Genomic DNA, 57296 nt, shown 5'->3' on the forward strand with positions numbered 1-57296 from the left:
GCAGCTCCTCCAGCACCCGGTAGCCCTGCAGACCCGGCAGCATGATGTCCAGCACCACGACGTCGTACCCCCCGCGCAGCGCGGCGTCGCGGCCGCTGATGCCGTCGTGGGCGAGGTCCACCGCGTGCCCTTCGGCGCGCAGGCCCCGCGCGATGGCGTGGGTCAGCCCCACCTCGTCGTCGACGAGCAGCACCTTCACGACGCCGCCTTACGACGGGCGACGGGGGAAGGACGGTGCACCGCTGGTCGCCCGCTCAGCGGACCGAGGAACCGGACGCGGCCTCGACCTCGACCGGGGGCAGCTGGTCCCGCTTGCTGACGGCCAGGTAGGACACGACCGCCAGGATGGTGACCAGGAACAGGATGCTGGTCACCGTCGTCCCCAGTCCGAGGCCGCCGTCGGCCTTGGCCTGCGAGAGACCGTCGCCCAACGAGGCGCCCAGCGGTCGGGTCAGGACGTAGGCGATCCAGAAGGTCAGCACGGCGTTGGCCTTGAACACCAGGTGGCTGGCCGCGACGGCCCCGATGAGGGCGGCGAACAGCAGCGCGGAGAGCCAGTACCCGGCGCCCAGCTTCTCGGCGATGAGGTCACCGGCAGCCGTGCCCAGCGCGAAGGTGAACAGGATGGCCAGCCAGTAGAAGGCCTCCCGGCGGCGGGTGACGATGGAGTGGATCGACAGCGTCTTCTCCGAGGCGTACCAGGCACCGAACGTGATCGCCAGGGCCACGCTGAACAGGGCCGTGGTGACCGGCAGGGGGACGCCGGCGTTGTCGGTGAGGTTGTCGGTGACCAGCGTGCCCACCACGCTGATCAGCACGACGGTGGCCCAGTACAGCGGGGGGACGTACCGGCGGGCCTTGAACTGGAAACCGAGCACGACGAGGAACAGGGCCCCGACGACGACGGTCGTCCCGGTCAGGCCGAACCCCAGCGTGCCGTTGAGGTAGTCCGCGGCCGTCTCCCCGACCGTCGTGGCCAGGATCTTGATGACCCAGAACCAGATCGTGACCTCGGGGACCTTGTTGAGCAGTGCGCGCCCCGTCGAGGAGGCAGGAGAGTTGGTCATGGACGGCAGCGTCGGGCACCTGTTCTGCACACGACCTGAACACCTCGCCCCGGCGCCGTCCGGCCTGCGCGGGTGTCACCCATGATGGCGACATGAGCGCGCAGGAGCCTCGGGTGCTGGTGGTGGAGGACGACCACGGACTGCGGGACGTGCTGGCCCGGGGTCTGCGCGAGCACGGCATGGTCGTCGTGACCGCGCGGGACGGCACCGGCGCCCTGGGGGCGTTCCGATCCGGTGCCGCGGGCGCCTTCGACGCCGTCGTCCTCGACATCGGTCTGCCCGACTCCGACGGCCGCGACGTGTGCCAGGCCCTGCGGGCGCAGGGCCTCACCGCACCCGTGCTCTTCCTCACCGCCCGTGACCAGCTGCACGACGTGCTGTCCGGGTTCGCCGCCGGCGCCGACGACTACCTGGCCAAGCCCTTCCACCTCAGCGAGCTGGTTGCTCGGCTGCGGGTGGCGCTGCGTCGCGCGGTGACCGCGCGCCCGGCCGCGACGGGCATGGCGCTGGACCCCACCACGCACGCGCTGGTCGGCCCGGCCGGTGCCCAACGGCTGACGCCGACGGAGTTCCGGGTGCTGGCCGCCCTGATGGCCCGGCCGGGTGAGGTCGTCCGTCGCCGGGACCTGCTGGCCGCCGGCTGGCCGGACGGCGCGCAGGTCGCGGACAACACGCTGGACCAGTACGTGGCACGGCTCCGCCGCAAGGTCGACGCCGCCGGCGAGGCGGGCCGGTCGATCTCGACGGCCCACGGCGTGGGCTACACCTTCCGGTGAGCAGTCGAGGTGCCCGCGCCAGCTTGCGGACCCGGCTGTCCTGGTCGGCCACCTTGGTGGTGGCGCTGTGGGTGTTCCTGCTCGCGGTCGGTGCGAACGAGCTGCTGGCCCGGGTGCTGGCCGACCAGGCCGACAACGTCCTGCAGGCGCGTGCCGAGGCAGTGGCGCAGACCGTGGACGTCGCCGGCGACGGGTCGGTGTCGGTGCTGGACGCCCGCGACGACCAGGCACTCGACGTCGGCACCTGGATCATCGACGGCACCGGCGGGGTGGTCGAGAGCCCCCCGGGCAGCTCGGCCCGCCTGGATGCCGAGGCCGTAGCCCTCGCCGCAGGGGGCGCCGGGACGGTCGACGTGACGGCTGGGGAGACGCTCCGGCTGCGATCGTTGCCCCTCGTGGACGACAGCCGTCAGGTGGCGGCGGTGGTGACCAGCACTTCCCTGTCTCCCTACCAGCAGGTGGAGCGCGCTGCGCTGCTGGGCAGCATCGGGGTGGCCTTCCTGCTGGTGGTCGTCGTCCACCTCGTGCTGCGGGCCAACGTCAGCCGCGCACTGCGACCGGTGCAGCAGATGAGCGCTCAGGCCGAGCGCTGGAGCGCCGACGACGGCGACCAACGCTTCGGCGACGCCCCCCGACCCGCCGAGCTCGCCGAGCTCGCCGAGACCCTGGACCAGTTGCTCGACCGCCAGGCAGCCGTGCTGCGGCACGAACAACGGTTCTCCGAGGAGCTCTCGCACGAGCTGCGCACCCCGCTGGCGCGCGTCCAGGCCGAGGTGGACCTGCTCAACGCGCACCCCCGCGACGCCCGACAGCTCGCCGACGCCCACGCCGCCATCGACCGCTCCACCCGAGCCATGGCGGCCATCCTGGACACCATGCTCTCCGCTGCCCGCACCGGGGACGCCGTCACGCCGGGCCGCACCCGCCTCGCCGACGCCCTGGAGCACCTGGCCGACCTGGACGGTCGCGACGCGGGCGTCCCGGTCACCGTGCGGTGCGACCGGTCCGTGGTGGTGGGCGTCGACAAGGACGTCGTCATCCGTGCTCTGTCCCCGATCGTCGGGAACGCTGCCCGCTTCGCGCGCACCGGCGTCGCCGTCCGGGCCACCCGCGAGGGCGGCGTCGTCCGGATCGCGGTGTCCGACGACGGGCCGGGCATGTCCGAACCGGTGGCCGCACGCGCCTTCGACCCGGGCTTCCGGGGCGATCCCGCCGACGGGCATCCCGGTGCCGGCCTCGGCCTGTCCCTGACCCGGCGGTTGGTGGTCGCCGCCGGGGGAACGGTGCACGCAGTGGCCTCCCCCGACGGTGGTCTGGTCGTGGTCGACCTCCCGCCCGGCTGAGCACCCGTTCAGGCGATCGTCAGGTCCGGCGTCGCAGGGTCGAGGCCATGACCGGCTTCCTGGACCCGACCCACCTGATCAACACCTTCGGCCTGATCGGCATCATGGCAATCCTATTCGCCGAGACCGGGCTCCTGGTGGGGTTCTTCCTCCCCGGCGACTCACTGCTGTTCACCGCCGGCCTGCTGGTCGCCGGCGGGCTCGTCGCACCGCTGTGGGTGCTGCTGCTCCTGCTGCCGGTGGCGGCGGTCGCGGGCAACCTCGTCGGGTACTGGATCGGCCGCAAGGCCGGGCCGGCGGTGTTCGACCGGCCCGATTCCCGGCTGTTCAAGGCCGAGTACGTCACCCGGTCCCGGGACTTCTTCGACCGCAACGGTGCCCGCACGATCGTGCTGGCGCGGTTCGTGCCCGTGGTGCGCACCTTCGCCACGGTCATGGCCGGGGCCTCGCGCATGGACTTCCGGCGCTACTTGCTGTTCTCGGTCATCGGTGGCGTGGCCTGGACCGCGGGGGTGACGCTGATGGGGTTCTGGCTGGGCCAGATCGCCTTCGTCCGCGACCACGTCGAGCTGTTCGTCCTCGGCGTCGTGGCGCTGTCGCTGGTGCCCGTGGCGCTCGAGGCTGTCCGCGGCCGTCGGCGCAGCTCCCGGGCCTGAGCACACCAGTCGCCATCGAGCAGGCGACCGGCCCGGAGGACCGCGAGGCACGCCAGCACCAGGCACACCACGGCGAGCAGCAGCTGGTGCACGATCGCCTCCCCGGCAGCAGAACCGCGGATCCTGTGCCGCAGCTGTTCGTGCACCACCTTCCTGGTGCTGGCCTGCAGATGCCCTGTACGGCACAGGCCACCTGTGGAGCCGCTCAGGAGCGGTCCGGCGTTCAGATCATCTGCAGGTCGGCGTTCCTAGCGTCGACCCGTGATCGGCAACCAGGTCCCATCGGCCCCCCGGCTGGGTGCACGACAGGCGGGGGTGGTCCTCGCCGGCGAGCTCGTGCTCGCCGCGCTGCTGTACACCGTCGGAGCCGGCCGCTCCGGTTGGGGCACCGCCTACTACGCGGCCGCGACGCAAGCCGGCTCGCTGTCCTGGAAGGCGTTCCTGTTCGGCTCCCTGGACCCGGCCGGCGGCATCACCATCGACAAGCCCCCCGCATCGATCTGGCTCAGCGCCCTGTCGGTCCGTCTCCTCGGGCTCAGCCCGGAGGCCGTGCTGTGGCCCCAGGCCGCCTGCGGGGTGGCCACGGTGGCGCTGCTGTACGCGGTCGTCGCACGGCAGGCCGGCCGGCCCGCCGGGCTGCTGGCCGCCGGTCTGCTGGCCGTCACACCGGTCTTCACGCTCATGGCGCGGTACAACAACCCCGACGAACTGATGGTCCTGCTGCTGGTGGCCGCCGCCTGGGCCACCGTCCGGTCGCTGGACGGCGGTCGGGCCGCCCTGCTGTGGACGGCCCTGGCCGGTGCGTTCATCGGTGCGGCGTTCCTCACCAAGCTGGGTCAGGCCCTCCTGGTCCTGCCCTGCCTCGCTCTCGTGGTCGTGGTCTTCGGGCCCGGCTCCTGGTGGCGGCGGGCAGGCCACCTCGTGGTCGGCGGTGCCGCCGCCGTCGCCGCGGCGGGCTGGTGGGTCCTGCTCGTACAGCTCACACCCCCGGCCGACCGCCCCTACGTCGGCGGGTCGACCGACAACAGCGTGCTGGGACTGGCCCTCGGTTACGACGGGTTCGACCGGCTCACCGGGTCCAGCCCCACCGGCCACTCCCCCGACTGGACCCGCCTGCTGGTCAGCGGGGGCCAGCAGGCGGGTTGGCTGCTCCCCGCAGCAGCCTTCCTCGCGGTGCTCGGGTTCCTGTGCGTCCGCCGCCGGCCACGGACCGACCCCCAGCTCGCATTCATCCTGCTGTGGGGCGGCTGGCTGGTCGGGGTCGGCGTCGTGCTGTCGTCGCTCAAGGGCACCTTGCACAGCTACTACAGCGTCCAGCTGACCCCCGCGGCCGCCGCGCTGGTGGCCATCGGGGTGACGCTGCTCTGGGACCGGTCCCGCTCACCTGCACGGCAGGTCGCCGTACCGGCCCGGTGGGCACTCGCCGGCACGGTGGTGGGGTCGGCGATGTGGATGGCCGGGTTGGTCTCCTCCGCCACCCCGTGGGGCCTGGCGGTGGCCGGCGCCGTCGTCCTCACCGGCCTCGCGGCAGCGGGGGTGCTCCTGGTCGGACCTGGCGCCAGTCGCTCCCTCCGCGGTCTGGCCGCCTCGCTCGCGGTGCTCAGCGCCTGGCAGCTCCAGCCGCCCTGTCGGTGGCGACCGCGCAGGCCGTGCACCACGGCTCCGGGCCGCGCGCCGGGGTGGGGAACTCGGCGATCGCCGCGACCGAGATCCCGGCCGAGGTCGTCGCCGTGGTCAGGGAGGGCGCCGCGGGCCACCGCTGGGCCGCCGGTGTGCCCGGCCGGGTCGCCGCCGACGTCCAACTGGCCACGGGCGTCCCGGTTCTCGAACTCGGGGGCTACAAGACCGCCGATCCCTTCCCCACCCTGCCGCAGTTGCAGCAGTGGGTGCGCGACGGGGCGATGCACTACCTGCTCCTGCGCGACGGGTCCGCCGGCGGGGCGGTGTCGTCGGTGACCCGCTGGGCGACATCGACCTTCCCGGCCGTCGACGTGGCGGGGTGGACGGTCGTCGACCTGACCGCTCCACCGGCCGACGGCGGAACCCCGTCGTGAAGGCGGGTACCCGCTGGGTGGCGACGCGGCCGGGGGCGCGCGGTGTGCTCCGGCGTCTGGCATCCGTGTGGTCGGTGCGCCCGGCTCCGTTGCGGCGGACCGTCGACCGCGTCGAGGCCGCGGTGCGGTGGGTTGGCCTGCTGGCGGTGTCGGCGTCGATCGCGCTCGCCGTCGTCCTCGGGGTGCACGTCGACCGGCAGGCAGCGGCCCGTGCCGACAGGCTGGCCGCCACCGAGGTGCAGGTCGACGCCGTGGTCACCGCGCCCAGCCAGGACCTCCTCACCGGCCCGGGTTCCCGCGCCGGCCGTGCACCCGTGAGGTGGACGGCTCCCGACGGCTCGACGCACCGGGACGACGTCACGACCCAGGTCTCGGCCCGTCCCGGCGACGTGGTCACCGTGTGGGTGTTGCGGGACACCGGCGTACTCGCCCCTGCCCCGCCCGCAACCCCACCGATGGCCCTGGGCGTCATCGCGGCAGGCACCGCCGCCGTCGCGGCCGCCGGGGTGGTGGGCTTGGCGTGGTCCTGCTCGAGCGCCCACCTGAGCAGGCGACGCGACCACGACTGGCAGCAGGGATGGGCCACCGTCGAACCGCTGTGGCGAGCCCGCGGCGACTGAGCGGTTGATCGGCTTCCGCACGACGGAGGAGTTGGCCGTCCGCTCACCCCGGGTTGACCCTCCGCTGACGCCACCGACCGCAGCCTGGACACCAGCGAGCAGGCGAGGTGGCCGCGAACACGGGAAGGTCCGGGATCGGGATGCAGGGGCACTGGGTGGTCACCGGAGGCGCCGGGTACGTCGGCGGACACGTCGTGCGCGCCCTGCACCGGGCCGGCGTCGACGTGGTGGTCGTGGACGACCTGTCCACCGGGTTGGCCGGCCGGCTGCCCGCCGGCGTACCCCTGCTGCTCGGACAGGTCGGCGACCGGCGGGTCCTGGACGCATGCCTGCCCGGGGCCGGTGGAGTCGTGCACCTGGCCGCGCAGACCTCCGCGCCCGGTTCGGTGCGGGATCCGTTGGCGCACTACCGGGCCAACGTCGGCGACGTCGTCACGATGACCTCGGCCATGGCGGAGCACGGCATCGGCAGGCTGGTGACGAGCTCCTCGGCCGCGGTCTACGGCGACGTGCCGGGGTCGGACCGTCGGGCCGAGACCGACCCGCTGCATCCGCAGAGCCCCTACGGGACGACGAAGATGGTGGGCGAGCGCATCCTGGCCGACCTCGTCGTCTGCGGTCTGTCCTCGGTCGCGCTCCGGTACTTCAACGTGGCCGGCGCCGGAACCCAGGTGCTGGCCGACAACAAGGTCGGCGGGCTGCCCCTGGCCGTCCTGCAGGCCCGTCGCACCGGGGAACCGGTGCCGGTCCACGGCCTGGACCACCCGACCCCCGACGGGTCGGCGGTCCGGGACTACGTGCACGCCGTCGATGTCGCCTCGGCCCACGTCGCCGCGGTCGAGCTGCTGCTCGCCGGGTCGCAGGGGGCGGCGGTGTACAACGTGGGCACCGGGATCGGCTCGTCGGTGCTGGACGTGCTGCGGGTGGCCGCCGAGGTCACCGGCGGTCCGGTGCCGCACCGGGTGCACGGACGCCGCCCGGGCGATCCGTCGCACGCCGTCGCCGATGTCTCGGCCATCGCCCGGGACCTGGGGTGGCGCGCCCGCCACGACCTCCGGGACTGCCAGCACTCGGCGTGGGAGGCCTCGGGCGGGCCCCTCCCCAGCCACGCCGGTGGGCGCCTCGTCGCCACCGGCTGAACCGGCGAGAGGGCCCGATCGCCGGACCGGGCCGGCCGCACCCGTGAGCCGGGCAGCGCGACGGCCGGCTACCGGAGCGGGGTGGCGGGGAGCAGCAGACTGAACACCGGAGGGCAGGGACTGGACACCCGCAGTCGGCCGCCCTCGGCCTCGGCCAGGGTGCGGGCCAGCGCGAGGCCGATGCCGTGGCCGTCGTCGCGGTGGGTGCCGCGGATAAACATCCGGTCCGGTTCCACCGGGTTGCTGCCCTCGTCGGCGACGTCGATGGCCAGCGCACCGCCGGCGTCGCGGACGGTCACCGTCACGGTGCCGGCGCCGTGCACGGTGGCGTTGTCCACGAGCACCCCGACGACCTGCCGAGCGGCCGCGGCCGACACCGTGGTCTGCGGCAGGTCCCCCTCCAGGTGCAGCTGCAGGCCCCGCTGCTGGCGGGCCAGCAGCGGGCCCCAGGTGTCCTCGACGTCGGCGACGAGCCGAGCCGGGTCCACCGGCGCGCCGTGGGCGCCGGTGTCCCGGGCCAGCGCGAGCAGGTCGGTGATGGTCGCCTCCAACCGGTCGGCCGAGGTCAACGCGTTCTCGATGGCCGACCGGTGCGCCGCGGCGGGCAGCTCCAGCGCGGTCTCCAGCGACAGCCGCAGGCCGGTCAGCGGGGTGCGCAGTTGGTGCGAGGCATCGGCGGAGAACGCCCGCTCCCGGTCCAGCAGGGCACCCAGGCGACCGGCGGTGGTGTCCAGCGCCGAACCGGCGGCGTCGATCTCGGCGATGCCGCTGCGCGCGGTCCGGGTGCCGAAGTCGCCCTCGCCCAGGTGCTGCGCCGCGACCGCCAGGGACTCCATCGGCTGGGCCAGGCGAGCGGCCTGCCGTCGGGCGAGCAGCCAGGTGATCCCGATCGCCGCCGCAGCGAGGGCCAGCATGCCCGCCCACGTGGCCACGATGCGCCACCGCACAGCGCTGTAGTCGGTGGCCGCGCGCACGACACCTCGGGTGGTGTCTCCGTCGACCACCGGGACGGCGACGACGAGCTGGCCGTCGACGTCGTTGGCCGTGGACACCCGCCCGTCGCCGAGCGCGTCGGCCGATGCGGGGTCCAGTTCCTGCGGCCCGTCGCCGGCGACCAGGCCCGCGTCGGTGCCGTAGAACGCCACGGCGACGTCGGCGTCACGGCCCTGTCCGGCGCCCAGGCCGGTGGGGGTGCGGCCGGCGGCGACGTCGAAGGCGACCGACACGGCGTCGACGTCGGCGATCCGCTCGAGCTCGCTCTGCTCGTCGCCGAGGTAGGACTGCGCGACCCCGTAGCCCAACGGGATGCCGAACAGGGTGGTCGCCACGACGGCGGCCAGCACCGCCTGGGCGACGATGCGACCACGCATGCTCGCCCAGCGCCGCCGGCGCACCGGCTGCGGGTCGCTCACGGCTGGTCCAGCCGGTACCCGTGCCCGCGCAGCGTGCTGATCTGGGGCTGGGGCACCCCCCGATCGTCGGCCACGACGGCGAGCTTGCGGCGGAGCGCGGCCACGTGGACGTCGAGGGTCTTGGTGGAGCCGAACCAGTGGGCGTCCCAGACGTCCTCCATCAGGGTCTCGCGGCTGACGGCGGCACCCGGCTGGGCGACGAGCCGGGCGAGGAGGTCGAACTCCTTGGTCCGCAGCGCCACCTCTGCGCCGCCGACGGTGACCCTGCGTGCGGCGAGGTCGACGACCAGGTCACCGACCTCGACCGAGGCCGCAGCAGCCGGGATCGCCGAGCTGCGCCTCAGGTGCGCCCGCACCCGGGCCAGCAGTTCACCGAACCGGAAGGGCTTGGTCAGGTAGTCATCGGCGCCGGCCTCCAGACCCACCACGATGTCCATCTCCTCCGCACGAGCGGTCAGCACCACGATCACGCAGCTCGGTTGCACAGCGCGGATGCGGCGGCACACCTCGATGCCGTCCAGGTCGGGCAGGCCCAGGTCCAGCAGCACGAGGTCGAAGGACCGGCCGGCGACGGCGTCCAGGGCGCTGCGGGCGGTGCGCTGCCAGGACACCGAGTGCCCGTGGGCCCGCAGCCCGGAGCCGAGGGCGCCCCCGATCGTCTCGTCGTCCTCCACCACCAGCAGATCCGCCATGACGGTGACGGTAGGGCCCGTCCGCGGGTCGGACGTGGCCTCCGGTGGTGCCGGGACAGGGATTTGCCTGGCGCTCACCCTGTGCCGACTGACCGCTGGCCGAGCCCTCAGCAGCATCGGCGGTGTTCCCGACCGATGGAGGAGAGCCTCGTGGCCACCGCAGCATCCCGCACCGTCCTGGACCGTCCCGCGACCCCGACCGACGGTGTCCTGCCCGGCTCGGGTACCCGGGTGCTGGTGGTGACCGGCAGCGTGGGCGCCGGTCACGACGGCGCCGCCCACGAATTGGCCGCCCGGCTGACCGCGGCCGGCGCCCAGGTCGAGGTCCGTGACTTCCTGGACGCACTGCGGCCGCGGCTGGCCCGCGCGTTGCGCAACGGGTACACCGGCGGGGTCGGGCGGACGCCGGTACTGGTGGAGCTGCTCTACCGGCGCCTCGAGCACCGCGGTCTGCTGTGGGCCATCGAGCGCCGCGTCTGCCGCGCAGCCGAGGCCGCCGTGCTGGACTGGGTGAGCGCGATCGACCCCGACGTCGTGGTCACCACCTACCCGCTGGCCGCCCAGACCCTGGGTGACCTGCGCGCCAGCGGCGGCATCACCGTCCCGGTGCTGACCTACCTGACCGACCCGGCCGTGCACGTCAGCTGGCTGCACGCGGCCGTCGACGCCCACCTCACCGTCACCGCGGCCACCGCCGTGCAGGGACGTCGCGACTACGCCTGCGACTTCACCGTCGCCGGGCCGCTGGTGCCCGCCCGGTTCGGTCAGCCGATGCAGCTGCCCGAGTTGGTGGCGCTGCGCGCCGAGGTGGGCGTCCGCACCGACCGACCGGTCGCGCTGCTGGTGGCCGGGTCCCTCGGCCTCGGCGACGTCGCCGGCGCCGCGGTCGACGTGACCGCAGCCGGGTTCACCCCGGTCGTGCTGTGCGGCCGCAACGCGGCGCTGCGGGACCGACTGGACCGGCTGCCCGGCGTCGTCGCCCTGGGCTGGCGCAGCGACATGCACCGGCTCATGCAGGTCGCCGACGTCCTGGTGCACAACGCCGGTGGCCTGACCTGCACCGAGGCCCTGGTCGCCGGGCTGCCCACCGTGACCTACAAGCCCATCCCCGGGCACGGTCGGGCCAACGCCACCGTGCTGCACGAGTCCGGGCTGGGGCCGTGGGCCACCGACCCGGTCGACCTGCGCGCCGCCATGCTCGCGCAGCTGGGCCGGGACCGGACCCCGCCGGCCGTGCCGGACCCCACCGACATCGTGCTCTCCTGGCTGCCCGCCGCCCGCCGGACTGTCCGGACCACCGGGCGGGCGGTGGCGGCGTGAGCGCCCCGACCGTGACCACCGCGGTGGCCGGTGCCGCAGCCGGCTTGTGGCACGCCGCCCCGGCGCTGACCTCGATCGGCCCGCTGCGCCGTCCGCTGGCCCGGTTGTCCGGTCAGGGACGGCCCGGCGGCATCGGTCTGACCTTCGACGACGGTCCCGACCCGCTGGGCACCCCGGCCGTGCTCGCCGAGCTGGACCGGCTCGGGTGGACGGCGACGTTCTTCATGCTGGGCAGCCAGGTCCGCGCCCACCCCGACGTGGCCCGCACGGTCGTCGCCGCCGGCCACGAGGTCGCCGTGCACGGAGACCTGCACCGGATCCACTTGGTCCGCACCCCAGCGCAGGTCCGCGCCGACCTCGCCCGCGTCCTGGGCGACGTCCGCGCGGTCACCGGCACCGATCCGCGCTGGTTCCGCCCGCCCTACGGCGTGCTCACCAGTGGCTCGCTCACCGCGGCCCGCAGCCTCGGGCTGACCCCGGTGCTGTGGACCGCGTGGGGCCGGGACTGGCAGAAGGCCAACCCGGGCTGGGTGCTCGACCAGGTCATGGGCGGCCTGGCCGACGGCGGCACCCTGCTGCTGCACGACTCCGACTGCACCAGCGCACCGCGCTCGTGGCGGACGACCGCTCGGACCCTGCCGCTGCTGGCCGAGCGCCTCGACGAGCTGGGGCTGCAGGTCCGGCCGCTGCGCGTCCACCTGACCGCGGCATGACCGCGGCCCTGCTGGCGCTCGGGTCGGCGATGGCGTACGCGGTGTCCACGGTCATCGGCCACCGGGCCGCCACGTCCGCGCTTACCGGCGACGGTCCGGGATGGGCCCGGGCCGGCCGGCTGCTGCGCCGTCCCGGATTCGTGCTGGGCCAGACCCTGGGTGCCCTCGGACTCGTCCTCCACGCCGCCGCGTTGGCAGCGGGCCTGGTCGTGGTGGTGCAGCCAATCCTCTGTGTCGGGCTCGTGCTCGCCCTGGCACTCGGCGCGCTCGCCGACCGACGCCACCGTGACCGCCCGCTGCCAGGGCGCGGCCAATGGTGGGCAGCGGGGATGGTGGTCGCCGGACTGGTGGTCTTCCTGACCAGCGCCGCACCGACCGCCGGAACCGGGTCCGCCGTCGGCTGGGCACTGCCCGTGACCGTCGGGGCCTTCGCTGCCGGGTCGGCCGCCGTCGGCTCCGCGGTGCACCGCGGCCGCCTGCGCCGCCCCGCGGCAGCGCTGGCGGCGTGCTCGGGACTGGCATTCGGGTTGACCGGGGTGCTGCTCAAAGCCGTGCTGTCGCTGCCGGTGACCGCGTGGCCGCTCGCGTGGCCGGTCTACGCCCTGGCCGGGGTCGGGCTGGCGGGCACGGCCCTCGCGCAGTGGTCCTACGCCGCCGGTCCACTGGTGCAGTCGCAGCCGATGGCCTCGGCGCTGGAGCCGGTGGTCGCGGTCGCCCTCGCCGGACCGGTGTTCGCCGAAGGCGTGGCCGGTGGGCCGGTCGCCCACCTGGCTCAGCTGACCGGGCTGGTCCTGCTCGTCGTCGGGGTCATCGGGGTAGGTCGGTTCGCGGGTGACCGCGACGTCCCCGCGGGGGGCGGGGACCCGCCCGAGGACGACGACCCGGCCGACGGCGACCCGGTCCTCCCCGTCCGCGCACCTCTTCTCGCCGCGCACGGATGAGGCGTTCAGGTCCTCGTCAGGATTCCCCGTCCACCATGACCGCGGCCGCTACGGCTTACGCACCACCCACCGGGCTCGACGCCGAGCTCCCACCTCGTCGACGTCGCCCCCTGGAGCAGCCCGTGCCGCAGCACGCCCCGTCCACCCGCCACCGCGCCCCGGCCGTCAAGGTCCCCGCCGTCACCGCGGTGTTCTGGCTGATCAAGGTCCTGACCACCGGGACCGGTGAGGCCGCCGCCGACGGGTTCGCCGCGACGAACCTGCCCCTCGCGGTGGCGGTGTCCGGCCTCGGCCTGGTCGCCGCCCTCTGGTGGCAGCTGCGCGCCGACCGGTTCCACCCGGGCCGCTACTGGACGGCGGTCACGATGGTCGCGGTGTTCGGCACGATGGTGGCCGACGGCCCGCACGTCGTGCTCGGCCTGCCCTACCCGGTCACCGCGGGGCTGGCCGCCCTGGGCCTGGCGGTCGTGTTCGCGGTGTGGCACCGGCTCGAGGGCACCCTCGACGTGCACAGCATCACCACCCGCCGGCGCGAGCTCCTGTACTGGGCGGCGGTGCTGACCACCTTCGCCCTGGGCACCGCGCTCGGTGACCTGGCCGCCGTCGTCTGGCACCTGGGCTTCGCCGGGTCGATCGTGCTGTTCGCCGCGGCGATCGTGGTCCCGTGGGTCGGCTGGGCCCGGTTCGGGCTCTCGCCGGTGGTCGCCTTCTGGGCCGCCTACGTGCTGACCCGCCCGCTGGGGGCCTCGGTCGCCGACTGGCTCGGCAAGCCCGCGCACCTGGCCGGCGGCCTCGGCCTGGGTGACGTCCCCGTCGCGGTGACCGGGCTGGTGCTCATCGCGGTCCTCGTGTCCGGCACGGCCCGGCGGGCGACCCGGTGAGCTGGTTCGAGGCCCTGGTCCTGGGGGTCGTGCAGGGGCTGACCGAGTTCCTACCGGTCTCCTCCAGCGCGCACCTGCGCATCGTCGGCGCCCTCGCCGGCTGGCCCGACCCGGGTGCGGCGTTCACCGCCATCATCCAGATCGGCACCGAGCTCGCCGTGCTCGTCTACTTCGCCCGCGACATCGCCCGGATCGTCACCGCGTGGGTGGCCTCCCTCGTGCACCGGGACCGCCGCGGCGACCCCGACGCCCGGATGGGCTGGCTGATCATCGTCGGCAGCGTCCCGATCGTGGTGCTGGGCCTGCTGCTGCAGAGCACGATCGAGACCACCTTCCGCGACCTGCGCATCGTCGCCAGCGCGCTGATCGTGTTCTCCGTGGTCCTGCTGGTGGCCGACCGGGTCGGCCGCAAGCAGCGCACGCTGGAGGAGCTCACCGTCGGGCACGGCGTCGCCTTCGGCCTGGCCCAGGCCCTCGCGCTGGTCCCCGGCGTCTCGCGGTCCGGCGGCACCATCACCGCCGGCCTCCTGCTGGGCTACACGCGGGAGGCGGCGGCGCGCTACTCCTTCCTGCTCGCCGTCCCGGCGGTGCTCGGGTCGGGCGCCTACCAGGCCTACGACGCGCTGCACGGCGACACCGCGGGCGCCCCGGTGGCCTGGGGCCCGACCGCGCTGGCCACCGTGGTGTCCTTCGGCGTCGGGCTGGCCGTCATCGCCTGGCTGCTGCGCTACCTGCAGCGGGGGAGCTTCGTGCCCTTCGTCGTCTACCGCGTCGTCCTGGGGGCTGTGGTGCTCGGGCTGGTAAGCGGCGGCGTGCTCGCCGCCCGCTGACGGCCGCCGACCAGGATGAGCGGCATGGGGTCCTCCGTCGTCGCGCTGGGCCCCGGCCTGGGCATCGCCCTCGCCGCGCTGCTGGCGCTCGGCGTGCTGGTGGGCCGGGTGTCCGGGCTGGGGCAGCAGCGGCCGGTGCTCTGGGCCTGCCTGCGGGCCGCCGTCCAGCTGGCCGCGGTCTCGTCGGTGATCGTGGCCGTCGTCGGGTCGCTGTGGGCATCGGCGGCCTTCGCGGTGCTGATGCTGGTGGTGGCCGCGGCCACCTCGGCCGGCCGGGTCACCGGCGGCGCGACCTGGGGACGGGGGGCGCCCCGCCGGGCCCTGCTGATGGCTGCGCCCATCGCCGCCGGCGTGCTCCCCGTGCTCGGCCTCGTGCTGGCCAGCGGCTCGGTCCCCCTGCGCGGGGAGGCCGTCGTCCCGATCGCCGGCATCGTCATCGGCGGCGCGATGTCGGCCACCTCGCTGGCCGGCCGCCGCGTGCTCGACGAACTCGAGCAGCGGCACGGCGAGGTGGAGGCGGCCCTGGCCCTCGGGTTCCTGCCGCGGGACGCCGCGGTGCTCGTCGCCCAGCCCGTCGCCGCCACCGCGCTGGTCCCGGCCCTGGACCAGACCCGGACCGTCGGGCTGGTCACCCTGCCCGGTGCCTACGTCGGCGTCCTGCTCGGGGGCGGTAGCGCCCTGCAGGCCGGCGCCGCACAACTGCTGGTGCTGGTAGGTCTGCTGGCCGCCGAGGTGATCGCCGTGTGGGTCACCACCGAACTGATCACGAGAGGCACCGTCGTCCGCGCAGAACCGACGACGGCGAGGCGAGCGCGGTCGAGCAGCACCACCTGAGGTGCACCGACCAGAATCACGGTGCCCCATGTCTTGGCGGGTCGGGCTGACCCCAGGACGGGGTGGGCGAATGGTGGCGGCGGCAAACGCTGAGAACGCGCACAGCGGTTGTCAGGCGGTGTTCAGTCCTGATGACGAAGGTCGACCCCATGAGCCGCCCGGTCATCGCCTCCGCCCCAGCCCCTGTAGACCGGGCTGATCACCGCACCGCCCCGGTGCTGGACGTCGTCGTCCCCGTGCACGGCGAGAAGGCCGACCTCGAGCAGTGCGTGCGCCGCCTGGACGCCCACCTGGCCACGCTGCCCTTCAGCTACCGGATCACCATCGCGGAGAACGCCAGCACCGACGGCACCCTGGCCCTCGCCCAGCGACTGGCCGCCCAGCTGCCCGGCGTCGTGGTGCGGGTGGAGACCGAACCCGGCCGCGGGCGGGCGCTGAACCGGGCCTGGCAGGCCAGCGACGCCGCCGTGCTGGTCTACATGGACGTCGACCTGTCCACCGACCTCAACGCCCTGCTGCCACTGGTCGCCCCGCTGATCAGCGGGCACTCCGACCTGGCCATCGGCACCCGGCTGGCCGGCTCCTCGCGCGTCGTGCGCGGGGCCAAGCGGGAGTTCATCTCCCGCAGCTACAACCTGCTGCTGCGCGGCACCCTGGCCACCCACGTCTCCGACGCCCAGTGCGGCTTCAAGGCCATCAGCGCCGACGTCGCCGCCCGCCTGCTGCCGCTGGTCGAGGACACCGGCTGGTTCTTCGACACCGAGCTGCTCGTCCTCGCCGAACGCGCCGGCCTGCGCATCGCCGAGGTGCCCGTGGACTGGGTCGACGACCCCGACAGCCGCGTGCACATCGTCTCCACGGCCAAGGCAGACCTCGCCGGCATCGTGCGCATGTGGCGCGCCTTCACCACCGGCCGCCTCCCCCTGGCCGACCTGCGCGCCCAGATCGGCCGCGGCCCCCTCGTCGAACCCACGCTGGACGGCGTCCCCAGCGGCCTGGTCGGCCAGCTGGTCCGCTTCGCCGCCATCGGCGCGGTCTCCACGCTGGCCTACCTCGCGATCTTCCTCGGCCTGCGGCACACGATGGACCCGCAGCCGGCCAACCTCATCGCCCTCGCCGTCACGGCGGTGGCCAACACGACGGCCAACCGGCGGCTGACCTTCGGCATCCGCGGCCGCGGCGGGCGGCGACCGCCCAGTTCCAGGGCCTGCTGGTCTTCGCCCTCGGCCTGGCGCTGACCAGCGGCACGCTGGCGGCGCTGAACGTGTGGGACCCGCACGCCCACCGCCTCGTGGAGCTGACGTTCCTGGTCGCGGCGAACCTCGCCGCCACCCTGCTGCGGCTAGTGCTGTTCCGCGCCTGGGTCTTCCGCAGCCGGGTTGCCGAACGGAGCGCTCCTGCATCGCACCTGTGAACCGCACGCCGAGATCGTCTCGCCCCTCACCTCGATCGTTCGCTCAAAGACTGCAGCGACACACCTCTTGCTCTCCGGGTGACAGCGCGTTGCGCCCGAAGTTGCCTGCCCCCGTGTGATGACGGTGCACAAGTTGACCGCAGGGGACGGCTACACCTACCTAAGCCGTCAGGTGGCCGCGCAGGACACCACCGCGCCCACGCCCGGTGGGCTGTCGGCCTACTACACGGCGCGCGGCGAGTCGCCTGGCCGGTGGATGGGTCGCGGTCTAGACGGATTGACCGGGGATGCTGTGGGGCCCGAGGTCGCCGAGGCTCAGATGCTGGCGTTGTTCGGGCAGGGACGTCACCCCAACCGCGCCCAGGTCGAGCAGGTTGCCATCGCCGCCGGCGCCACCCCGACGGCGGCGGAGCGGGCCTCTCGGCTGGGCGCGCCGTACCCGGTGTTCGCTGCGGCCGGTGAGTTCCGCCGCCGCTGTGCGGTCGCCTACCGGGAGTTCAACGCCGCCCGAGGCGAGGCCGGAACGCCCGCGGTGCCGGCTGAGGACCGCGCTCGCATCCGGACAGAGATCGCGGTGGCCATGTTCCGCGACCAGTTCGGCCGCGACCCACTCGACCCCCGCGAGTTGTCCGGGCACCTCGCGCGAATCTCCCGGCAGCAGACCACCGCCGTCGCCGGCTACGACCTCACCTTCAGCCCCGTCAAGAGCGTGTCGACGCTGTGGGCCATCGCGCCTCACGAGGTCGCGGAGGTGATCGAGCAGGCCCACGCCGACGCCGTTACCGACGTCCTGGCCTGGATCGAGGACCACGCCACCTACAGCCGCACCGGCCGCCATGGCGTCGCCCAGACCGACACCCGCGGCCTGCTTGCCGCGTCGTTCACCCACCGTGACTCCCGGGCAGGCGACCCCGACCTGCACACCCACGTCGCAATCAGCAACAAGGTCCAGACCACCGACGGCAGGTGGTTGGCCCTCGACGGCCACCCGCTGTACGCCAACGCAGTCGCCGCCTCCGAGCGGTACAACACCCGCATCGAGGCCTTCCTCATCGAACGCCTCGGCGTCCGGTTCGCCGAACGACCCAGCACAGAGCCTGGGAAGCGGTCCGTGCGGGAGATCGTCGGCATCGACGGGCCGCTCCCTCGGTTGTGGTCCTCCCGCCGCGCTGCCATCGACACCCGACGCGCCGCCCTGGCCGCCACCTTCCAGACCGACCACGGACGCCCCCCCACCACACGGGAGGCGATCCAGCTGGCGCAGCAGGCCAACCTGGAGACCCGCCCGGCCAAGCACGAACCCCGCACACACGCCGAACAACGCGAATCCTGGCGCGCCGAAGCCCTGACCGTCCTCGGCGACGAACAGCAACTCGACCGCTACGTCGCCCGCGCCCTGCTCCCAACCGGCCGACCTGCCGGCCCCGACGTCACCCCCGCCTGGACCAACACCATGGTGGCCGCGACGGTCACCCGCGTCGCGCTCACCCGGGCCACCTGGCAGGAGACCCACCTGCGCGCCGAGGCTGAGCGCCGCGCCCGTTACGCTGGCGTGCGCGCATGCGACCTCGACCGAGTGGTCGACGACATCGTCATCCGCGCCACGTCACCCCCGGCCTCTCACCGCCTTACTGCCACGGTCGAGGACGGCGAACCCGCCGCGCTGCGGCGGGTCGATGGCACCTCGGTGTACGAGACCGCCGGTTCCTCCCAGTACAGCTCCGACGAGGTCCTGACCGCAGAACGCACCGTCCTGGACGCGGCGCAGCGGTTCGACGGGCACGTCACCCCGAGCGCTGCAGTGGAAGAGGCCATGCGGAACGCCGGGGTGACAGGCCCGGCGCTGAACACCGGCCAGGCCCAGTTCGTGCGCACGCTGGCCGCATCCGGTGCGCGGGTGCAGGTCGCCGTTGCACCGGCCGGCACTGGCAAGACCACCGCGCTGCGCACCCTGGCCGCCGCCTGGCGTACCGGTGGGGGCAGCGTCATCGGCCTCGCCCCCTCCGCAGCAGCGAGTTCGGTGCTGCGGGAGCAGCTCACCGACAGCACCGACACCGTCGCCAAGTTCGTCCACGCCACCCAGACCGGGCTCGACATCCCCGACTGGCTCACCACCCTGGGCCCCGGCTCCCTGGTCGTGGTCGACGAAGCCGGCGCAGCCACCACCCAGGACCTTGCTGTCGTCGTCACCACCGTCCTGGCTGCCGGCGGGTCCGTCCGGCTGGTCGGCGACGACCAGCAGCTAGGCCCCGTCGGCGCCGGCGGCCTTCTCACCGACCTCGCCCGCGCCCACGGGGCGGCCCACCTCGATGAGGTCGTGCGGTTCACCCACCCCGACACCGGCGCACCCAACCTCGTGGAAGGCGCAGCATCCCTCGCCCTTCGCGACGGAGACCCGGCCGCCCTGGGCTACTACGCCGACCACGGTCGCGTGCACGTCGGCGACCTGTCCTCCTGCGTCGACCAGGTCTACGCCGCATGGTCAGTCGACCGCGCCGCCGGACGTGACCCCCTCATGCTTGCCCCCTCCCGCGACCTGGTCCGGGCGCTCAACACCCGTGCCCGCACCGACCGCCTCGCCGGCGAAGGTTCAGCCCGCCGCGAGGTCACCCTCGCCGACGGGACGAAGGCCTCGGCCGGAGACGTCGTCATCAGCCGTCGCAACGACCGCACCCTGCCCAACGGGAGCGCCGGATGGGTCACCAACGGCGACCGATGGACCATCGCCGCTGTCCGCCCATCCGGAGCCCTCGACGTCGTCCACACCGCCACCGCCGCCCTGACCACGCTCCCGCCCGACTACGTCGCCTCCCACCTCACCCTCGGCTACGCCACCACCGTGCACAGCGCCCAGGGCGTCACCGCCGACGCCAGCTACACCGTCGTCGCCGGCACCGAATCGCGGCAGCTGCTCTACGTCGCCCTCACCCGCGGTCGACACACCAATCACGCCTTCGTCGCGGTCTCCGCAGACGGCGACGCCCACAGCGCCATCACCCGCGACGGCGTCCTCCCCCCGACCGCCCTCGACATCCTCCAGCGCGTCCTCTCCCGGGACACGGCGCCCCGATCGGCCACCACCACCGTCGCCGAGGCCACTGACCCGCAGCTGCAACTAGCTGGTGAGGTCGACCGCTACGTCCACGCCCTGGCAACGGCCGCCGAGGGCCTGGTCGGGGCCGAGACCATGACCGCCATCGACGACGCCGCCGAATCCGCCCTACCCGGACTGACCGACCAGCCCGCCTACCCCACGCTCCGCGCCACCCTCGCGCTCCGCGTAGCAGCCGGGCACGATGCGGTGGCCGAACTGCAGCACGTCACCCCCGACGACCGGCCCCTTGACGACGCACGGGATCCCGCAGCTGTCCTGGACTGGCGCATCACGACCCACCTCAGCGACGCAGAGCCGGGCCCACTCCGCTGGCTCCCCGCAGTCCCCGCTGCGCTGGAAGGCGACGAGCGGTGGGGCGACTACCTGATCCGTCGAGCATCTCGCATCCGCGACCTGGCGTCGCAGACCGCGGACTCCACCGCAGGGTGGACAGCTGCCAGCGCGCCGCCATGGGCACGCCCCTACCTGGAGGACGCCGACCTCGTACGCGAGCTGGCGGTCTGGCGAGCCGCCGCCGGGGTCGAACCGTCCGACCGGCGCCCCACCGGGAACCCCGCCGGCACGGCCAGCGAAGCTGCAGCCCAGCGGAAGCTCGACGGGCGGGTACGCACACACCTCGCCGAGACCACGGCGACCGCTGCCCGGTGGGCGGAACGCTTGTGCGGCGCCGCGCCGCGCGTGACCGAGGATCCCTATTGGCCCGTCCTGCTGGACCGCCTCACCAGCCAGCGGCTTGACGACCCGGCCGGTGACCGCCTGGTCGACGCAACCACGAGTGCGCCGCTACCCGACGAACTGCCCGCCGCGGCCCTGTGGTGGAGGCTGCTGGAACACCTCCCCACCCGTGCCGAACTCCCCCGTCCTGCATCACTGCCGGTGGCACCCGGTGCAGCCGTGGACCGGGCTGCCGGCGCGCACGGAGACCCGCCCCCTCACACCCATCCCGCCGACGGGCCGACCGGGTCGACCTCGGCGGAAACTGTGGGCTCCGAAGTGCCCCACAGCCCGGGCGTGGCAGAGCCCGTAGAGCTGTCGAGACACCGCGCTCTCCAGCTGAACCAGCTGGCGGCCGGCTTCTACAGCCAGAGCTACGACGGCTCGTGGGCACAGACCTACCTCACGGACCGCCTTGGCACCGACCCGGCACAGACCACCGTCCATCTCGTCGGTTACGCCCCGAAGGGCTGGACCACCCTCGTCGACCACCTCCGCAGCCACGACGCCACTGACGACGAGTTGATCGGAGCGGGGTTGGCCGCACGCGCGTCCACCGGTCGACTCATCGACCGCTTCCGCGACCGGGTCGTGTTCGCCATCCGTGACGAGGACGGAATCGTTGGCTGGATCGGCCGACGCCACCCCGACGCCGATTCCCGCCCCCACCCGTCAGTCCCCAAGTACCTGAACACCGCCGAGACCGCGGCGTTCATCAAGGGCAGGCACCTGTTCGGCCTCACCGACAATAATTCGTCGATCACCAACGGGGCGACCCCGGTTCTGGTGGAAGGCCCCATCGACGCGCTCGCGGTCAGCATCGCCGGCGACGGTCGATTCGTCGGTGTCGCCCCGCTCGGAACCGCCTTCACAGACCACCAGGCAGACCGCCTGCGCAGCGCCGTGCCCCACGACCGCCCCGAGATCGTCGTGGCCATGGACGCCGACCCAGCTGGCCGCCGATCCGCGGCAGGGATCTTCTGGCGCCTCACCGAGCAGTACCGGACCAGCTCGCTCGAGCTACCCGACGGCCAGGACCCGGCCGGACTGCTGCATGACGCCGGGCGGGGCGCACTGCTGAACGCACTGGACTCCTCACGGTGTCTCGCCGATGTGCTCATCCGCGACGTGCTCGACGACTGCAACGCGCAGTTGGGCACCGTCGAAGGCCAGGTGACGGCGACTCGGCGTGCAGCTCGCATCATCGCCGCGGTGCCCGTCGACCGATGGCCGGCCCTGCTCACCCACGTGGTCGCCGGCACTGGCATCGCCCCGGACATCGCGTTGGCCGAAGTACTGGATGCAGCAGAGAACCGGCGGCCCGCCGGTGGCGCGACGCAGGACGCCATGCCCCACACGAGCAAGGCAGCTGCTCCCTCGCCTCTCGACAACTTGACGTGCTCGCGGCCCGCTCACGCGTGGCAGCCAGCCCCGAACCGGCGGGTACCTGCTCCAAGCAGAGGTCGGTGATGGCTCGCTCCGCCTCGGTCGTCGCCGTCTCCTGGGCCGTGTTCTCGACGTGCGCACCACGCTGCACTGGCCGGGGCGTCACCGCCTCCTCTCCCACGTCACCTGTCTGGTGGACGCGTGCGAGCAACGCGCATCCAGACGGGTGGCCGAGGGAGGCCACGTGGTGCCGATCCAAGGAGCACACATGGCGGCCAAGGTCACCGCATCCAGCGGCGGGTTGCTCGACGTCGATGGTGCTGCAGCGCATCTGCGTTGTGGTCGACGACTGATCTACCGGCTCGTCGCTGAGCGACGGGTTCGATTCACCTACGCCGGCCGGTCCCTGAGGTTCTGGCAGGCCGACCTGGATGCCTACCTCGACGAGCGCACCGTCGAGCCAGTCAGCACCCGTCGCTGACCGACCGACCTCCGTGACCACCAGTGCCCACCAGTCGTAGGCAGTTCGGCAGCGTCCGCAAGCTGCCCTCCGGTCGGTGGCAGGCGCGGTACCCCGGACCTGACGGTCACTTGCGGCCGGCTCCGATCACGTTCGCGACGAAGGCCGATGCCGGTCGCTACCTGTCCTCGGTCGACACCGACATGGCCCGCGGTTCATGGCTGGACCCCGTCCGGAGCGGCGTCCGACTGCGCGAGTACAGCCAGTCCTGGCTGGCCGAACGGACCGTGCGAGGCCGTCCGCTCGCGGTCCGGACCAGAGAGCTGTACCAGCGGTCGCTCGACCGCTGGGTCCTGCCGCAGCTCGGCGACCTCATGCTCGATCGGATCACCCCCGCCGTGGTCCGCACGTGGCACGCCCAGATCAGCGCGGCCACCGGTCCCACCGCCGTCCGCCAGGCCTACGCCGTCCTGCGGGCCATCATGTCCACCGCCGTGGCCGACGACGCCATCGCCCGCAACCCGTGCCGGATCGTCGGCGCCGGGCAAGCCAGGAGTCCCGAGCGTCCACTCCTCGCCCTGGACGAGGTGGAGGCGCTGAGCGCCGAGATGCCGGTGCATCTCCGCGGGCTGGTCCAGCTGGCCTTCTGGGGTCATCTCCGGCTGGGCGAGGTGGTCGCCCTCCGGGCAGCCGACCTCGACCTCCGGGTGGGCACCGTCTCCGTCGTCCGGCAGATCGTCGAGACCAACGACGGCCCCAGGGAGGGCCCGCCCAAGGCCGGCAGCCAGCGCACTATCCACCTGCCCCCGCAGGGCCTGGATGCGTTGAAGGCGCACCTCGACGTCCGGGGTCCGGTGAAGCCGCTGGACCACCTCTTCGTCCGGCAAGACGGCTCGGCGCTGCGCGCCCACCACGTCCACACGGCATGGAAGACCGCCCGGAATCGCGTCGGGCTGCCCGGTGCACACCTGCACGACCTCCGCCACGCCGGCCTCACGATGGCGGCCCAGAGCGGGGCCACGATCGCGGAGGTCATGCGGCGCGCCGGCCATTCCTCCACCCGGGCAGCGATGACCTACCAGCACGCGGCGGAGCACCGCGATGCCGAGGTCGCCGCCCGGCTGGGCCGCCTGGCGAGGACCACTCCCGCGAGCCGTAGTGGCACGCGAATGGCACGCCGACCCCTCTGAGGGGCCTCCGAGGCGAGCGAACCTGTCTCGAATCGGACAAACCTCCTGGTCAGAGCGGAGGGCGAGGGATTCGAACCCTCGAGAGGTGTAACCCTCTAGCAGTTTTCAAGACTGCCGCCATCGGCCACTAGGCGAGCCCTCCTGGCCGGTCGAGCCTAGCCCGCCGCCTGACCTGCACCCGACCGTCGTCGCGGTGTCGATCTCCCGTCACCCGGGCCCGATGTGCTGGCACCGTGCGCGTCGCCCTGGTCTCCGAGACCTTCACGCCCGCGGTCAACGGCGTCGTCACCTCGGTGCTGCGGGCGGCCGACCACCTCGCCCTGCGCGGCCACGAGCCGGTGGTCATCGCGCCGAGCGGAGCCGACTACGAGAGCCGGTGCGGCGCGGTGGTGCCGGTGCACGCCGTCCGGTCGGTGCGGCTGCCGCGGTACCGGGAGCTGCCGCTGGCCGCGCCCACGGGCGAGGTCGGTAACCTGCTCGACGAGCTGCGCCCGGACGTCGTCCACCTCGCCTCCCCCGCCGTCCTCGGCGCGACGGCGGCGCGCGCGGCGCAGCAGCGCGGCATCCCCGCGGTCGCGGTCTTCCAGACCGACTTGGCCGCCTACGCCGGCCGGTACCGGCTACCCGGCGGGTCGGCCACGACGTGGCGCTGGCTGCGCACCCTGCACGAGCGGACGGCACTGACCCTCGTACCCTCCACCGCCACGATGGCCCAGCTGCGCCGGCACGGCATCGGCCCGCTGGCGCTGTGGGCGCGCGGCGTGGACCTGGAGCAGTTCTCCCCCGCGCGCAGGTCGGATGCCGTCCGTGCCGCCCTGGCCCCCAGCGGGGAGCTGTTGGCCGGCACGGTCGCCCGGCTGGCCGTGGAGAAGCGGTTGCACCTGCTGGGTCCGGTGTCCGAGCTGCCGGGGGTGCGGCTGGTGGTGGTCGGCGACGGCCCGCAGCGACGGACGCTGCAGCGCCTGCTGCCCCGGGCCGTGTTCACCGGCCGGGTGGTCGGCGACGAGCTGGGCGGCCTGGTGTCGTCGCTGGACCTCCTGGTGCACCCGGGCGCCGACGAGACGTTCTGCCAGGCGGTGCAGGAGGCCCTCGCCGCCGGGGTCCCGGCGCTGGTCGCGGCGTCGGGCGGGCCGCTGGACCTGGTCCGGCACGGGGAGAACGGCTGGCTGTGGGCCGGCGACGACCCGTGGGTGCTGGCCGCCCAGGTCGAGGGCCTGCGCGGTGACCGGCTGGCGCTGCGTGCGGCCGCGAGCCGGGCCCGGGCCTCGGTGGCGCACCGCACCTGGGGCCGGCTCGGCGACGAGCTGATCGGGCACTACGAGCGGGTGCTCGGCGGGGCGTCGGTGCACCGCCTCGCTTCGTGACCTTGCAGAACGGCAACGCCGCCACGCCGGTGCTCGGCGTGGCGGCGTTGCGGACCTGCAAGGTCAACGGCCCCGCCCCCGGGATGGGGGACGGGGCCGTCGATCAGAGCTGGGTCAGGCGTTGCTGCGGCGACGCGCGCCGACCAGCAGGCCGGCACCGGTCAGCAGCACCAGGCCACCGCCGACGGCGACCGGGACGGCGGTGAAACCGGTGGTGGCCAGCGAGGCATCGGTCACGACACCACCGGACACGGTCACCTGGACGACGAGGTTGCGAGTGTTGCCGTCGGCGTCGACGCCGGTGGCGACCAGGTGGTGCGTCCCGTTGGCGAGGCCGGCGGGGATGGTGACCTCGACGGAGAAGCGGCCGCTGCCGTCAGTGACCACGGTGCCGAGGCTGACCGGCGACGAGTAAACGAGGAGCTGAACGGTCGACAGCGGAGCGAACCCGTCGCCCTGCAGCGTCAACTTCTGGCCAGCGGTCAGCTTGGAGATGGGACCGGCCGGCCCGGTGATGTCGCCGTTGTCCTGGGACGGCACGGCCGACGGGGTTGCCGGACCGGCGATGACGGCGGTCATGCCTCCGCTGGCGACGCTGTCCTCGCCGGGGTAACCGGTCTCGTTGAGGCTGGCGACACCCACGTAGTAGGCGTGTCCGGCCTCGACCCCGATGACGCAGGTGAGGGCCTGACCGGTGGGCGAGCAGACATTGTCGGTTCCGGAGGACTGGGCACCCTCGACGATGGCGTAGGCCTGGTAGCCGGTGATGTCACTGGTGTCGGCCGGCGCCGACCAGGAGACACGGATGGAGGAGACACCCGGCACGACAACAACGCCGGTCGGGGCAGCTGGGTTGCTGAAGATGTAGACGTCGTCGGTCGAGACCGATGCACCCGGGCCGACCGCGCTGGTCGCGCGGACCGAGACGGTGTGGGGGTCTCGGCTGTTGGCGATCGCAATCGTGCCCGAGGTCTTGTCCGTTGCCTGGTCGTAGGCGGTCGTTATCGCCGTCCAAGCGCCGTTGTCGACCTTGACCTGATATCCGGTGATCGTGGCGTACCCGTCGTCGGTCGGCGGCGCCCAGAAGGAGACAACAGCCGAACCGTCGCTGCCGCTGACCTGCAGGTTGCCGGGGGCCTTCGGGGCGGCACAGGCAACCCCGGTCGCACTGACCGAGCCGGTGTACTGCTCGCCCACGCCGTCCGCGTCCTCGTTGTCGGTGTAGGAGAAGGTGTAACCACCGCCGTAACCCGAAAGCGTCTCCTCGGCGGCCCCGCCGTCGCCACCAGCTGCACCGATGAACAACCCTTGGTCGTCGAGAACCACGGAGCCGCCGCCGCCACCGCCGCTGTAGAAGAGCGGAGCGTTCGGGTCATCCGCATCGCCGGCCTCGCCCGACACGTCGAAGTCGTTGTCGGAGTCCGTCGGGTCGGTGTAGGCGTACCCCTGGCCCGCGGAGCCCCCACTGGTCCCGTCAGAATCGCCACCTGCCGTGCCGGCGTGGATCTCGTAGACGTCACCCACCGAGGTCTCGTCCCGCGTGATGACTACGCCACCGGGCTTGCCTGCCGTGTTGTCGCTGGCCGTACCGCCTCCAGCGCCGTACACCTTCCAGTCGATTGCGCAGACGCCGTCGCCGACGGTGAAGGAGTTGACGCTGGCCGAGGTGAGCGTCTGACCAGCCACCAGGACATCGGCGGCCGAGGCGATGCCGGTGACGCCCAGGAGGGCGGTGGACATCCCGATCGTGCTGGCGGCGACGACGCCGAGCGCACGACGGGACGGGGACGTGAAGCGCATGTGCGGGGCTCCCCCGTGACTGCCCGGAGCGCCGGGCACGTGCACGGTTGTCCCGCGCACCACCCCCATCGGCTGCCTGTCAGCACCCTGTGAACGTCATGCGGAGGAAATAAGGAACTTTCTTGTCCCGCAGTCCGCGCCGGCCTCCTCCTGCACCGAAGTCCGTCCTCCTGCAGCAGCTCTGGTGCAGGAGGACGGAGTTCGATCAACTCCCCTGATCAACGCTGACCAGGGGGTCACAGAGGGCGGACGGTGGCCAGCACGTGGTCGGCGCCCGCCTTCGCGCTGCGGACGGCGAGGTCCCAGCCGTCGTCCCGCCGGCCCGTGGAGAGGGTGACCGTCGAGGGCAGGAACAGCGGCTTGCGGAATGTCACGTCCACGGAGAACGCCGAGGGCAGCCGGCCGGACAGCGCCGCCAGCGCCCGGGCCTTGACCCACATGCCGTGCGCGATGGCCCGCTCGAAGCCGAACGCCTTGGCGGTCAGGCCCGACAGGTGGATCGGGTTCACGTCGCCGGAGACCTTCGCGTAGCGCCGCCCCGCGTCGTCGGGCACCCGCCACACCGCGGCCTGCGCGACGTCCCCGATCGCCAGGTCCGGCACGTCGGGCGCCGACGCGACCGGCGCCGCGGCGCCGCGGGCCAGGTAGGTCGACCGCCCCCGCCACACCTCGTCGCCGCGCGAGCGCACCGACGCAACCAGGTCCACGGTCGCGCCGCTGCGGTGCGGGGTGAACCGGTCGGCCCAGACCTCCAGGTCCAGCTTCTCGGTCACCGACACCGGCCGGACGACGTCCACCCGGTTGCGCACGTGCACCAGACCCGGCAGGGCCAGCGGGAAGGACCGGTCGGCCATCAGCGCGACCTGCAGCGGGAAGGTCAGCACGTGCGGGAAGGTCGGCGGGAGGGTGTCGCCGAACCGGAACCGGCAGACCTCCGCGTAGTCGGCCACCTGCGCCGGGTCGACCGCCACGGCCACCCGGGTCAGGTGCGTGTCCGGCAGCGGCCCGCCCCGGCCGCGCGCGGTCAGCGCCGCCTTGGCGAACAGCGGCCCCATCGCCGGGGCCGAGGGCAGGACGACGGGCGTGCCCATCAGGCCCCCAGCAGGTTCTGGCCGCAGACCCTCAGCACCTGGCCGTTCACCCCGGCACTCGCGGGCTGGGCCAGCCAGGCGATGGCCTCGGCGACGTCCACCGGCAGCCCACCCTGGTTCAGGGAGTTCAACCGGGCGCCGACCTCGCGGGTGCCGAAGGGCATCTTGGCGGTCATCTCAGTGACGATGAACCCGGGCGCGACGGCGTTGATGGTCGCCCCGCGCGAGGCGAACTCCGGCGCCCACGAGCGCACCATGCCGATGACGCCGGCCTTGGACGCGGAGTAGTTGGTCTGCCCGCGGTTGCCGGCGATGCCCGACTGCGAGCTGACCGCGATGACCCGGGCACCGGGCTTCAGCGCGCCGTCGGCGTCCAGCAGGGCCTGGGTCATGTCGAGCTGGGCCTGCAGGTTCACCGCCAGCACCGAGTTCCAGCGGGCGGCGTCCATGTTGACCAGCAGCTTGTCCCGGGTGATGCCGGCGTTGTGCACCACCACGTCCACACCGCCGTGCCGCTCGGTCACGTGCTGCACCAACCGCTGCGCGGCGTCGGGCGCGGTGATGTCCAGCTGCAGCGCCGTCCCGCCGACGCGGTTGGCCACGTCGGCCAGCGCCTGGCCGGCGGCCGGGACGTCGACGGCGACCACGTGGGCGCCGTCGCGGCCGAGGACCTCGGCGATCGAGGCGCCGATGCCCCGGGCCGCGCCGGTGACGACGGCGACCTTCCCGGCCAGCGGGGTGGTCCCGCCGTCCGCGCTGGGGACGTCGGCCGCGGTCAGGGTGACGGTCTGGCCGTCGACGTAGGCCGACCGGCCGGACAGGAAGAACCGCAGCGGCCCGGGCACCGAAGCCTCGGCGCCGTTCGGCACGTACACCAGGTTGGCGGTCGCCCCGGCGCGCAGCTCCTTGGCCAGCGACCGCACCAGGCCGTCGAGGGCCTGCCGGGCCGCGGCGAGCGCCGGGGACGGCGCCTCGCCGGGGACCTCGCCCAGGACGACGACCCGGCCGTTGGTGCCCAGCCGCTTCACCGCGGGCGCGAGGAAGTCGTGCGCGGAGGCCAGGTCGGCCGGGGTCGTGACCCCGGTGGCGTCGAGGACGACGGCGGCCACCTTCGGCCCCCGCTCCCCGTCGGCGCCCACCGGGGACAGCACGGTGACGCCCTCCTCCTTCAGCACCGACTCGACCTCGGCGCGCAGCCGGCCGTCGCCGGCGGAGCCGACCAGGGCCGGCCCGTCGAGCAGCGGCTGCCCGGGGGCGTAGCGGCGCAGCCGGACCGGCCGGGGCAGACCCAGCTGCCGGGTGATGGTGGACCCGATGCCGGAGTTGGCGAAGTCGCGGTACCAGTCGCTCACGGGGTGTCCCTTCTCAGCTCTCGAGGATGGCGACGACGCCCTGGCCGCCGGCCGCGCAGATGGAGATCAGCCCGCGCTTGCCGGGCCCGGCCTCGTGCAGCGCCTTGGCCAGCGAGGCGACGATGCGGCCGCCGGTGGCGGCGAAGGGGTGCCCGGCGGCCAGCGACGAGCCGTTGACGTTGAGCTTGGACCGGTCGATGGACCCCAGCGGGGCGTCCAGGCCCAGCTTCTCCTTGCAGAAACCCGGGTCCTCCCAGGCCGTCATGGTCGACAGGACCGTCGAGGCGAAGGCCTCGTGGATCTCGTAGAGGTCGAAGTCCTGCAGGGTGAGGCCGTTGCGGGCCAGCATCACCGGCATCGCGTAGGCCGGCGCCATGAGCAGGCCCTCCCCGCCGTGCACGTAGTCGACCGCGGCGGTCTGCGCGTCGACCAGGTGCGCCCACACCGGCAGGTTCTTCTCGGCGGCCCACTCGTCGCTGGCCAGCAGGACCGCCGAGGCCCCGTCGGTGAGCGGGGTGGAGTTCGCCGCGGTCATCGTGGCCCCCTCCCCCCTGCCGAACACCGGCTTCAGGGTCGAGAGCTTCTCCACCGTGGAGTCCGGGCGCAGGTTGTCGTCGCGGGTCAGGCCCAGGAACGGGGTGACCAGGTCGTCGAAGAAGCCGCGGTCGTAGGCGGCGGCGAGGTTGCGGTGGCTGGCCACGGCCAGCTCGTCCTGCGCCTCCCGGCCGATCTCCCACTCCTTCGCGGTGATCGCGGCGTGCTCGCCCATCGACAGGCCGGTGCGCGGCTCGACGTTGCGCGGCTGGTCGGGCACCAGCTGGCCGGGGCGGATGCGGGCGAGCAGCTTGAGCCGGTCGGGCAGGGTCTTCGCGGCGTTGGCGGCGATGAGCACGCGGCGCAGGTCGTCGTTGACCGCGAGCGGGGCGTCGGAGGTGGTGTCGGTTCCGCCGGCGATGCCGGACTCGATCTGGCCCAGCGCGATCTTGTTGGCCACCAGGACGGCGGCCTCCAGGCCGGTGCCGCAGGCCTGCTGCACGTCGTAGGCCGGGGTGGCCGGGGACAGCTGCGAGCCGAGCACGGCCTCGCGGGTGAGGTTGAAGTCGCGGGCGTGCTTGAGGACGGCACCGGCGACGACCTCGCCGACCTGCTCGCCGGCCAGGCCGTGCCGGGCGACGAGGCCGTCGATGGTCGCGGTGAGCATGTCCTGGTTGCTCGCGCGGGCGTACTTCTTGTTCGACCGGGCGAACGGGATGCGGTTCCCGCCGACGATCGCAGCCTGGCGGGCGGTGGGGCGGGGCATGAGGCCCTCCGAGGTGTGACGAGGTCGCGTTGTCGGTACCGACGGTATCAGGTACCGTCGGTCACATGAAATCGACGGCGGTGACCCCGGCCGGCACCGTCCCGCGGCGCCGCGACCGGCGCGACTCGAGGTGGGACGAGCACCGGCGAGCCCGCCGCGAGCAGCTCGTCGCCGCCACGGTCGCCGCCGTGGGCCGGCACGGGCCCGGCGTCGGCATCTCCGAGATCGCCGCCGCGGCCGGCACCAGCAAGACCGTCGTCTACCGGCACTTCGCCGACCGCGGCGAGCTGCACCTGGCGGTCTGCGCGCAGGTGGCCGAGCACCTGCTCGGGGCCCTGCGGCAGGCGATGACCAGCACCGACCGGCCGCGGCAGATGGTCGCCGCCGCCATCGACACCTACCTGGCCTTCATCGAGGCCGACCCCGAGCTCTACCGGTTCGTGGTGCACCCGCCGGTCGACCGCGACCCGTCCGCCGACCCCATCGCCGGGCTGTCCGAGCTGGTCGGCGAGCAGGCGACCGCACTGGTGGCCCTGGCGCTGCAGCAGGCCGGCCGGCCCACTGCGGCCGCCGAGCCCTGGGGTCACGGCCTGGTCGGCCTGGTCCGCTCGGCCGCCGACCGGTGGCTGGGCTCCCCCGACCCGATGCCCCGCGCCGAGCTCACCGCACACCTGACCGACCTCGCCTGGGCAGGCCTGTCCGGCGTCGTCGCGCCCCGCACCCCGCAGACCCAGCACGCCACCACGGAGGGAACCCGATGACCAGCACGCAGCAGCACCTGACCCCGGTCGACCCGGCCCGCCTCACCGAGGTGCTCGACGGCCGCTGGGCGCACGTCCGCCGGGATGCCCGCGACCAGCTCGGCGAGCAGAAGTACGCCCCGGTGTACGGGGAGACCAACGCCGAGGCGCGGGAGCGGATCACCGGCCTGCTCAAGGACCTGGCGGCCACCGGGCGCACCCGGCTGGGCTTCCCGAAGGCCTACGGCGGGGAGGACGACGCCGGCGCCTCGGTCACCTCGATCGAGATGCTCGCGTTCGGCGACCTGTCGCTGATGGTCAAGGCCGGGGTGCAGTGGGGCCTGTTCGGCGGCGCCGTGCAGCTGCTGGGCACCGAGCGGCACCACGCGGCCCACCTGCGGAAGATCATCGACGCCGACCTGCTCGGCTGCTTCGCGATGACCGAGACCGGCCACGGCTCGGACGTGCAGCAGCTGCGCACCACCTGCACCTACGACCCGGACACGCAGACCTTCGACCTGCACACCCCGCACGAGTCCGCCCGCAAGGACTACATCGGCAACGCGGCGAAGGACGGCCGGATGGCCGTCGTCTTCGCCCAGCTGATCACCCAGGGGAAGCGGCACGGCGTGCACGCCTGGCTGGTGCCCATCCGGGACGAGGCCGGCAACCCGGTGCCCGGCGTCACCATCGGCGACGACGGCCCGAAGGCCGGGCTGAACGGCGTGGACAACGGCCGGCTGTCCTTCGACCACGTCTCCGTGCCCCGCGACATGCTGCTGGACCGCTACGGCCAGGTCGCCGAGGACGGTACCTACACCTCCTCCATCGAGAACGAGACCCGGCGCTTCTTCACCATGCTCGGCACCCTGGTGCGCGGGCGGGTCAGCGTCGGCGGGTCGGCGGGCTCGGCCACCAAGCTGGCCCTGCAGATCGCCATCCGCTACGGAGAGAAGCGGCGCCAGTTCGCCGCCCCGGGCGAGGACCGCGAGATCGTGGTCAACGACTACCTGGTGCACCAGCGCAAGCTGCTGCCCGCGCTGGCCACGAGCTACGCGCTGCACTTCGCGCAGGAGGAGCTCACCTCCACCATGCACGACGTGCAGGGTGCAGAGACGGTCGACGAGGCCGCGCAGCGCGAGCTGGAGTCCCGCGCCGCCGGGCTGAAGGCCGCCAACACCTGGCACGCCACCCGGACCATCCAGATGTGCCGCGAGGCGTGCGGCGGCCAGGGCTACCTGGCGGAGAACCGGCTCCCGGCGCTCAAGGCCGACACCGACGTCTTCACCACCTTCGAGGGCGACAACACGGTCCTGCTGCAGCTGGTCGCCAAGGGCCTGCTCACCGGCTACCAGGACTCCTTCGGGTCGCTGGACAGCTGGGGCAAGGCGCAGTTCGTCGCCGACCTGGTCAAGGAGACGGTGCTGGAGCGCACCGCCGCCCGCGGGCTGATCGCCCGGCTGGTGGACGCCGTCCCCGGCCGCGACGAGGAGGTCTCCCTGCTGGACCGCGGCTGGCAGCTGAAGATGTTCGAGGACCGCGAGAAGCACACCCTCGAGGGCGCGGCGAACCGGCTGCGCAAGGGCGCCGCGAACAAGTCGAACCGGCTGTTCGACGTCTTCAACGACGTGCAGGACCACGTGCTGCGGACGGCGACCACGCACATCGACCGGGTGGTGCTGGAGGCGTTCGTGGCCGCGGTCGACCGCACCGCCGACCCGGCCGCCCGGGCGCTGCTGGCCAAGCTCTGCGACCTCTACGCGCTCACCACCATCGAGGCCGACCGCGGGTGGTTCCTGGAGCACGGCCGGCTCACCCCGGCCCGGTCCAAGGCGGTGACCAGCACGGTCAACGCACTGCTCAAGGAGCTGCGGCCGTTCATGACCACGCTGGTCGACGGGTTCGCCATCCCCGACGCGTGGGTGCAGGCCCGCATCGTCACCGAGGAGGGCCCCCGCCAGGAGGTCATGGCCGCCGAGGACGCACGGGTGCGGGCGGCCGCGGCACCCGGCGACTCCGCCGTCGACACCCCCGACGCCACGGCGGTGGACCTGGAGATGGCACCGGCCCAGTAGGGAGACCTGGTCGGCCCCCGCGACCAGGCCGTACGGGCGTCGTCGGGGTGACCCGTCATCCTGGGGCGGTGAGCGCCACCGCCGACGTCCTGCGCATCCCGGTGGCGGTGGACCTCGCCGCCGTCGTCGTCGGAGCCCTCACCGGTGGCCTGCTGGCCGCCCGTGAGGGCTTCGCGCTGTCCGGGGTGCTGCTGCTGGCGGTCACCGGCGGGCTCGGCGGCGGCCTCATCCGCGACGCGCTGATGGGCGTGCCGGCCGTGGCCGTCACCAACCCGGCCTACCTGCCGACGGTCGGCGTCGCCGCGATGGTCACGTTCTTCTTCGCCGGCTGGCTCAACCGCACCACCGGCCTGCTCACCGGCCTCGACGCGCTCACCCTGGGCTTCTTCACCGTCATCGGCGCCCAGAAGGCGCAGAACGCCGGGCTGCCGGTGGCCAGCGTGGTCTTCCTCGGCGTCGCGACGGCGGTCGGCGGAGCCGTCATCCGCGACGTGCTGCTGGCCCAGCGCGCCGACATCGTGCAGCCCGGCCCCTACAACGCCGTCGCCGCGCTCATCGGCGCCTCGCTGCTGGCGGTGCTGTCCGGTCCGCTGGACCTGCCGCTGCTCCCGGTCGCCGCCGCCACGATCGCGCTGGTGGCCGGGTTGCGGCTGCTGTCGGTGCGGCGGGGCTGGTCGGCACCGGTGGCGATCGACCTGCCACTGCGCGCGCGGACACGCTGGTCAGGACGTCGACGTCGCCCGGAGGGGTGAGCAAGGGGTCAAGTCCGGTGCACGGCTGCCGAAGGATGGGGCACAACCTGTCCCGGAAGGAGTGCCGTGCCGTACCCGCGCGTCCCGGCACGCCCCCGCAGCGGCCCCCCGGTGCCGGCGGTCGCCGCCGTCCTCGTGGTGGTCGTGGGCTTCCAGCTGGCCTCCTCCCTCGGGGACGCCGTCCTCGTCGACGTCTACGTCTCCAACCTGCTCCAGCTCGCCGCCGGGCTGACCGCGGCGGCGGCCTGCGCCTGGCGGTCGCGCACCGTCGCCGGTCGGGCCCGCTGGTCCTGGACCTGCCTGGCCGTCGGCACGGCGGCCTGGGCCGCGGGCCAGGCCTGGTGGTGCTGGGTGCAGATCGTCCAGCGCGGTGAGGCGCCCTTCCCGTCGGTGGCCGACGTCGGGTTCGTCGCCTTCCCGCTGCTGGCCGGCGCCGCGCTCCTGCTGACCCCCACCGGCGACGGCTCGACCGCCCGCTGGCGCCGGGCCCTGGACGCCGCCATGACCTCGGCCGCGGTCGGCCTGGTCAGCTGGGAGACCACGCTGGGCACGGTCGTGGCGATGAATGCCGGCAACGACCCGCTGGTCGCCGGGCTGCTCGTCGGCTACCCGGTGCTCGACGTGCTGCTCATCGTGCTGGGCACCCTCACCGTCGCCCGGGCGACCACCGCCCGGACGCCGCAGGTGCTGGTCACCCTGGGCCTGGTCGCCTTCGCCGTCTCCGACAGCGCGTTCGCCTACGTCGCCGCCGAGGGCGACTACGAGGGCAACCTGCTCGACCTGGGCTGGATCGCCGGTTTCCTCTTGGTCGCCCTGGCCGCCCTCTGCCCGCCCGGCGGCGCCGCGCCCGCCCGGGCCCGCCGCCGGGGGGACCGCGGCGGGGCGGACCTGCTGCTCTACGTCCCGGTCGCCGTCGCGTTCGCCGTCACCACGGTGCTGGCCTTCGGCGGCCGCCGGCTGGACGGGTGGGAGCTGCTCACCGCCGGCGTCGTCGTCGCCCTGCTGCTGGCCCGCCAGTGGCTGGCCCTGCGCGACAACGGCCGGCTGGCCACCGAGCTCGCCGCCCGCGAGGCGGAGCTGCGCCACCAGGCCTTCCACGACGCGCTGACCGGGCTGGCCAACCGCGCACTCTTCCTCGACCGGCTCGACCACGCCCTGCAGCTGCACGCCCGGGACCTGCGCCCGGTGGCGGTGGTCTTCCTCGACCTCGACGACTTCAAGGTCGTCAACGACACACTCGGCCACGCGGTCGGCGACGAGCTGCTGGTGCGGGTGGCCGAGCGGCTGCGCGGCGCCGTCCGGGCCGGGGACACCGTCGCCCGCCTCGGCGGCGACGAGTTCGCCGTCCTGCTGGAGGACGGCGGTGACCCCGTGCTGACCGCGGCCAAGGTCGCCGGGGCACTGGGCACGCCGTTCACCCTGCGCGGCGACGTGGTCGACGTGCGGGCCAGCGTCGGCCTGTGCGAGCTGACCCCCGACGACCCGCCCCTGGCCGCCGACGAGCTGCTGGCCCGCTCCGACACCGCCATGTACGCCGCCAAGCGGTCGGGCAAGGACACCATCGTCTCCTGGAGCGCCGGCATGAGCCTGGCCGAGCTGCAGGACGAGGAGCTGCGGACGGCGCTGCGGGCCGCGGTGGCCGACCGCCGGGTGCGGCTGGCCTTCCAGCCGATCGTGGAGCTGGCGACCGGCCGCCTCTCGGGCCTGGAGGCCCTGGCCCGGTGGCGGCACGAGGACCGCGACGTGCCCCCGGACGTCTTCATCCCCCTCGCCGAGCGCGCGGGGCTGATGGGCCCGCTCACCGCCGACCTGCTCGAGGCCGCCTGCACCCGGCTGGCCGGGTGGAGCCGGGGCCGGGAGGAGCTGCTGGTCGTGCACGTCAACGTCGCCCCCAGCCAGCTGGTCGCCCCCGGTTTCGTCACGACGGTGGCCGACCTGGTCCGCCGGCACGACCTGCGCCCGGGCGCCCTGGTCCTGGAGATCACCGAGTCGGGCATCTTCGCCGACCTGGGCGCCGCCCGGACCACCGTCACCCAGCTGCGCCGCCTGGGCGTGGGCGTCTCCCTGGACGACTTCGGGGTCGGCTACTCCTCGCTGGCCCAGCTCAACGCCATGCCGCTGGACTCGGTCAAGATCGACCGCTCCTTCCTGGCCGGGGTGGACAACGACCCGCGGCAGGCCCGCTTCCTGCACGCCGTGCTGCGGCTGGCCGAGGAGATCGGGCTGCCGGTGGTGGCCGAGGGGGTGGAGCGCCCCGCCCAGCTGCACCTGCTGCGGGCGCTGGGCTGCCAGCACGCCCAGGGTTACCTGCTCGGCCGTCCGGTCGAGGCCGACGCCGTCCCGCCGCTGCTGGACGGGGTCGTCGTCCCGGCGTGACCTCCCCCGGTGGGGGGAGGTCACGGTCCAGGACCGTGCGGTGCCGGTCGATCAGACCTGCGTGACCGACCTGTACGAACCGACCGCCCGGACCGGCTGCCGTCCGCTGCTGGCCGACCCCGACGACCTCACCGTCGTGCACTCCCCCGTCGTCGACCTCGCCGACGGCTCGGTGACCGGCTGGACGGCGGCCGCCCGCTTCCCCGGCACCGCCACCCCCGACGTCTGGTTCGCCGCCGCGCACGACGCCGGCCTGGCCGCCCCCCTGCAGGCCCTGCTGCTGCAGACCGCGCTGGCCCGCCGACCCGCCACCGGCCGGCTCCACGTCGCCGTCGACCCGTGGCTGCTGGGCGCCCCGGTCGTGCACACCGCCCTGCGCGTCCCGCTGGTCGGCGTCGTCCTGGAGCTCACCGACGCCAACGTCGACGACGAGGCCGCCCTGCTCCGCCGCTGCACGGTGCTGCGCGAGCGCGGCGCCGCCCTCGCGGTCCCCGCCGCGCTGCTGCACCGGCTGCCGCAGCTGCCGGCCGACGTCGTCCTGCTGCCCGCGCCCCTCGTCGCCGGGCTCGCCGGCGACGAGCGCCGGACGGCGATCGCCGTCGGCGTGGTGGCCTACGCGGCCGCGGCCGGGGCCACCGTGCTCGCCGACGGCGTGGAGACCGACGCCGAGCTGCAGGGCCTGCTCGAGGCCGGCGTGCACGCCGCGCGGGGATGGCTGGTCGGCCCGACCGCCGACGGCTACGGGCCGGCCGCCCCCCGGGTGGTGCGCACCCTGCGGGACCGTGCCCTGCGCAGCGGCACCGACGCCACCGTGGCCGGGCTGCTCCGCCCGGTGCGCACCTGGTCCCCCGGCCGGGACGACCGCCAGCTCACCCCGCCGGTGCTCGTCCTCGACGAGGCCGGCCACCCGGCCACCCTCTCGCTGGTCGACGCCCGCACCGGCGCCTGGTTCGAGGCACCGGTCCCGCTCGTGCTGCCCGTGGACACCCCCGTCGCCGAGGCGCTGCACCGGGCCCTGGCCCGCCGTCCGGCCCTGCGGTTCGACCCGGTGCCGTGCGCCGACGCCACCGGCGCGGTCGTCGGCCTGGTCCGGGTGGAGGACCTGGCCGGCGCCGCGGCGGCCCGCTGACCGCTACGCCGAGGCGTCGTCCAGGGCGGCGCGCTCGTCCTCGGACAGCCGCAGGTCCAGCATCGGCAGCAGGTCGGCCAGCTGCTCCACCGACCGGCCGCTGGCGATCGGCGCGACCACGGTCGGCCGGTCGGCCAGCCAGCGCAGGGCGACCGCGGACCCGGTGGTGCCGTGCGCGTCGGCGACCTGCGCCAGCGCGGCGAGCACCCGGTCGCCCTTCTCCCCCACGTAGGCCGACGCGCCCTTGGCCCGGGGCGAGTCGATGGTCTCCCCGGCCCGGTACTTCCCGGTCAGGAAGCCCTTGGCCAGCGAGAAGTAGGGCAGGGTGCCCAGCCCGCGGTCGGCGACGACGTCGCGCAGCTCGTCCTCGTAGACCGCCCGCTCCATGAGGTTGTAGTGCGGCTGCAGCGCCACGTAGGGCGACAGGCCCTGCTGCTGCTGGACGTCCAGGGCCTCGGTGAGCCGCTGCGCCGAGTAGTTCGACGCCGCCACGTGGCGGACCTTGCCGGCCTGAACCAGCTCGTCGAAGGCGGTGAGCGTCTCCTCCAGCGGCGTGGTCGGGTCGTCGTAGTGGGCGTAGTAGAGGTCGATGTGGTCGGTCTGCAGGTTGCGCAGCGACCGCTCGGCCGCGGCCCGGATCTCCGGCGCCGACAGCGGGTGCTCCTTGTCCCCGGGCGAGGCCTTGGTGGCCACGGTGACGCGGTCCCGCATGCCGCGCTCGGCCATCCAGCGCCCCAGGATCTGCTCGGACAGGCCGTTGCCGTACATCTCGGCGCTGTCGACGAAGGGCGACTCGGTGCTGGGGACGGCGTCGGCGAAGCGGTCCAGCAGGGCCCAGGAGGTGGACTCGTCGGCCGTCCAGCCGAACACGTTGCCGCCGAAGCAGAGGTCGCTGACGGTCAGGTCGGTCCCGGGAAGTCGTGGCATGGAGCAACCATAAGGAGACCGCACGGGTGCCGCAGCGGGTCGCCTGGGTCGGTTGGGACGGAAAAAGCCCGAGAACACAGGCATCTGACTGGCCATCCGGCCTCCTGGCATGGCAACGTGCCTGCCGTCCCCGGCCGTCGACCCCGTCGGCCGGCCTGCCCGCACCGGGGTGGACACCCCGACCGGGCCGACCCCAGCACCGAGAGGAACCACCGTGAACAAGGCCGAACTCGTCTCCGCCATCTCCAAGCGCGCCGACGTGCCCGCCGCCACCGTCGACTCCGTCATCGCCGCCATGGGCGAGGAGTTCGTGGACGCCCTCACCCGCGGCGACAAGATCGCCATCTCCGGCCTGCTGACCCTGGAGCGCTCCTCGCGCTCGGCGCGCACCGGCCGCAACCCGCAGACCGGCGAGACCATCGAGATCGCCGCCTCGAACACCGCCAAGCTGACCGCCGGCTCCAACCTGAAGAAGGCCGCCGCCGCCGTCCCGGTGAAGTGACCCCCTCCGCTGCCCCCGCGCAGCGTTGACCAGGTCCCCTGGTCGAAGTCCGTCCCCCTGCACCAGCTCTGGTGCAGGGGGACGGACTTCCGCGGGGCAGGATGAACCACTGTCGGACCCGCGGGGCAGGATGCGGGTGTGCTCACCGTCGAGACCGACCCCGCATCCGTAGGACTGGACGCCGCCCGGCTGGCCCGGCTGGACGCCCGGCTGGCCCGCTGGGTCGACGAGGGGCAGCTGCCCGGCTTCCTCGTCACCGTGGCCCGGCACGGGGCGCTGGCCCACGTCGGCACCTACGGGCACCGCGACGTCGGGGCCGGGCTGCCGGTCACCCCCGACACGATCTGGCGCATCTACTCGATGACCAAGCCGATCACCTCCGTCGCGGCGATGAGCCTGTACGAGGAGGGCGCCTTCGAGCTCACCGACCCGATCAGCCGCTGGCTGCCGGAGTTCGCCGAGCCGCGGGTCTACGTCGCCGGCCCCGCCGCCAAGCCCGTCACGGTCCCGGCCACCGAGCCCATCCGGGTCTGGCACCTGCTCACCCACACCTCGGGCCTGACCTACGGCTTCCACCACGTGCACCCCGTCGACGCCGCCTACCGGGCCGCCGGGCACGAGTGGGGCACCCCGCCGGGGGCCGACTCCGCGGAGGTCAGCCGGCAGTGGGCCGCGCTGCCGCTGGTCTTCCAGCCCGGCAGCGAGTGGAACTACGGCGTGTCCACCGACGTCCTGGGCCGCCTCGTCGAGGTCATCGCGGGCAAACCGCTGGACGAGGTGTTCGCCGAGCGGGTGTTCGGGCCGCTCGGGATGACCGAGACCTCCTTCGGCCTGCGCCCCGACGACGACCCCGCCCGGCTGGCCCGCCTGTACGCCCCGGGCCTGGTCCCCCTGGAGGCCTTCGAGCCCGCGGCGAAGCAGAAGCCGGCGTTCCTGTCCGGCGGCGGCGGGCTGGTCTCCACCGCCGGGGACTACCTGCGCTTCGTGGAGATGCTGCGGGCCGGCGGCACCGCGCCCGACGGCACCCGGGTGCTGGGCTCGCGCACCATCGCGCACATGGTCCGCAACCACATCCCGGGCGGCGCCGACCTGGAGGCCTACGGCCGGCCGCTGTTCGCCGAGACGCCGCTGCGCGGGGTCGGCTTCGGCCTCGGGTTCTCGATGGTGCTCGACCCGGCCCGCTACGGCACGGTCTCCTCGGTCGGTGACTACTCCTGGGGCGGCGCGGCGTCCACGGCGTTCTACGTCGACCCGGTCGAGGGCCTGTCGGTGACCTTCTACACCCAGCTGCTGCCCTCGAGCACGCTGCCGATCCGCGGGTACCTGCGCTCGCTGGTGCACCAGGCGATCGAGTGAGGCTCGACCCCGGGGCGGGCACCCTGCACGGCTGGTTCGACCCCGACCTGGCCCCGGCGGTCACCGTCGACCCAGGCACCGTGCTGACCGTCGGCTGCCTGGACTCCGGGTGGTCCACCGGCCCGTTCGACGGCGGCGACCTCGCCGCGAGGCCGCGGCACCCGCAGTGGGAGCCGGGCACCGGCCACGCGCTGACCGGTCCGGTCGCCGTGCGGGGCGCCCGGCCGGGGCAGGTCCTCGCCGTCGGCGTGGCCGACGTCGTCCCCGGGGCCTTCGGGACGACGTACTGCGGCCTGCGGGACACCCCGCTGAACCGGCGGCTGGGCGTGCTGGACGACCCGGTCGTGCTGCGCTGGACGATCGCCGACGGCGTGGCCACCACCCAGCACGGCCACCGGGTCGCCACCGCGCCGTTCCTCGGGGTCATGGGGGTGCCGCCGGCCGAGCCGGGCCGGCACTCCACGGTGCCGCCCCGCTGGCACGGCGGGAACCTGGACTGCCGGGAGCTGGTCGCGGGCTCGGTGCTGTACCTGCCGGTCACCGTGCCCGGCGGGCTGCTGTCGGTGGGCGACGGGCACGCCGCGCAGGGCGACGGCGAGGTCAGCGGGACGGCGATCGAGTGCCCGGTCGAGGCCACCCTCACCGTCGACCTGCTCGACGACCTGCACGGCCTGGCGCTGCGCACCCCCGTCGCCCGCACCCCGGCCGGGTGGGTGGCGATGGGCGTGGCGCACGACCTGGACACCGCCACCGGCCACGCGCTGGACGCCGTGCTGGACCTGGTGGGCGTGCTGCACGGCGTCGGCCGGTCGGAGGCGCTGGCCCTGGCCTCGGTGCTGGTCGACCTGCGGGTGACCCAGGTGGTCAACGAGGTCGTCGGCGTGCACGCCCTGCTGCCCGCGGGACGGTTGCTGCCCTGAGCCCGCGGGACGGTTGCTGCCCTGAGCCCGCGGGCCCGTCCCGCGTCCCCGTCCCGTGTGCCCCTCCGGCGTGGATCAGGTTCGACGAGCAGCGTGCATCCTCCTGGGCCGACGTCGGTGGCGGAGGATGCACGTTCGTCGTCCCACCTGATCCACGCCGGGGTGGCCCGTTACCGTCCGCGGCATGGCCGCCACCGGGTTCCACACCGCCGACGAGCTCAACGCCCTGCTGCCGGGCACGCTGCCGGGGCTGGTGGGCGTCGTCGTCGACACCCACGAGCCCGGCCGGCTGACCAGCCACCTCGACGTCCGGCCCGAGGTGCTGGCGCCCAACGGCTACCTGCACGCCGCCACCGTGGTCGCCCTGGCCGACACCTCGTGCGGGCTGGCCACCCGCGCGCTGCTGCCCGAGGACGCGACCGGGTTCACCACGATCGAGCTGAAGACCAACTTCCTCGGCACCGCCCGCGAGGGCCGGATCGACTGCGTGGCGACCAACGTGCACGCCGGGCGCACCACCCAGGTCTGGGACGCCGTCGTCACCGACGCGACCACCGGCCGGACGACGGCGCTGTTCCGCTGCACCCAGCAGGTGCTCCGGCCCCGGTGACCGCCGCCGCCGGGCAGGTGTGAGACTGGCGTCACCCCCACCCCAGGAGGAACCACCGTGGTGCTCGCCAGCCGCTTCCCCGACGTCGAGATCCCCGACGTGCCCGTGCCGAGCTACGTGCTCGCCGCCTCGCGCGACCTCGGGGACGCCCCGGCCCTGGTCGACGGCCTGTCCGGCGAGACCATCACCCACGGCCAGCTGGTCGGGTACGTGGACCGGTTCGCCGCCGCGCTGCACGCCCGCGGCCTGGGCAAGGGCGACGTGGTCGCGGTCTTCTCCCCGAACACCATCTGGTTCCCGGTGGTCTTCCACGGCATCGCCGCCGCCGGCTGCGTGATGAGCCCGGTCAACTCGCTCTACACGCCCGACGAGATCGCCTTCCAGCTCAAGGACGCCGGCGCGAAGCTGCTGGTCACCGTCTCGCCGTTCCTGGACCGGGCCCGCTCGGCGATGGAGGCCGCCGGCATCACCGACCTCGTGGTGCTCGACGGCGCCGAGGGGGCCGACAGCCTGCGCGACCTGCTCACCACCCAGGCGCCGTCGGTCTCCCCGGACATCGACCCGGCCACCGACCTGGTCACGCTGCCCTACTCCAGCGGCACCACCGGGCTGCCCAAGGGCGTCATGCTCACCCACCGCAACCTCGTGGCCAACGTCGCGCAGACCCGCCCGCTCATCGACCTCGCGCCCGGGGGCGAGCGGATCATCGCCGTCCTGCCGTTCTTCCACATCTACGGCCTCACCGTGCTCATGAACCAGGGCCTGCAGTGGGGCGGCGCGGTCATCACCCTGCCGCGGTTCGACCTCGAGCAGTTCCTGCGGGCCATCCAGGACCACCGCGTCACCCGGGCGTTCGTGGCCCCGCCGATCCTGCTGGCGCTGGCCAAGCACCCGATGGTGGAGCAGTTCGACCTGTCCAGCCTGCGGTCGGTCACCTCCGGCGCCGCCCCGCTGGACGAGTCGCTGGCGCTGGCCGTCGAGCAGCGGCTGCGCGGCCTGGCCGGCAGCGGTGAGGACGGCGTCACCGTCGCGCAGGGGTACGGCATGACCGAGCTGTCCCCGGTCAGCCACACCACGCCCGACCGCGGCCTGCAGCCCGAGGGCGCCGGGGACACCCCCAAGGGCACCGTCGGCTACGCCATCCCGGGCACCGAGTGCCGGCTGGTCGACCCGGCCACCGGTGCGGACGCCGCGCCCGGCGAGCGCGGGGAGCTGTGGGTGCGCGGGCCGCAGGTGATGGCCGGCTACCTGAACAACGAGCAGGCCACCCGCGACACCCTGGACGACGAGGGCTGGCTGCACACCGGTGACGTGGCGGTCGTGGACGACCTGGGCCGCTACACCGTCGTCGACCGTGTCAAGGAGCTGATCAAGTACAAGGGCTACCAGGTCGCCCCGGCCGAGCTCGAGGCCGTGCTCATCGCGCACCCGGGCATCGCCGACGCCGCGGTCATCGGGGTGAAGGACGCCGAGTCCGGCGAGGAGCTGCCCAAGGCCTTCCTCGTGCGGGCACCGGGGTCGGAGATCTCCGAGGACGAGGTGATGGCCTACATGGCCGAGAAGGTCGCCCCGCACAAGAAGATCCGGATCGTCGAGTTCATCGACCAGGTGCCCAAGTCCGCCGCGGGCAAGATCCTCCGCAAGGAGCTCCGCACCCGCTGACCCTCTCGCCGCCGATCACCTTCGGGTGAGGTGCCTCCAGGGGTCCACCAGCTCGACCCCGGTCCCCTCGAAGTCCTTCGTGTTCCTCGTCGCCAGGACGGCGGACCGCGCGCGGCAGACCGCGGCGATCTGCCCGTCGAGCACCGCGATGGGGGTACCGGCTCGCTCCCGGGCGGCGACGAGCTCCCCGAAGTGGTCCGCCGCCGCACGGTCGAACGGCAGGACGCGTGCGGCGAACGCGTCCAGCGCCTCGTCCGCGGCGGCCAGCAACGAGTCCCGGCGCCGTCCCCGCGGCAACCGGGCCAACCCGTAGCGGACCTCGGCCGTGGTGAACGCGGTGGTGTGGATGTCGGCCGGCGCCTGGTCGCGCACCCACCCGACGACGGCCTCGTCAGGACGGGCGCGCATCAGCTCGGACACCACGTTCGTGTCCAGCACGACCACGGGCATCAGCCGAAGGAGACGGGCCGCTGGCGCTCGGACCGGTCGGGGACGTCCAGGTCCACCCCACCGGCCGCGCCGAAGCGGTCGAGCAGCGCCTGCCCGAGCCCGACGTCGCGGGCACCGTCCTGCACGGCCTCCGTGAGGATGGCCCTCACCTCGGACTCCATGGACCGGCCGTGCTGTGCCGCCCGCACCTGCAGACGCGCCTTCACGTCGTCGTCCAGGTCCCTGATGCTCAACGCGGCCACGACCACTCCCCTCCGAAGTGCTGGCAATGCTAGCGGCGGGGCTGGGCCTTGCGCCAGGCGCTGAAGCTGCTCACCGGGCCCGCACCCGGGCGGCGCAGCCACGGCCAGGGGTGCACCTCCACCGGCTGCACGTCCTGCGCACGGCGGCGGAAGCCGGGCACCGGGGCGTGGGTGACCGCGAGCGCCCGGCCGGCCAGCTCCAGCACCGGGTCGCCGAGGTGCAGCTGCACCTCCCGGTCCTCGCCCAGCTCGGCGAGGGTCTCGACCAGGAAGACCAGCCGCTGGGAGGCCAGCCGCAGCCGGGCCAGCAGCGGTTCGTCCAGCACGAACACCACCGGCAGGTCGGGGTGGGCCGCCAGCGCCGGGTCCGCCGTCCCCAACGACTCCGCGGTCAGCCAGACCGCCTCGGGCTCCCCGGTGGACACGACGTCGGCCGGGCCGGCGGTGACGTCGGGCGACGGGTCGGCGGCCAGCAGGGGCTCGCGCTCCAGCCACCGGGTCGGCTGGTCCTCCGGCCAGTCCTCGACCGGGCAGTCGGCGGCCAGCGGGCACCGCTCGCACAGGCCGGGCGCGCGCTTGCGCACCTGCCAGCGGGAGAAGCCGTAGGCCTTGCCGTTGCCGGCGCCGACGGTCCACTGCCAGCCGACCCGGTTGGCCGCCCGCGAGCCGTCGATGAGCCGGGCGAACAGCTCGTCCTCGCCCTGCGCCCAGTCGTGCCCGGCGCGCACCGTCCACTGCGAGGCCACCCACATCCGGGTCTGGTTGACCAGCCAGCCGTCGCGGTCGAGCTCGCCGAGCACGGTGTCCAGGCAGGCCATGTCCCGCGGCCACGGCTCCTGCCATCGGGTGCGCGCCCGCGCGGGCTCGGCCCGCAGCGCCGACCGGGTGCGGGTGCCCAGCCGGGCGTAGAGGTGCCGGCTGTACTCCTGCCACATCAGCTCGTCGCGGTACTTGGTGCGGTCCCGCGGCGGCGCGTCGGCGACGGCGTCCCACACCTCGGGCAGCTGCAGCAGGCCGTGCCGGATGTAGGGGCTCAGGGCCGAGGCACCCCGCCGGGACTCGGGCAGCACCTGGTTGCGCCGGCCGGCGTACCCGGTGACGTCCAGGGTGGCCAGCGCCGCGTCGGCGGCCGCCTGCCCGCCACGGAAGCGCCCCGAGGGCGCGACGGCGTCGTCCCGGTGCAGGTGGCCCAGGTGCTCCCCCACCCAGGCGGGGACGGCGTCGACGGCGGGCACGGGCAGCGGGGGCACGCCCCACCCTGCCGGTTCCCGGCCGGGCGCGCGCGCCGGGCGGCCCCTACGGTCGGGACGTGCACGCGATCACCCAGCAGTCCCCCGGTGGCCCCGAGACCCTGGTGTGGGCCGAGGTCCCCGACCCGGTCGCCGGCGACGGCGAGGTCGTCCTGGACGTCGTCGCCTCCGCGGTGAACCGCGCCGACCTGCTCCAGCGCGAGGGCAACTACCCGGTGCCGCCGGGTGCCAGCGAGGTGCTGGGCCTGGAGTGCAGCGGCGTCGTCCGCGAGGTCGGCCCCGGCGTCGAGGGCTGGCGGGTCGGGGACGAGGTGTGCGCGCTGCTGGCCGGGGGCGGGTACGCCGAGCGGGTCGCCGTCCCCGCGGCGCAGCTGCTGCCCCGCCCGGCCGGGGTCGAGCTGGCCGCCGCGGCGGCCCTGCCCGAGGTGGCCTGCACGGTGTGGTCGAACGTGTTCATGCAGGCCGGGTTGCGGTCCGGGGAGCTGCTGCTGGTGCACGGCGGCGGGAGCGGCATCGGCACCATGGCCATCCAGCTGGCCGTGCGGGCCGGCGCCCGGGTGGCCACCACGGCGGGCAGCGCCGAGAAGCTCGCCTTCTGCCGCGAGCTGGGTGCGGAGATCACCATCAACTACCGGGACGAGGACTTCGTCGAGGTGGTGCGGGCCGCCGGCGGCGCCGACGTCGTGCTGGACAACATGGGCGCGGCCTACCTGGCCCGCAACGTCGCCGCGCTGGCCCCCGACGGCCGGATCACCGTCATCGGCATGCAGGGCGGACGGAAGGGGGAGCTGGACCTCGGAGCGCTGCTGGCCAAGCGGGGCAGCGTCTACGCCGCCGGGCTGCGCGGCCGGCCGGCCCAGGGCCCCCACGGCAAGGCCGCGGTCGTCACCGCCGTCCGGGAGCACGTGTGGCCCGACGTCGAGGCCGGTCGGGTGCGGCCGGTGGTGCACACCCGGCTGCCGATGGCCCGGGCCGCCGACGGGCACCGGATCCTGGAGGAGAGCTCGCACACCGGCAAGGTGCTGCTCGTCGTCGAGTAGGTCCCGCCCTCAGGCGAGGGCGGCCACGCTGTCGACGACGTGGTCGACCTCCTCGACCGTGTTGTAGTGCAGGATGCCCAACCGCACCGCGCCGCCCTGCTCGTTCACGCCGAGCGCGTCGAACAGCTCGCGGGCCCAGTGGTCGCCGTCCCAGGCGCAGATGGTGCGCCGGGACAGCTCCCGGGCGACCGCCCGCGGGGTCATCCGGGAGACGGTGAAGCTCACCGTGGGCGTGCGGTACTGCGGGGACCCCAGGACCTGGACGTGCCGCATCGAGCGCAGCGCCCGGTCCAGCCGGTCGAACAGCGCACCCTCGTAGCGCACCACCGCGGCCATCGAGGTCTGCAGCCGCTCGCGGCGGGTGCCGGTGGCGTCCGGGCTCAGCGCGGCGAGGTGGTCGACGGCGGCGGCCACCCCGGCGTAGAGCTCGAAGGGCGGGGTGCCCGTCTCGAACCGGTCGGGCACCCGGTCGGGCGCCGGGGCCAGCTTGTCCGGCGCCAGGGTCTCCAGCAGGTCGGGGTCGGCCACCACGGCCCCGACGTGCGGGCCGCACCACTTGTAGGCCGACAGGGCCAGCAGGTCCGCGCCGGTGGCGGTGAGGTCGATCAGCCCGTGCGGGGCGGCGTGCACGCCGTCGACGTAGACCAGCGCGCCGACCGCGTGCGCCCGGTCGGCGATCGCGCGGACGTCGGGCCGGGTGCCGATGGCGTTGCTGGCCATGGTCACCGCGACCAGCCGGGTGCGGTCGGTGAGCAGCTGGTCGTACTGCCACTCGGGCAGCTCGCCGGACTCGATGTCCACCTCGGCCCACTTGACCAGCAGACCCAGCTCCTGCGCCAGCTGGACCCAGGGCCGGATGTTCGCGTCGTGGTCCAGCCGGCTGACCACCAGCTCGTCCCCGGGCCGCCAGGTCTTGGCCAGGGTGCGGGCCATCGCGTAGGTCAGCGACGTCATGTTCGGCCCGAGGACGACCCCGCGCGGCGTGCCGCCGACCAGGTCGGCCACCGCCGAGCGGGCCCCGGCGACGAGCTGCTCGGCGCGGGCGGAGGAGGGGAACACCCCGCCCCGGTTGGCGATCGGCACCCGCATCGCCTGGGACACCGCGCGCAGCACGCTCTCGGGGACCAGGGACCCGCCGGGGCCGTCGGCGTGCACCATGCCGTCGGAGAGCCCCGGGAACAGGCCCCGGACGCGGGCGACGTCCAGCGCAGCGCCCCCGGGTCCCATGCCTGCGACCCTAGACCGGCCCCCGGTGACCGTGAGGGGCCGCTCCGTCACAGGCACGCACCCGGCGGGCTGGCGGCCGGGCGCGCAGGCAGGATGGGGCCATGACTGCACCCGGGAACCACGACGAGTCCGCCCGCGGCCGCCAGGTCGTGGTGGTGGGACCCGACGGCCAGCCCATCGGCGCGCTGCCCGCGCCCGACGGCGGCGGCGAGGACGTCGGCGACCTGGTCGAGCAGCCGGCCAAGGTCATGCGGATCGGCACCATGATCAAGCAGCTGCTCGAGGAGGTGCGGGCCGCTCCCCTCGACGAGGCCAGCCGCAACCGGCTGCGCGACATCCACGCGGCCTCGATCCGGGAGCTCGAGGGCGGTCTGTCGGAGGAGCTGCGGGACGAGCTGGAGCGCATCACGCTCCCCTTCACCGCCGAGGAGACCCCCAGCGACGCCGAGCTGCGCATCGCCCAGGCCCAGCTCGTGGGCTGGCTCGAGGGCGTGTTCCACGGCATCCAGACCGCGCTGTTCGCCCAGCAGATGGCCGCCCGCGCCCAGCTGGAGGAGATGCGCCGCAAGGCCCTCCCCGGCGGCCAGCCGGGCATGCCGGCCCAGCCGCAGCCCGGCGGCGGCCAGTACCTCTGACCGGGCGGCTACCGCAGACCGGCCAGGAAGCGGGCCACCCCGTCCTCGTCGTTGGTGGCGGTCACGTCGGTGGCCGCGGCCAGGACGTCGGGGTGGGCGTTGGCCATCGCGACCGCCCGTCCGCCACCGGCGCGCACCCACTCGAAGGCGGCGACGTCGTTGGGCATGTCGCCGAAGAAGACGACGTCGGCGGGGCCGAGGCCGAGGTCGGTGCAGACGTCGGCCAGGCCGGTGGCCTTGCTGACCCCCTTCGCGGAGATCTCGGCGAGGGCGTCGGAGGAGGAGTTGGTGACCGTGGCCCGGTCGCCGACGGCCCGGGCCACCAGGTCCAGGAACTCCTCCCGGGGCAGGTCCTCGTGCCGGGCCAGCAGCTTGGCCGCCGGCGCGGACACCATCTCGCCCAGGGTCGCCACCGCCACGCCGGGGGCGTCGACGTCCCAGCGCGGCTGGTAGACCGGCTCGTGCCGGAACTCCAGGCCGTGCTCGACGGCGAACCAGGTGCCCGGCTGCTCGCGGCGCAGCTCGGCGGTCACGTGCCGCAGCACCTCGGTGTCCATGGTGTGCTCGTGCAGCACCTCGAACGCACCGAGGTCGAGCTGGACGGCGCCGTTGCAGCACACCGCGGTGCCCGCACCGATCACCTCGCGGATGGACAGCATCCAGCGCGGCGGGCGGCCGGTGGCCAGCACGAACGGCACACCGTCGTCCCCCCAGGCGCGGATCTGCTCCAGGGTGGCCGGGGCGACGGTCTCGTCGCTGCGCAGCAGCGTGCCGTCCATGTCGCTGGCGATGAGCTTCGGGGTCCAACCGGTCACTGCTGCAGGGCCTCCAGGTAGCGGGCGACGCCGTCGGCGTCGTGGCCGCCGGTGCGGCCGGTGGCCGCGGCGAGCACGGCCGGGTGGGCGTTGGCGACGGCGACCGAGCGGCCGCCGGCCTCGTTCACCGCCGCGATCATGGGCAGGTCGTTGGGCATGTCGCCGAAGACCAGGACGTCGGACAGGGCGACGCCGAACCGCTCCAGCGCCACCGCCAGCCCGCTGGCCTTGGTGATGCTCGGCGGCAGCACCTCGATGAAGCCGAGCCCGGCGTGGGTGACCTCGGCGACCGAGGGGTCGGTGACCGAGCGGGCCAGCGCCAGGAGCTCGTCCTGGCCGAGGGTCTCCGAGCGCAGGAAGACCTTGAGCACCGGGCCGGGGGGCAGCACCTCGTGCCGGGGCAGCAGGTCCGCGGGCTCCGGGTAGGGCCAGTCGAAGCCGTGCTGCACCCGCAGCGGGGAGAGCGCCGCGCCCTGGGTGTCGGCGTCCTCGACGGCCAGCACCAGCTCGCCGGTGACGGCCTCGATCGCGTCCACGACGGCCTGCGCCTGCTCCCGCGGCAGACCGACGGTGCGCAGCACCTCGTCGCGGTCGAGGTCGACGACGAAGCCGCCCTGCGCCAGGACGGCGACCCCGCGCCCGCCCAGCGTCGTCCGCACGCTGTCCAGCAGCCGCGGGCCACGGCCGGTGACGCCCACGACCGGCACCCCGGCCGCCCAGCTGGCGTCCATCGCGGCCCGGGTGCGGTCGCTGACCGTGCCCTTGCTGGTCAGCAGGGTGCCGTCGAGGTCGGTGGCGACCAGCCGCGGCCGCCACGGCCCGAGGTCCCCGAGCTCCAGGACGACGTCGCTGCCCGCGCCGCCGCTGTGCGCCGGCAGCGTGTTCGCCGCCCGCGCCGGGATGTGCGACGTCACGGGGTGGGCGCCAGGGACATCCCCGGCGAGAGCACGGCGTGCCCGCCCAGCCAGGGCCGCAGGGCCGCGGGGACGTGCACCGAGCCGTCGGCGCGCTGGTGCACCTCGAGCAGGCAGGCGATCGTGCGGGCGATCGCGCACAGCGTGCCGTTCAGGGTGGCCGCGGTCTGCGGCCTGCCGTCGGCGTCGCGGTAGCGGATGCCCAGCCGCCGGGCCTGGAAGGTGGTGCAGTCCGAGGTCGAGGTGAGCTCGCGGTAGGTGCCCTGGGTGGGGAACCAGGCCTCGATGTCGTACTTGCGCGCGGCGCTGGTGCCCAGGTCACCGGCGGCGATGTCGACCACCCGGTAGGGCAGCTCCAGCGCGGTGAGGAACTCCTCCTCCCACTGCAGCAGCCTCAGGTGCTCGGCCTGGGCGTCCTCGGGGGCGCAGAAGCTGAACATCTCGACCTTGTCGAACCAGTGCACCCGGATGATGCCCTTGGTGTCCTTGCCGTAGGACCCGGCCTCGCGCCGGAAGCAGGAGCTCCAGCCGGCGTAGCGGCGCGGCCCGGCCGAGAGGTCCAGCACCTCGTCGGCGTGCATGCCGGCCAGCGCGACCTCCGACGTCCCCACCAGGTACAGGTCGTCGCGCTCGACGCGGTAGACCTCCTCGAGGTGCTCGCCGAGGAACCCGGTGCCCTCCATCGCCTGCGCACCGACCAGCGCCGGGGCCACGACCGGGGTGAACCCGGCCGCGACCGCGCGGGTGATGGCCAGCTGGGCGAGCGCGAACTCCAGCAGCGCGCCCGGGCCGGTGAGGAAGTAGAAACGGGAGCCGGAGACCTTGGCGCCGCGCTCCATGTCGATGGCGCCCAGCGCCGTGCCGATGTCCAGGTGGTCGCGCGGCTCGAAGTCGTAGGTGGGCACCTCCCCGACGGTGCGCAGGGTGACCGCGTCGTCCTCACCGCCCGGCGGCACCTCGGGGGCGACCACGTTGGCGATGGCCAGGTGCGCGGCGCGCAGCGCCTCGTCGGCGGCCCGGGTGGCCTCCTCGGCGGCCTTGACCTCGGCGGACAGGGCCCGGGCGCGCTCCAGCACCGCCGGTCGCTCCTCCGGGGTGGCCTTCTTCACCGACTGCGAGACGGCCTTCTGCTGCGCCCGCAGGTCGTCGGCGCGGTGCACGGCGGCTCGGCGCTCGGCGTCGGCGGCGAGCAGGCTGTCGACCCGGGACTCGTCGTCCCCGCGGGCGCGCTGGCTGGCACGGACGGCGTCGGGGTCATCACGGAGCAGGCGCAGGTCGATCACGCGCCGATGGTAGGGGGCGGCTCCGGGGCGGCTGCGTTTCCGCGGGCCGCACGCCGGGCAGAGTCGAGGCTCCGGCCGAGACCGTCGCCGTCCTGGAGGTCCCCCGCATGCCGTCCCACGGGCCGCGCCGTGGCTGAGCCCACCGCCGTCTGGACCGAACGCCGACCGCCGGCCGCCCAGCCGGTCTGGCACTGGTCGCCGTCCAGCCTGACCGACCTGCCGCGCATCCGGCGCGAGCTGCGCGGGCGCATCGCCGAGCACGAGGCCTCGGACGGCCCGGCGGTGGCCGACCCGGACATGTTCGTGCTCGCGCTGGACGAGCTGATGAGCAACGCCCTGCGGCACGGCCGCACCCCGGTGCTGGTCGACGTCGGCCGCACCGACGACGCCTGGCTGCTCACCGTCTGCGACCGGGCGGCCGAGGCCCCGCCCCGCCCGGCGCTGGACCGGGACCCGGTCGACGGCGGGATGGGCCTGGGCCTGGTGGCGCACGACGCGGTCGAGGAGGGCTGGTACGCCTCCGAGCAGGGCAAGCACGTCTGGGTCGTCCTCCGGTAGCACCACACGCAGCAGCGCCCCCCACCTCCGCGGAGGTGGGGGGCGCTGGTGCTACCGGATCAGGAACCGGTCGGGATGGTGAGGGTGGCGATGCCGACCAGGAAGTTGTCCGGGACGGCGCCGGGGGCACCCAGGGTGGTGTTGAGGAACTCGGCGGCAGCCGGGCTGACCTCGACCTGGGTACCGGTCAGGATCGCGTTGCCGGAGCTGTCGACGGTGATCGGCTCCAGCGTGGTGCCGTTCAGGTTGAACAGCGGGAAGGACGGCGCGGCGAGCTGGCCGTTGACCGACACGTCGGCGAACAGGATGGCCGGCTTGCTCGGGACGACGACGAAGTTCTCCAGCTGGATGACGTTCTCGCCGGCGGTCAGCGAGATGCCCGAGCCCTGGTGGAAGATCGCACCCTGGACGAAGGGCCGGTAGCCGGAGTCCTTCGGGTAGACGGTCGCGGTGCCGCCGGTGATCGGGAAGTCCAGCGTGGTGCCCTCGAGGGTGGCCCCGCCGATGACGCCCGGGGTCACGCCCAGGCTGGTGAGCGCGTCCAGGAAGCCGGAGTCCAGGGCCACGGCGGTGTCCCCGCCCATGATCTGGGCGATCGTGGCGACGGGCTCGGGGTTGGTCACGGTCGACGAGGTCGCCGCGGCGGCCGAGGTGCTCGAGCTGGCGCTGCTGCCCGAGTCGGAGCTGCAGGCAGCCATGGTCAGGGCGGCGCTCAGCGCGACGGCGGCGACCCCGGTGCGCTTCAGGGCGATCTTGGTGATGGTCACGGGTTGCTCCTCGTTGCTGCGGTGGGGCGGTCACGAGGTCTTCGGGTCGGCGTCAAGATCTGGATGTAACGCTTCCGTAACGGTCAACCCGATCTCGGGCGACGGAGCAGGTAGGTGTCCATCACCCAGCCCTTGCGCGCCCGCGCCTGCGCCCGCACCCGGGCGATCTCGTCCACGACGTCGGCGAGCTTCCCGGACACCAGCAGCTCGTCCTCGGTGCCGAGGTAGGCGCCCCAGTGGATGGTCAGGTCGAGGTCGGTGTACCGACGGCAGACCAGGTCGCTGTCCAGCATCACCACCACGTCGTCGGCGTTGGGCGGGAAGCCCTGCGCCAGCCGGCGCCCGGTGGTCAGGTGCACCGCCCCGCCGACCCGGTTGAGCAGCACCCGGTGCCGGGCGGTGAGCGCCTGCACGGCGGTGATGCCGGGGACGACGTCCCACGTGATGTCCAGCTCGCCGGCGGCGGCGATCTCCTCCAGCACCCGGATGGTGCCGTCGTAGAGCGACGGGTCGCCCCACACCAGGAACCCGCCGGTGCCGCCGTCGGGGACCTCGGCCTCGATGGCGCGCTGCAGCAGCACGGCACGGTCGGTGCGCCAGTCGTCGACCGCGCGGGTGTAGCGGTCCTCGGCCGCGACCGAGGCCGGGTCCCGGTCGCGCTCGGGGTCGGCGAGCTCGACGAAGCGGTACTCCCCCTCCACGAAGCGCTCGCAGACCGCCCGGCGGGCCGCCGTCAGGTCCGCCGTCGCCGGGCCCTTGTCCAGGACGAGGAACACGTCGACCTCGTTGAGGGCGCGCACCGCGCCGACGGTGACGTAGTCCGGGTCGCCCGCGCCGATGCCGATGACCCGCAGACGCCGCATGGGCCCGAGCCAACCAGACCCGGTGTGCGGGACCATGGGGCCATGCGGTTCCTCAGCGACCAGCGCCCGACCACCGACCTGACGTACTCGGACGTCTTCATGGTGCCCAACCCCTCGACCATCGGGTCGCGGCTGGAGGTGGACCTGACCACGCCGGACGGGGTCGGGACGACGATCCCGCTGGTCGTGGCCAACATGACCGCCATCTCCGGCCGGCGGATGGCCGAGACCGTCGCCCGGCGCGGTGGGTTGGCGGTCATCCCGCAGGACATCCCGGTCGACGTGGTGGGCGAGGTGGTCGGGTGGCTGAAGACCCGGCACACCGTCTACGACACCCCGATCACGCTGGCCCCCACCGCGACGGTGGCCGAGGCGCTGCAGCTGCTGCCCAAGCGCGCGCACGGCGTCGTCGTCGTGGTCGAGGGCGGCCGCCCGGTCGGCGTGGTCACCGACGGCGCCTGCCGGGGCGTGGACCGGTTCACCCAGCTGTCGGAGGTCATGGCCCCCGACCCGCTCACCGTCCCGGCCGGGACCGACCTGCCCAAGGTCTTCGACGTGCTGTCCGACGCCCGGGTCAACGCCGCGCCCGTGGTGGACGGCGACCAGCTGGTCGGCATCGTCACCCGCACCGGTGCGCTGCGCTCGGCGCTCTACACCCCTGCGGTCAACGCGGCCGGCCAGCTGCTCACCTCCGCCGCCGTCGGCATCAACGGCGACGTCGCCGGCAAGGCCGAGGCGCTGCTCGCGCACGGCGTCGACGTGCTGGTGGTCGACACCGCGCACGGCCACCAGGCCAAGGCCGTGGACGCGGTGCGCGCGGCCCGCTCGGTGGCGCCCGGCGTCCCGATCGTGGCCGGCAACGTGGTCACCGCGGCCGGCACCCGTGACCTGCTCGAGGCCGGCGCCGACGTCGTCAAGGTCGGCGTGGGTCCCGGCGCCATGTGCACCACCCGGATGATGACCGGCGTCGGCCGGCCCCAGTTCTCCGCGGTCGAGGAGTGCGCGGCCGCCGCGCGCGAGGGCGGCAAGCACGTCTGGGCCGACGGCGGCGTCCGGCACCCGCGCGACATCGCCCTGGCGCTGGCCGCCGGTGCGGCCAGCGTGATGGTCGGGTCCTGGTTCGCCGGCACCTACGAGAGCGCCGGCGACGCGCAGACCGACGGCAACGGCCGGATGTACAAGGAGAGCTTCGGGATGGCCTCGGCGCGCGCGGTCAAGGCGCGCACGGCCGGGCAGTCCGGGTTCGAGCGGGCCCGCGCCGGACTGTTCGAGGAGGGCATCAGCTCCTCGCGGATGTACCTGGACCCGGCCCGGCCGGGCGTGGAGGACCTCGTCGACCAGATCGTCGCCGGCGTCCGGTCGGCCTGCACCTACGCCGGCGCCCGCACCGTCGACGAGCTGCACGAGCGCGCCGTGGTGGGGGTGCAGTCGGCGGCCGGCTACGAGGAGGGCCGGCCCCAGCCGACCAGCTGGTGAGGCCGCTCCCCCTCGAGGAGTTCGAGGACCTCGTCGCCGACGCGCTGGACCAGGTGCCGGCCGAGCTGATGGCGCTGGTCGACAACGTGGTGGTGCTGGTCGAGGACCGCAACCCCGACGAGCCCGACCTGCTCGGGCTCTACGAGGGGTACGCGCTCACCGAGCGGTCGTGGGACCTGTCGGGCCAGCTGCCGGACCGGATCATGGTCTACCGCGAGGCGATCTGCGACGTCTGCGACAGCGCCGCCGAGGTCGCGCACGAGGTCACCGTCACGGTGGTGCACGAGATCGCCCACCACTTCGGCATCGACGAGGCGACGCTGCACGAACTGGGCTGGGGATAGTGGACACCGTGACCGACGACGCGCGACTGCCGATCAAGATGCTGCACGACCGGCTGCTGGTGTCGCTGCGCGCCGACGAGGGCGACCGGCGCAGCTCGGGCGGCATCCTCATCCCGGCCACCGCGCAGATCGCCAAGCGGCTGGTCTGGGGCGAGGCCCGGGCGGTCGGGGGCAACGTGCGGCAGGTCAAGGTGGGTGACCAGGTGCTGTTCTCCCCCGACGACCAGCACGAGGTCGAGGTGCACGGCGAGGACCTGCTGATCCTGCGCGAGCGCGACGTGCACGCCGTCGCCGCCGAGCGGATCGAGGAGGCCGGTGGGCTCTACCTGTAGGCGCGCCCGGTGACCCTGTGGCGGGCGTCCGCGCTGGTCGCGGTGGCGCTGTTCGCCGGTGTCCTGGCCCTGGGCTTCCTGCCCTGGTTGGCCGGCCAGTACCGGCGGTACGGCCGGCTGCGCGGCTGGCCGGCCGCGGTCTCCGCGGCGGTCGGCCTCTACGCCTGCGGTCTGGTGGCCCTCACCCTCTTCCCGCTGCCGGAGGAGACGCCGGGTGCCTGCTCCCGGGTCGCGACCTGGCAGCTGGTGCCCCTGGACTCGGTGCAGCAGGCCTGGGCGGCCGGCCGCGGGGACGGGCTCCTCGGCCTGCTGAGCACGCCCTCCGTCCTGCAGGTGCTGCTCAACGTGGCGCTGTTCGTGCCGCTGGGCCTGCTCGCGCGGTGGCGGTTCGGCGTCCGGCCGGTGCGGGCCGTTCTGCTCGGCCTGGCGGTGTCGGTCGGGGTGGAGGTCGTGCAGGGCACCGCGGTGTTCGGGGCCTACGCCTGCCCGTACCGGGTGGCCGACGTCGACGACGTGCTCACCAACACCCTCGGCGCCGCCCTGGGTGCTGCCCTCGCCGGCCCGGCGGCACGGCTGCTGCCGCACCCCTCGCCGGCGCCGGCCGCCGACCTCGACCCGCCGGGTCTGCCCCGCCGGGCGTGGGCGGTCGCCCTGGACGGGTTGCTGCTGGTCGTGCTCACCGGGGTGGTGGTCCTCGCGGTCCTGCTCGGCACGGCGGCCACCGGCGGCGGGGTGTCGGCGCTGGACGACGTGGACGTCGACCGGCTGGTGGTGCTGGTCGGCGGGGCGGTGACCACCCTGCTGGTGGGGGTCGTCCCCCTGGTGCACCCGGCCCGGGCGACGCCGGGGCAGGCCGCCGTCGGGCTCGGCACGGCGCGACCGGACGGGTGGGCGCCGGCGCCCCGGGTGCGCGTGCTGCTGCGCTCGGCGGTGCTGTGGGGACCGGTCGTGGGACTGGCCGGTGGCGCCGTACCGGCCGGCCCCGGGTGGACCACCGCTGTGCTGGCCGTCGGCTGGCCGGCCGTCCTGGGCGCGGCGTCGCTGGTCACCCCGTCGCGGCGGAGCCCGGCCGGCTGGCTCAGCGGGACGGTGGTCAGCACACGCGCGCGGCTGGCCGGCGGTCCCCCCGGGGATGCACCCACCGTCGCCGTCCAGGCACACGATGTGGTCGACGGGGGTTGCGCGGACCCCCAGCGGTAGCAGGATGGGGAGCCGTGACTGCCGCGCCGGGAGCTCCGGGATCAGCCCGCCGCGCCCCGGCGCAGCCGCGCCAGCCAGTCCTCCGCCCCCGCGAAGGCGCTGTCGGTGACGCGCTCGGGGACCGCGGCCGCGGCCCGGCCGTCGGCGCGCGGGTAGGAGCCGTGGAAGCGCACCTCGTCGCACAGCCGGTGCAGCGCGACCAGCGCGTCGCCCACCCGGCGGTCGGCGACGTGGCCCTCGCAGTCCACGGAGAACGAGTAGCTGCCCAACCGCTCGCGGGTCGGCCGGGACTCCAGCCGGGTCAGGCTGATGCCGCGCGAGGCGAACTCGGTGAGCAGGTCCAGCAGCACCCCGGTCCGGTCGGTGACGAAGCAGGTCAGGGTGGTC

54 protein-coding genes and 1 tRNA gene (2 of these 55 cut by a window edge) are annotated in these 57296 nt (G+C 74.2%); 35 read left to right on the forward strand and 20 right to left on the reverse strand.

What is annotated here, in order from left to right:
- Positions 1-199, reverse strand: partial view of a response regulator transcription factor gene (locus tag NH342_RS01035; RefSeq protein ID WP_253010360.1) — the 5' portion only. The gene continues 479 nt to the left of window position 1, outside the view; only the first 199 of its 678 coding nucleotides appear in the window; the start codon lies at positions 197-199; its stop codon lies off the left edge, out of view.
- Between the two features lie 55 nt (positions 200-254).
- A complete protein-coding gene (locus NH342_RS01040) occupies positions 255-1067 on the reverse strand; it encodes a hypothetical protein (RefSeq protein ID WP_253010362.1) in 813 nt (270 codons plus the stop codon).
- Positions 1068-1159: 92 nt separating this feature from the next.
- Here NH342_RS01040 and NH342_RS01045 point away from each other — a divergent pair, with 92 nt between their 5' ends.
- From NH342_RS01045 to galE, 6 genes are all read left to right on the forward strand, one after another.
- Entirely contained in the window at positions 1160-1843 is a 684-nt protein-coding gene (locus NH342_RS01045; protein WP_253010364.1) for a response regulator transcription factor, read from the forward strand.
- Between the two features lie 23 nt (positions 1844-1866).
- Complete coding sequence (locus NH342_RS01050) at positions 1867-3186, forward strand: HAMP domain-containing sensor histidine kinase (RefSeq protein ID WP_253010366.1); 1320 nt, start codon at positions 1867-1869, stop codon at positions 3184-3186.
- A 47-nt stretch (positions 3187-3233) separates the two neighbouring features.
- Positions 3234-3842, forward strand: a complete 609-nt coding sequence (locus tag NH342_RS01055) for a DedA family protein (RefSeq protein WP_253010368.1) — start codon at positions 3234-3236, stop codon at positions 3840-3842.
- A 261-nt stretch (positions 3843-4103) separates the two neighbouring features.
- Positions 4104-5798 carry a glycosyltransferase family 39 protein gene (locus tag NH342_RS01060; protein ID WP_253010370.1) on the forward strand — a complete coding sequence of 565 codons (1695 nt, stop codon included), beginning with the start codon at positions 4104-4106 and terminating at the stop codon, positions 5796-5798.
- Between the two features lie 187 nt (positions 5799-5985).
- Positions 5986-6516: a hypothetical protein gene (locus tag NH342_RS01065; protein WP_253010372.1), complete on the forward strand. Its 531-nt coding sequence runs from the start codon at positions 5986-5988 to the stop codon at positions 6514-6516.
- A gap of 140 nt (positions 6517-6656) precedes the next feature.
- Positions 6657-7655, forward strand: coding sequence for a UDP-glucose 4-epimerase GalE (gene galE, locus NH342_RS01070; RefSeq protein ID WP_253010374.1), 999 nt, complete (start codon positions 6657-6659; stop codon positions 7653-7655).
- 68 nt (positions 7656-7723) lie between these two features.
- Here the strand turns inward: galE and NH342_RS23995 are convergent, their stop codons facing one another.
- Both NH342_RS23995 and NH342_RS01080 read right to left on the reverse strand, forming a co-directional pair.
- On the reverse strand, positions 7724-9067 hold the full coding sequence (locus NH342_RS23995; RefSeq protein WP_253010376.1) for a HAMP domain-containing sensor histidine kinase: 1344 nt from the start codon (positions 9065-9067) through the stop codon (positions 7724-7726).
- Complete coding sequence (locus tag NH342_RS01080; RefSeq protein ID WP_253010378.1) at positions 9064-9759, reverse strand: response regulator transcription factor; 696 nt, start codon at positions 9757-9759, stop codon at positions 9064-9066. The genes NH342_RS23995 and NH342_RS01080 overlap by 4 nt, the downstream gene beginning before the upstream one ends.
- 150 nt (positions 9760-9909) lie before the next feature.
- Here NH342_RS01080 and NH342_RS01085 point away from each other — a divergent pair, with 150 nt between their 5' ends.
- The 11 genes from NH342_RS01085 (at position 9910) to xerC (ending at position 23557) form a co-directional block, all read left to right on the forward strand.
- Positions 9910-11079, forward strand: a complete 1170-nt coding sequence (locus tag NH342_RS01085) for a hypothetical protein (protein WP_253010380.1) — start codon at positions 9910-9912, stop codon at positions 11077-11079.
- Positions 11076-11792 (forward strand): polysaccharide deacetylase family protein, encoded by a 717-nt coding sequence (locus NH342_RS01090; RefSeq protein ID WP_253010382.1) that lies wholly within the window; start codon positions 11076-11078, stop codon positions 11790-11792. The genes NH342_RS01085 and NH342_RS01090 overlap by 4 nt, the downstream gene beginning before the upstream one ends.
- Positions 11789-12733 (forward strand): DMT family transporter, encoded by a 945-nt coding sequence (locus NH342_RS01095; RefSeq protein ID WP_253010384.1) that lies wholly within the window; start codon positions 11789-11791, stop codon positions 12731-12733. Before NH342_RS01090 ends, NH342_RS01095 begins: the two co-directional genes overlap by 4 nt.
- 122 nt (positions 12734-12855) lie before the next feature.
- The gene (locus NH342_RS01100) at positions 12856-13614 is read left to right on the forward strand and encodes a hypothetical protein (RefSeq protein ID WP_253010386.1); all 759 of its coding nucleotides are present in this window, start codon (positions 12856-12858) and stop codon (positions 13612-13614) included.
- The gene (locus NH342_RS01105) at positions 13611-14444 is read left to right on the forward strand and encodes an undecaprenyl-diphosphate phosphatase (protein WP_253010387.1); all 834 of its coding nucleotides are present in this window, start codon (positions 13611-13613) and stop codon (positions 14442-14444) included. Before NH342_RS01100 ends, NH342_RS01105 begins: the two co-directional genes overlap by 4 nt.
- Positions 14445-14468: 24 nt before the next feature.
- Complete coding sequence (locus tag NH342_RS01110) at positions 14469-15278, forward strand: ABC transporter permease (RefSeq protein WP_253010388.1); 810 nt, start codon at positions 14469-14471, stop codon at positions 15276-15278.
- A 149-nt stretch (positions 15279-15427) separates the two neighbouring features.
- Positions 15428-16516, forward strand: a complete 1089-nt coding sequence (locus tag NH342_RS01115; RefSeq protein ID WP_253010390.1) for a glycosyltransferase — start codon at positions 15428-15430, stop codon at positions 16514-16516.
- A gap of 26 nt (positions 16517-16542) precedes the next feature.
- Entirely contained in the window at positions 16543-16692 is a 150-nt protein-coding gene (locus NH342_RS01120) for a hypothetical protein (protein WP_253010392.1), read from the forward strand.
- Between the two features lie 118 nt (positions 16693-16810).
- Positions 16811-21991: a MobF family relaxase gene (gene mobF, locus NH342_RS01125; protein WP_253010394.1), complete on the forward strand. Its 5181-nt coding sequence runs from the start codon at positions 16811-16813 to the stop codon at positions 21989-21991.
- 184 nt (positions 21992-22175) lie between these two features.
- Positions 22176-22388: an excisionase family DNA-binding protein gene (locus NH342_RS01130; RefSeq protein ID WP_253010396.1), complete on the forward strand. Its 213-nt coding sequence runs from the start codon at positions 22176-22178 to the stop codon at positions 22386-22388.
- Positions 22389-22498: 110 nt separating this feature from the next.
- The gene (xerC, locus tag NH342_RS01135) at positions 22499-23557 is read left to right on the forward strand and encodes a tyrosine recombinase XerC (RefSeq protein WP_253010398.1); all 1059 of its coding nucleotides are present in this window, start codon (positions 22499-22501) and stop codon (positions 23555-23557) included.
- A gap of 55 nt (positions 23558-23612) precedes the next feature.
- Here the strand turns inward: xerC and NH342_RS01140 are convergent.
- Positions 23613-23699 (reverse strand) — tRNA-Ser (locus NH342_RS01140).
- Positions 23700-23790: 91 nt separating this feature from the next.
- Here NH342_RS01140 and NH342_RS01145 point away from each other — a divergent pair.
- On the forward strand, positions 23791-24921 hold the full coding sequence (locus tag NH342_RS01145; RefSeq protein ID WP_253010400.1) for a glycosyltransferase family 1 protein: 1131 nt from the start codon (positions 23791-23793) through the stop codon (positions 24919-24921).
- Positions 24922-25035: 114 nt separating this feature from the next.
- Here the strand turns inward: NH342_RS01145 and NH342_RS01150 are convergent, their stop codons facing one another.
- From NH342_RS01150 to NH342_RS01165, 4 genes are all read right to left on the reverse strand, one after another.
- The gene (locus tag NH342_RS01150) at positions 25036-26661 is read right to left on the reverse strand and encodes a fibronectin type III domain-containing protein (protein WP_253010402.1); all 1626 of its coding nucleotides are present in this window, start codon (positions 26659-26661) and stop codon (positions 25036-25038) included.
- A 296-nt stretch (positions 26662-26957) separates the two neighbouring features.
- Positions 26958-27812, reverse strand: coding sequence for a MaoC/PaaZ C-terminal domain-containing protein (locus NH342_RS01155; protein WP_253010404.1), 855 nt, complete (start codon positions 27810-27812; stop codon positions 26958-26960).
- Positions 27812-29164 (reverse strand): 3-oxoacyl-ACP reductase, encoded by a 1353-nt coding sequence (locus NH342_RS01160; RefSeq protein WP_253010406.1) that lies wholly within the window; start codon positions 29162-29164, stop codon positions 27812-27814. The genes NH342_RS01155 and NH342_RS01160 overlap by 1 nt, the downstream gene beginning before the upstream one ends.
- A gap of 13 nt (positions 29165-29177) precedes the next feature.
- Positions 29178-30464, reverse strand: a complete 1287-nt coding sequence (locus NH342_RS01165) for an acetyl-CoA C-acetyltransferase (RefSeq protein ID WP_253010408.1) — start codon at positions 30462-30464, stop codon at positions 29178-29180.
- A gap of 65 nt (positions 30465-30529) precedes the next feature.
- Here NH342_RS01165 and NH342_RS01170 point away from each other — a divergent pair, with 65 nt between their 5' ends.
- The 5 genes from NH342_RS01170 (at position 30530) to NH342_RS01190 (ending at position 37536) form a co-directional block, all read left to right on the forward strand.
- Positions 30530-31225, forward strand: coding sequence for a TetR family transcriptional regulator (locus NH342_RS01170; RefSeq protein ID WP_253010410.1), 696 nt, complete (start codon positions 30530-30532; stop codon positions 31223-31225).
- Complete coding sequence (locus NH342_RS01175) at positions 31222-33279, forward strand: acyl-CoA dehydrogenase (protein ID WP_253010412.1); 2058 nt, start codon at positions 31222-31224, stop codon at positions 33277-33279. Before NH342_RS01170 ends, NH342_RS01175 begins: the two co-directional genes overlap by 4 nt.
- A 68-nt stretch (positions 33280-33347) precedes the next feature.
- On the forward strand, positions 33348-34031 hold the full coding sequence (locus NH342_RS01180) for a trimeric intracellular cation channel family protein (protein ID WP_253010414.1): 684 nt from the start codon (positions 33348-33350) through the stop codon (positions 34029-34031).
- A 66-nt stretch (positions 34032-34097) separates the two neighbouring features.
- Complete coding sequence (locus NH342_RS01185) at positions 34098-36407, forward strand: EAL domain-containing protein (RefSeq protein ID WP_253010416.1); 2310 nt, start codon at positions 34098-34100, stop codon at positions 36405-36407.
- 40 nt (positions 36408-36447) lie between these two features.
- Positions 36448-37536 carry an EAL domain-containing protein gene (locus NH342_RS01190; protein WP_253010418.1) on the forward strand — a complete coding sequence of 363 codons (1089 nt, stop codon included), beginning with the start codon at positions 36448-36450 and terminating at the stop codon, positions 37534-37536.
- A 3-nt stretch (positions 37537-37539) separates the two neighbouring features.
- Here the strand turns inward: NH342_RS01190 and NH342_RS01195 are convergent, their stop codons facing one another.
- Positions 37540-38463, reverse strand: coding sequence for an aldo/keto reductase (locus tag NH342_RS01195; RefSeq protein WP_253010420.1), 924 nt, complete (start codon positions 38461-38463; stop codon positions 37540-37542).
- A 109-nt stretch (positions 38464-38572) separates the two neighbouring features.
- On the opposite strand from NH342_RS01195, the gene NH342_RS01200 reads away from it, so the two are divergent.
- The 5 genes from NH342_RS01200 (at position 38573) to NH342_RS01220 (ending at position 43513) form a co-directional block, all read left to right on the forward strand.
- On the forward strand, positions 38573-38965 hold the full coding sequence (locus NH342_RS01200) for an HU family DNA-binding protein (RefSeq protein WP_253010422.1): 393 nt from the start codon (positions 38573-38575) through the stop codon (positions 38963-38965).
- 138 nt (positions 38966-39103) lie between these two features.
- Positions 39104-40321, forward strand: a complete 1218-nt coding sequence (locus NH342_RS01205; protein ID WP_253010424.1) for a serine hydrolase — start codon at positions 39104-39106, stop codon at positions 40319-40321.
- Positions 40318-41241, forward strand: coding sequence for an acetamidase/formamidase family protein (locus tag NH342_RS01210; RefSeq protein ID WP_253010426.1), 924 nt, complete (start codon positions 40318-40320; stop codon positions 41239-41241). Before NH342_RS01205 ends, NH342_RS01210 begins: the two co-directional genes overlap by 4 nt.
- 184 nt (positions 41242-41425) lie before the next feature.
- A complete protein-coding gene (locus NH342_RS01215) occupies positions 41426-41851 on the forward strand; it encodes a PaaI family thioesterase (RefSeq protein WP_253010428.1) in 426 nt (141 codons plus the stop codon).
- Between the two features lie 57 nt (positions 41852-41908).
- Positions 41909-43513, forward strand: a complete 1605-nt coding sequence (locus NH342_RS01220; RefSeq protein WP_253010430.1) for a 4-coumarate--CoA ligase family protein — start codon at positions 41909-41911, stop codon at positions 43511-43513.
- Positions 43514-43528: 15 nt separating this feature from the next.
- Here the strand turns inward: NH342_RS01220 and NH342_RS01225 are convergent, their stop codons facing one another.
- Genes NH342_RS01225 through NH342_RS01235 form a run of 3 tightly spaced genes read right to left on the reverse strand, consistent with a single transcriptional unit; the run spans position 43529 to position 45455 of the window.
- Positions 43529-43963, reverse strand: coding sequence for a type II toxin-antitoxin system VapC family toxin (locus tag NH342_RS01225; RefSeq protein ID WP_253010432.1), 435 nt, complete (start codon positions 43961-43963; stop codon positions 43529-43531).
- Complete coding sequence (locus tag NH342_RS01230; RefSeq protein WP_253010434.1) at positions 43963-44205, reverse strand: Arc family DNA-binding protein; 243 nt, start codon at positions 44203-44205, stop codon at positions 43963-43965. Before NH342_RS01230 ends, NH342_RS01225 begins: the two co-directional genes overlap by 1 nt.
- Before the next feature lie 29 nt (positions 44206-44234).
- Positions 44235-45455, reverse strand: coding sequence for an FAD-binding domain-containing protein (locus NH342_RS01235; protein ID WP_253010436.1), 1221 nt, complete (start codon positions 45453-45455; stop codon positions 44235-44237).
- A 59-nt stretch (positions 45456-45514) separates the two neighbouring features.
- Here NH342_RS01235 and NH342_RS01240 point away from each other — a divergent pair, with 59 nt between their 5' ends.
- Positions 45515-46495, forward strand: a complete 981-nt coding sequence (locus NH342_RS01240) for a zinc-binding dehydrogenase (RefSeq protein WP_253010438.1) — start codon at positions 45515-45517, stop codon at positions 46493-46495.
- Between the two features lie 9 nt (positions 46496-46504).
- Here the strand turns inward: NH342_RS01240 and NH342_RS01245 are convergent, their stop codons facing one another.
- Positions 46505-47722, reverse strand: a complete 1218-nt coding sequence (locus NH342_RS01245) for a cysteine desulfurase-like protein (RefSeq protein WP_253010440.1) — start codon at positions 47720-47722, stop codon at positions 46505-46507.
- A 101-nt stretch (positions 47723-47823) separates the two neighbouring features.
- On the opposite strand from NH342_RS01245, the gene NH342_RS01250 reads away from it, so the two are divergent.
- Positions 47824-48357 (forward strand): bacterial proteasome activator family protein, encoded by a 534-nt coding sequence (locus NH342_RS01250; protein ID WP_253010442.1) that lies wholly within the window; start codon positions 47824-47826, stop codon positions 48355-48357.
- Positions 48358-48365: 8 nt separating this feature from the next.
- Here NH342_RS01250 and NH342_RS01255 read toward each other — a convergent pair whose 3' ends face one another.
- Genes NH342_RS01255 through serS form a run of 3 tightly spaced genes read right to left on the reverse strand, consistent with a single transcriptional unit; the run spans position 48366 to position 51369 of the window.
- Positions 48366-49172 (reverse strand): Cof-type HAD-IIB family hydrolase, encoded by an 807-nt coding sequence (locus tag NH342_RS01255; RefSeq protein ID WP_253010444.1) that lies wholly within the window; start codon positions 49170-49172, stop codon positions 48366-48368.
- Positions 49169-50086, reverse strand: coding sequence for an HAD family hydrolase (locus NH342_RS01260; RefSeq protein WP_253010446.1), 918 nt, complete (start codon positions 50084-50086; stop codon positions 49169-49171). Before NH342_RS01260 ends, NH342_RS01255 begins: the two co-directional genes overlap by 4 nt.
- Complete coding sequence (serS, locus tag NH342_RS01265) at positions 50083-51369, reverse strand: serine--tRNA ligase (protein ID WP_253010448.1); 1287 nt, start codon at positions 51367-51369, stop codon at positions 50083-50085. The genes NH342_RS01260 and serS overlap by 4 nt, the downstream gene beginning before the upstream one ends.
- Before the next feature lie 129 nt (positions 51370-51498).
- Here serS and NH342_RS01270 point away from each other — a divergent pair, with 129 nt between their 5' ends.
- The gene (locus tag NH342_RS01270; RefSeq protein WP_253010450.1) at positions 51499-51927 is read left to right on the forward strand and encodes an ATP-binding protein; all 429 of its coding nucleotides are present in this window, start codon (positions 51499-51501) and stop codon (positions 51925-51927) included.
- A gap of 59 nt (positions 51928-51986) precedes the next feature.
- Here the strand turns inward: NH342_RS01270 and NH342_RS01275 are convergent, their stop codons facing one another.
- Both NH342_RS01275 and cobF read right to left on the reverse strand, forming a co-directional pair.
- Positions 51987-52694 carry a hypothetical protein gene (locus tag NH342_RS01275; protein ID WP_253010452.1) on the reverse strand — a complete coding sequence of 236 codons (708 nt, stop codon included), beginning with the start codon at positions 52692-52694 and terminating at the stop codon, positions 51987-51989.
- Positions 52695-52777: 83 nt separating this feature from the next.
- Positions 52778-53557, reverse strand: a complete 780-nt coding sequence (gene cobF / locus NH342_RS01280; protein ID WP_253010454.1) for a precorrin-6A synthase (deacetylating) — start codon at positions 53555-53557, stop codon at positions 52778-52780.
- Between the two features lie 42 nt (positions 53558-53599).
- Between cobF and NH342_RS01285 the strand changes: the two genes are divergently transcribed.
- Genes NH342_RS01285 through NH342_RS01300 form a run of 4 tightly spaced genes read left to right on the forward strand, consistent with a single transcriptional unit; the run spans position 53600 to position 56909 of the window.
- Positions 53600-55033, forward strand: coding sequence for a GuaB1 family IMP dehydrogenase-related protein (locus tag NH342_RS01285; RefSeq protein WP_253010456.1), 1434 nt, complete (start codon positions 53600-53602; stop codon positions 55031-55033).
- Positions 55030-55377, forward strand: coding sequence for a metallopeptidase family protein (locus NH342_RS01290; RefSeq protein WP_253010458.1), 348 nt, complete (start codon positions 55030-55032; stop codon positions 55375-55377). The genes NH342_RS01285 and NH342_RS01290 overlap by 4 nt, the downstream gene beginning before the upstream one ends.
- 8 nt (positions 55378-55385) lie before the next feature.
- Positions 55386-55709, forward strand: coding sequence for a co-chaperone GroES (locus NH342_RS01295; protein WP_253010460.1), 324 nt, complete (start codon positions 55386-55388; stop codon positions 55707-55709).
- A gap of 9 nt (positions 55710-55718) precedes the next feature.
- A complete protein-coding gene (locus NH342_RS01300) occupies positions 55719-56909 on the forward strand; it encodes a VanZ family protein (RefSeq protein WP_253010463.1) in 1191 nt (396 codons plus the stop codon).
- A 41-nt stretch (positions 56910-56950) separates the two neighbouring features.
- Here the strand turns inward: NH342_RS01300 and pheA are convergent, their stop codons facing one another.
- Positions 56951-57296, reverse strand: the 3' end of a protein-coding gene (gene pheA / locus NH342_RS01305) for a prephenate dehydratase (protein WP_253010465.1). 605 nt of this gene lie beyond the right edge of the window; 346 of the gene's 951 nt are visible here — the last part of the coding sequence; its start codon lies off the right edge, out of view; its stop codon occupies positions 56951-56953.

This window comes from Klenkia sp. PcliD-1-E (assembly GCF_024124375.1).
Lineage (GTDB): Bacteria > Actinomycetota > Actinomycetes > Mycobacteriales > Geodermatophilaceae > Klenkia.

Excerpts from the sequence above, each read along its gene's own strand:
- NH342_RS01040 (WP_253010362.1), bottom strand. The coding sequence starts at position 1,067 with ATGACCAACTCTCCTGCCTCCTCGACGGGGCGCGCACTGCTCAACAAG.
- NH342_RS01045 (WP_253010364.1), top strand. The coding sequence starts at position 1,160 with ATGAGCGCGCAGGAGCCTCGGGTGCTGGTGGTGGAGGACGACCACGGA.
- NH342_RS01055 (WP_253010368.1), top strand. The coding sequence starts at position 3,234 with ATGACCGGCTTCCTGGACCCGACCCACCTGATCAACACCTTCGGCCTG.
- galE (WP_253010374.1), top strand. The coding sequence starts at position 6,657 with ATGCAGGGGCACTGGGTGGTCACCGGAGGCGCCGGGTACGTCGGCGGA.
- NH342_RS01080 (WP_253010378.1), bottom strand. The coding sequence starts at position 9,759 with ATGGCGGATCTGCTGGTGGTGGAGGACGACGAGACGATCGGGGGCGCC.
- NH342_RS01095 (WP_253010384.1), top strand. The coding sequence starts at position 11,789 with ATGACCGCGGCCCTGCTGGCGCTCGGGTCGGCGATGGCGTACGCGGTG.
- NH342_RS01110 (WP_253010388.1), top strand. The coding sequence starts at position 14,469 with ATGGGGTCCTCCGTCGTCGCGCTGGGCCCCGGCCTGGGCATCGCCCTC.
- NH342_RS01115 (WP_253010390.1), top strand. The coding sequence starts at position 15,428 with ATGAGCCGCCCGGTCATCGCCTCCGCCCCAGCCCCTGTAGACCGGGCT.
- mobF (WP_253010394.1), top strand. The coding sequence starts at position 16,811 with ATGACGGTGCACAAGTTGACCGCAGGGGACGGCTACACCTACCTAAGC.
- NH342_RS01130 (WP_253010396.1), top strand. The coding sequence starts at position 22,176 with ATGGCGGCCAAGGTCACCGCATCCAGCGGCGGGTTGCTCGACGTCGAT.
- NH342_RS01150 (WP_253010402.1), bottom strand. The coding sequence starts at position 26,661 with ATGTCCACCGCCCTCCTGGGCGTCACCGGCATCGCCTCGGCCGCCGAT.
- NH342_RS01155 (WP_253010404.1), bottom strand. The coding sequence starts at position 27,812 with ATGGGCACGCCCGTCGTCCTGCCCTCGGCCCCGGCGATGGGGCCGCTG.
- NH342_RS01165 (WP_253010408.1), bottom strand. The coding sequence starts at position 30,464 with ATGCCCCGCCCCACCGCCCGCCAGGCTGCGATCGTCGGCGGGAACCGC.
- NH342_RS01170 (WP_253010410.1), top strand. The coding sequence starts at position 30,530 with ATGAAATCGACGGCGGTGACCCCGGCCGGCACCGTCCCGCGGCGCCGC.
- NH342_RS01175 (WP_253010412.1), top strand. The coding sequence starts at position 31,222 with ATGACCAGCACGCAGCAGCACCTGACCCCGGTCGACCCGGCCCGCCTC.
- NH342_RS01195 (WP_253010420.1), bottom strand. The coding sequence starts at position 38,463 with ATGCCACGACTTCCCGGGACCGACCTGACCGTCAGCGACCTCTGCTTC.
- NH342_RS01200 (WP_253010422.1), top strand. The coding sequence starts at position 38,573 with ATGGCAACGTGCCTGCCGTCCCCGGCCGTCGACCCCGTCGGCCGGCCT.
- NH342_RS01215 (WP_253010428.1), top strand. The coding sequence starts at position 41,426 with ATGGCCGCCACCGGGTTCCACACCGCCGACGAGCTCAACGCCCTGCTG.
- NH342_RS01225 (WP_253010432.1), bottom strand. The coding sequence starts at position 43,963 with ATGCCCGTGGTCGTGCTGGACACGAACGTGGTGTCCGAGCTGATGCGC.
- NH342_RS01245 (WP_253010440.1), bottom strand. The coding sequence starts at position 47,722 with ATGGGACCCGGGGGCGCTGCGCTGGACGTCGCCCGCGTCCGGGGCCTG.
- NH342_RS01250 (WP_253010442.1), top strand. The coding sequence starts at position 47,824 with ATGACTGCACCCGGGAACCACGACGAGTCCGCCCGCGGCCGCCAGGTC.
- cobF (WP_253010454.1), bottom strand. The coding sequence starts at position 53,557 with ATGCGGCGTCTGCGGGTCATCGGCATCGGCGCGGGCGACCCGGACTAC.
- NH342_RS01285 (WP_253010456.1), top strand. The coding sequence starts at position 53,600 with ATGCGGTTCCTCAGCGACCAGCGCCCGACCACCGACCTGACGTACTCG.